The 57671-nt window shown below is 40.1% G+C and carries 49 protein-coding genes and 1 tRNA gene (1 of these 50 only partly in view); 27 read left to right on the plus strand and 23 right to left on the minus strand.

Going from position 1 to position 57671, the window contains the following annotated elements:
* Positions 1-165: 165 nt before the first annotated feature.
* Positions 166-1254 (minus strand): hypothetical protein, encoded by a 1089-nt coding sequence (locus B4N43_RS08800; protein ID WP_286734223.1) that lies wholly within the window; start codon positions 1252-1254, stop codon positions 166-168.
* On the minus strand, positions 1251-1940 hold the full coding sequence (locus B4N43_RS08805; RefSeq protein ID WP_286734225.1) for a hypothetical protein: 690 nt from the start codon (positions 1938-1940) through the stop codon (positions 1251-1253). Before B4N43_RS08805 ends, B4N43_RS08800 begins: the two co-directional genes overlap by 4 nt.
* Positions 1941-2365: 425 nt before the next feature.
* Between B4N43_RS08805 and B4N43_RS08810 the strand changes: the two genes are divergently transcribed.
* Complete coding sequence (locus B4N43_RS08810; protein ID WP_286734226.1) at positions 2366-3394, plus strand: hypothetical protein; 1029 nt, start codon at positions 2366-2368, stop codon at positions 3392-3394.
* 31 nt (positions 3395-3425) lie between these two features.
* Complete coding sequence (locus B4N43_RS08815; RefSeq protein WP_070562502.1) at positions 3426-3734, plus strand: hypothetical protein; 309 nt, start codon at positions 3426-3428, stop codon at positions 3732-3734.
* Positions 3735-3861: 127 nt separating this feature from the next.
* On the opposite strand, the gene B4N43_RS08820 is transcribed toward B4N43_RS08815, so the two are convergent.
* Entirely contained in the window at positions 3862-4776 is a 915-nt protein-coding gene (locus tag B4N43_RS08820) for an ImmA/IrrE family metallo-endopeptidase (protein WP_070562506.1), read from the minus strand.
* Positions 4773-5129 carry a helix-turn-helix domain-containing protein gene (locus tag B4N43_RS08825; protein WP_070562509.1) on the minus strand — a complete coding sequence of 119 codons (357 nt, stop codon included), beginning with the start codon at positions 5127-5129 and terminating at the stop codon, positions 4773-4775. Before B4N43_RS08825 ends, B4N43_RS08820 begins: the two co-directional genes overlap by 4 nt.
* Before the next feature lie 141 nt (positions 5130-5270).
* Between B4N43_RS08825 and B4N43_RS08830 the strand changes: the two genes are divergently transcribed.
* The 4 genes from B4N43_RS08830 to B4N43_RS08845 all read left to right on the plus strand — a co-directional run bounded on the left by B4N43_RS08830 (position 5271) and on the right by B4N43_RS08845 (position 8069).
* Positions 5271-5516, plus strand: coding sequence for a DUF2188 domain-containing protein (locus B4N43_RS08830; protein WP_070562511.1), 246 nt, complete (start codon positions 5271-5273; stop codon positions 5514-5516).
* A 316-nt stretch (positions 5517-5832) separates the two neighbouring features.
* The gene (locus B4N43_RS08835) at positions 5833-6534 is read left to right on the plus strand and encodes a multiubiquitin domain-containing protein (protein WP_070562515.1); all 702 of its coding nucleotides are present in this window, start codon (positions 5833-5835) and stop codon (positions 6532-6534) included.
* Complete coding sequence (locus B4N43_RS08840) at positions 6509-7663, plus strand: ThiF family adenylyltransferase (RefSeq protein ID WP_070562519.1); 1155 nt, start codon at positions 6509-6511, stop codon at positions 7661-7663. Before B4N43_RS08835 ends, B4N43_RS08840 begins: the two co-directional genes overlap by 26 nt.
* The gene (locus B4N43_RS08845; protein ID WP_254667652.1) at positions 7650-8069 is read left to right on the plus strand and encodes a DUF6527 family protein; all 420 of its coding nucleotides are present in this window, start codon (positions 7650-7652) and stop codon (positions 8067-8069) included. The genes B4N43_RS08840 and B4N43_RS08845 overlap by 14 nt, the downstream gene beginning before the upstream one ends.
* A gap of 75 nt (positions 8070-8144) precedes the next feature.
* Here B4N43_RS08845 and B4N43_RS08850 read toward each other — a convergent pair whose 3' ends face one another.
* From B4N43_RS08850 to B4N43_RS08860, 3 genes are all read right to left on the minus strand, one after another.
* Positions 8145-9455, minus strand: coding sequence for a site-specific integrase (locus tag B4N43_RS08850; protein WP_286709761.1), 1311 nt, complete (start codon positions 9453-9455; stop codon positions 8145-8147).
* 308 nt (positions 9456-9763) lie between these two features.
* Positions 9764-9835 (minus strand) — tRNA-Glu (locus B4N43_RS08855).
* Positions 9836-9945: 110 nt separating this feature from the next.
* Complete coding sequence (locus tag B4N43_RS08860) at positions 9946-10587, minus strand: 4'-phosphopantetheinyl transferase family protein (protein ID WP_070561499.1); 642 nt, start codon at positions 10585-10587, stop codon at positions 9946-9948.
* Positions 10588-10706: 119 nt separating this feature from the next.
* Between B4N43_RS08860 and dcd the strand changes: the two genes are divergently transcribed.
* Complete coding sequence (gene dcd / locus B4N43_RS08865) at positions 10707-11243, plus strand: dCTP deaminase (RefSeq protein ID WP_046673098.1); 537 nt, start codon at positions 10707-10709, stop codon at positions 11241-11243.
* An 8-nt stretch (positions 11244-11251) separates the two neighbouring features.
* A complete protein-coding gene (locus tag B4N43_RS08870) occupies positions 11252-12352 on the plus strand; it encodes an MBL fold metallo-hydrolase (protein ID WP_286734227.1) in 1101 nt (366 codons plus the stop codon).
* A 3-nt stretch (positions 12353-12355) separates the two neighbouring features.
* Here B4N43_RS08870 and B4N43_RS08875 read toward each other — a convergent pair whose 3' ends face one another.
* Positions 12356-13591, minus strand: coding sequence for a glycosyltransferase (locus B4N43_RS08875; protein ID WP_286734229.1), 1236 nt, complete (start codon positions 13589-13591; stop codon positions 12356-12358).
* Positions 13592-13716: 125 nt separating this feature from the next.
* On the opposite strand from B4N43_RS08875, the gene B4N43_RS08880 reads away from it, so the two are divergent.
* The 6 genes from B4N43_RS08880 to B4N43_RS08905 all read left to right on the plus strand — a co-directional run bounded on the left by B4N43_RS08880 (position 13717) and on the right by B4N43_RS08905 (position 20783).
* Positions 13717-16311: a phosphatidylglycerol lysyltransferase domain-containing protein gene (locus tag B4N43_RS08880; protein WP_286734230.1), complete on the plus strand. Its 2595-nt coding sequence runs from the start codon at positions 13717-13719 to the stop codon at positions 16309-16311.
* 21 nt (positions 16312-16332) lie between these two features.
* A complete protein-coding gene (locus B4N43_RS08885; RefSeq protein WP_286734232.1) occupies positions 16333-17001 on the plus strand; it encodes an AcvB/VirJ family lysyl-phosphatidylglycerol hydrolase in 669 nt (222 codons plus the stop codon).
* 173 nt (positions 17002-17174) lie between these two features.
* Positions 17175-18215, plus strand: coding sequence for an Atu2307/SP_0267 family LLM class monooxygenase (locus tag B4N43_RS08890; RefSeq protein WP_286734234.1), 1041 nt, complete (start codon positions 17175-17177; stop codon positions 18213-18215).
* 71 nt (positions 18216-18286) lie between these two features.
* Complete coding sequence (locus tag B4N43_RS08895; protein ID WP_070561487.1) at positions 18287-18868, plus strand: tRNA-(ms[2]io[6]A)-hydroxylase; 582 nt, start codon at positions 18287-18289, stop codon at positions 18866-18868.
* Between the two features lie 104 nt (positions 18869-18972).
* Positions 18973-20043 (plus strand): 23S rRNA (adenine(2503)-C(2))-methyltransferase RlmN, encoded by a 1071-nt coding sequence (gene rlmN / locus B4N43_RS08900; protein WP_145328839.1) that lies wholly within the window; start codon positions 18973-18975, stop codon positions 20041-20043.
* A gap of 41 nt (positions 20044-20084) precedes the next feature.
* Positions 20085-20783 carry a ComF family protein gene (locus B4N43_RS08905; protein WP_286734236.1) on the plus strand — a complete coding sequence of 233 codons (699 nt, stop codon included), beginning with the start codon at positions 20085-20087 and terminating at the stop codon, positions 20781-20783.
* Between the two features lie 181 nt (positions 20784-20964).
* On the opposite strand, the gene B4N43_RS08910 is transcribed toward B4N43_RS08905, so the two are convergent.
* Positions 20965-21348, minus strand: coding sequence for a VanZ family protein (locus B4N43_RS08910; protein ID WP_286734238.1), 384 nt, complete (start codon positions 21346-21348; stop codon positions 20965-20967).
* Between the two features lie 154 nt (positions 21349-21502).
* On the opposite strand from B4N43_RS08910, the gene B4N43_RS08915 reads away from it, so the two are divergent.
* The 3 genes from B4N43_RS08915 (at position 21503) to B4N43_RS08925 (ending at position 26082) form a co-directional block, all read left to right on the plus strand.
* The gene (locus B4N43_RS08915; protein ID WP_046673104.1) at positions 21503-21874 is read left to right on the plus strand and encodes a PadR family transcriptional regulator; all 372 of its coding nucleotides are present in this window, start codon (positions 21503-21505) and stop codon (positions 21872-21874) included.
* Positions 21867-23537 (plus strand): PspC domain-containing protein, encoded by a 1671-nt coding sequence (locus B4N43_RS08920; protein ID WP_145328791.1) that lies wholly within the window; start codon positions 21867-21869, stop codon positions 23535-23537. Before B4N43_RS08915 ends, B4N43_RS08920 begins: the two co-directional genes overlap by 8 nt.
* A 136-nt stretch (positions 23538-23673) precedes the next feature.
* Positions 23674-26082 (plus strand): TonB-dependent receptor domain-containing protein, encoded by a 2409-nt coding sequence (locus B4N43_RS08925; protein WP_145328789.1) that lies wholly within the window; start codon positions 23674-23676, stop codon positions 26080-26082.
* A 171-nt stretch (positions 26083-26253) separates the two neighbouring features.
* Here B4N43_RS08925 and B4N43_RS08930 read toward each other — a convergent pair whose 3' ends face one another.
* Positions 26254-27264: a LacI family DNA-binding transcriptional regulator gene (locus B4N43_RS08930; RefSeq protein ID WP_286734242.1), complete on the minus strand. Its 1011-nt coding sequence runs from the start codon at positions 27262-27264 to the stop codon at positions 26254-26256.
* 218 nt (positions 27265-27482) lie between these two features.
* Between B4N43_RS08930 and B4N43_RS08935 the strand changes: the two genes are divergently transcribed.
* From B4N43_RS08935 to B4N43_RS08950, 4 genes are all read left to right on the plus strand, one after another.
* A complete protein-coding gene (locus tag B4N43_RS08935) occupies positions 27483-30677 on the plus strand; it encodes a SusC/RagA family TonB-linked outer membrane protein (RefSeq protein WP_286734245.1) in 3195 nt (1064 codons plus the stop codon).
* A gap of 4 nt (positions 30678-30681) precedes the next feature.
* On the plus strand, positions 30682-32463 hold the full coding sequence (locus B4N43_RS08940) for a RagB/SusD family nutrient uptake outer membrane protein (protein WP_088163293.1): 1782 nt from the start codon (positions 30682-30684) through the stop codon (positions 32461-32463).
* A gap of 15 nt (positions 32464-32478) precedes the next feature.
* Positions 32479-34035 (plus strand): DUF5123 domain-containing protein, encoded by a 1557-nt coding sequence (locus tag B4N43_RS08945; RefSeq protein WP_286734248.1) that lies wholly within the window; start codon positions 32479-32481, stop codon positions 34033-34035.
* A 68-nt stretch (positions 34036-34103) separates the two neighbouring features.
* The gene (locus B4N43_RS08950) at positions 34104-34871 is read left to right on the plus strand and encodes a rhamnogalacturonan acetylesterase (protein ID WP_075990279.1); all 768 of its coding nucleotides are present in this window, start codon (positions 34104-34106) and stop codon (positions 34869-34871) included.
* 211 nt (positions 34872-35082) lie between these two features.
* On the opposite strand, the gene B4N43_RS08955 is transcribed toward B4N43_RS08950, so the two are convergent.
* From B4N43_RS08955 to B4N43_RS09005, 11 genes are all read right to left on the minus strand, one after another.
* A complete protein-coding gene (locus tag B4N43_RS08955; RefSeq protein WP_286734251.1) occupies positions 35083-36702 on the minus strand; it encodes an NADP-dependent glyceraldehyde-3-phosphate dehydrogenase in 1620 nt (539 codons plus the stop codon).
* Between the two features lie 71 nt (positions 36703-36773).
* Positions 36774-38210 carry an MFS transporter gene (locus B4N43_RS08960; protein ID WP_376749075.1) on the minus strand — a complete coding sequence of 479 codons (1437 nt, stop codon included), beginning with the start codon at positions 38208-38210 and terminating at the stop codon, positions 36774-36776.
* Between the two features lie 100 nt (positions 38211-38310).
* On the minus strand, positions 38311-38955 hold the full coding sequence (locus B4N43_RS08965; protein WP_075990277.1) for a bifunctional 4-hydroxy-2-oxoglutarate aldolase/2-dehydro-3-deoxy-phosphogluconate aldolase: 645 nt from the start codon (positions 38953-38955) through the stop codon (positions 38311-38313).
* Positions 38952-39977, minus strand: coding sequence for a sugar kinase (locus B4N43_RS08970; protein WP_232475639.1), 1026 nt, complete (start codon positions 39975-39977; stop codon positions 38952-38954). The genes B4N43_RS08965 and B4N43_RS08970 overlap by 4 nt, the downstream gene beginning before the upstream one ends.
* A gap of 5 nt (positions 39978-39982) precedes the next feature.
* Entirely contained in the window at positions 39983-41383 is a 1401-nt protein-coding gene (gene uxaC / locus B4N43_RS08975; protein ID WP_088163289.1) for a glucuronate isomerase, read from the minus strand.
* A 14-nt stretch (positions 41384-41397) separates the two neighbouring features.
* Positions 41398-43044 carry a UxaA family hydrolase gene (locus B4N43_RS08980; protein ID WP_286734253.1) on the minus strand — a complete coding sequence of 549 codons (1647 nt, stop codon included), beginning with the start codon at positions 43042-43044 and terminating at the stop codon, positions 41398-41400.
* A 12-nt stretch (positions 43045-43056) separates the two neighbouring features.
* Positions 43057-44544 (minus strand): tagaturonate reductase, encoded by a 1488-nt coding sequence (locus B4N43_RS08985; RefSeq protein ID WP_286734255.1) that lies wholly within the window; start codon positions 44542-44544, stop codon positions 43057-43059.
* Between the two features lie 42 nt (positions 44545-44586).
* Positions 44587-45624: a pectate lyase gene (gene pelA, locus B4N43_RS08990; protein WP_075994551.1), complete on the minus strand. Its 1038-nt coding sequence runs from the start codon at positions 45622-45624 to the stop codon at positions 44587-44589.
* Between the two features lie 5 nt (positions 45625-45629).
* Complete coding sequence (locus B4N43_RS08995; protein WP_145328780.1) at positions 45630-47546, minus strand: glycoside hydrolase family 88 protein; 1917 nt, start codon at positions 47544-47546, stop codon at positions 45630-45632.
* Between the two features lie 7 nt (positions 47547-47553).
* A complete protein-coding gene (locus B4N43_RS09000; protein WP_075990271.1) occupies positions 47554-49224 on the minus strand; it encodes a glycoside hydrolase family 28 protein in 1671 nt (556 codons plus the stop codon).
* A 101-nt stretch (positions 49225-49325) separates the two neighbouring features.
* Positions 49326-50291 (minus strand): pectinesterase family protein, encoded by a 966-nt coding sequence (locus B4N43_RS09005; RefSeq protein WP_075990270.1) that lies wholly within the window; start codon positions 50289-50291, stop codon positions 49326-49328.
* Positions 50292-50605: 314 nt separating this feature from the next.
* On the opposite strand from B4N43_RS09005, the gene B4N43_RS09010 reads away from it, so the two are divergent.
* The 3 genes from B4N43_RS09010 (at position 50606) to B4N43_RS09020 (ending at position 54781) form a co-directional block, all read left to right on the plus strand.
* Positions 50606-51907, plus strand: coding sequence for a UDP-N-acetylmuramoyl-tripeptide--D-alanyl-D-alanine ligase (locus B4N43_RS09010; protein WP_286734258.1), 1302 nt, complete (start codon positions 50606-50608; stop codon positions 51905-51907).
* Positions 51908-52237: 330 nt separating this feature from the next.
* Positions 52238-52993 (plus strand): tRNA pseudouridine(38-40) synthase TruA, encoded by a 756-nt coding sequence (gene truA / locus B4N43_RS09015; protein WP_286734260.1) that lies wholly within the window; start codon positions 52238-52240, stop codon positions 52991-52993.
* A 24-nt stretch (positions 52994-53017) separates the two neighbouring features.
* Entirely contained in the window at positions 53018-54781 is a 1764-nt protein-coding gene (locus tag B4N43_RS09020) for an ABC transporter ATP-binding protein (protein WP_075990267.1), read from the plus strand.
* Here the strand turns inward: B4N43_RS09020 and B4N43_RS09025 are convergent, their stop codons facing one another.
* Positions 54782-55303, minus strand: a complete 522-nt coding sequence (locus B4N43_RS09025) for a hypothetical protein (RefSeq protein WP_075990266.1) — start codon at positions 55301-55303, stop codon at positions 54782-54784.
* A gap of 192 nt (positions 55304-55495) precedes the next feature.
* Here B4N43_RS09025 and B4N43_RS09030 point away from each other — a divergent pair, with 192 nt between their 5' ends.
* Both B4N43_RS09030 and B4N43_RS09035 read left to right on the plus strand, forming a co-directional pair.
* Positions 55496-55978 (plus strand): DUF4293 domain-containing protein, encoded by a 483-nt coding sequence (locus B4N43_RS09030; protein ID WP_075990265.1) that lies wholly within the window; start codon positions 55496-55498, stop codon positions 55976-55978.
* 67 nt (positions 55979-56045) lie between these two features.
* Positions 56046-56510 carry a hypothetical protein gene (locus B4N43_RS09035; protein WP_088163282.1) on the plus strand — a complete coding sequence of 155 codons (465 nt, stop codon included), beginning with the start codon at positions 56046-56048 and terminating at the stop codon, positions 56508-56510.
* Positions 56511-56573: 63 nt separating this feature from the next.
* Here B4N43_RS09035 and B4N43_RS09040 read toward each other — a convergent pair whose 3' ends face one another.
* Positions 56574-57113 (minus strand): hypothetical protein, encoded by a 540-nt coding sequence (locus tag B4N43_RS09040; RefSeq protein ID WP_075990263.1) that lies wholly within the window; start codon positions 57111-57113, stop codon positions 56574-56576.
* 222 nt (positions 57114-57335) lie between these two features.
* Between B4N43_RS09040 and ung the strand changes: the two genes are divergently transcribed.
* A protein-coding gene (gene ung / locus B4N43_RS09045) for a uracil-DNA glycosylase (protein ID WP_286734263.1) crosses the window boundary here: on the plus strand, positions 57336-57671 show its 5' portion. Its footprint extends 339 nt past the window's final position; the window shows 336 of its 675 coding nt (coding positions 1-336); it begins with the start codon at positions 57336-57338; its stop codon lies beyond the right edge, outside the window.

Here is a 57671-nt window from a genome sequence, read left to right on the forward strand (position 1 = left end):
GAATTGTGGGATGTAATGAAGATGTATTATGCGGCAAAAAGCGGGGAGAAAATTCTTGGGGAAACAGTCGGTTATCGCATAATCAGGACTGTTTTTGATGAGTAGAATGAACACGTTTAGGTGGTGTAGCGGTGGAATACCCCCTGTTTTTTAAATTTTTGTGTTTTATTTATTTAAGTCAGGAAACTGTCTATTCAGTTCGTCAAGCATCGTATTCAATACCTTGCGGATACGGAGAGCAGTATGAAACTCAGCGCTTTTGTCCATCCTGGTCAGGCTATGCGCAGAAAGTAAGGTGCCTTCCCGTGTTTTGACGAGCCTGGAAAACACTTCGGCAACTTCTTTTTTCTCTGACGACCACATAATGTTCGCCTTAACAGATATATGCATCCAAAGTTTGAGCTCTTTGCCATTAAAATTGCTTTGAATAAATTGTTGGGGATAATCCTGCATTGTTGCTGATGGAGAGATTTTTTCATCCTCCATGTACTCGCGCATCAACTTGAGCAGGCTCCTACGGTTGCTATCATACGCAAAGTCCGGGATACAGGAGAAATGTTTTGGGAAGCGTAACAGGGCATCCATAAAAGATGGGTCTGAATTGTACAGTTCTTTCCAGCGGTTGAAGAAGCCCATGTGGTTAAAATTGAAGTTGACCATCAGAATCAAAAAGCGGTAATGCCAGTTTTTACTCTGGCGTTTGTCGTCGGCCAATTGGCGCAGTGATTCGATCATTTTGAGTAGGTAATCCTGATGTCGGTATTGAATATAGGGAATCTTGCCATTTTCAAATAGGCTGTCCATAGCAGAATGGATCTCGGTGAGATAGGCTTTCGGTATGTTTTTCTGAGCTAACCTATCCAGGATAAAGGGCATATTTGCATATATATATTCATGCATCCTCAGGTAATAATGCTCCGGCAGCGGCGTACAGGGATCAATATCTTTTTTAAAGAGATGTTCGATTCGCCCAAGTAATTCTTCCAGGGCAAATAGTGCTGTAGCATTTTCAATTTTACACTCTTTACAGTAGTTGTTCAGTAAAGAGTGTAGCCGCAACAATTGCGTGTGGTATAACCGTATGGCCTGACAGGCATTCTCAACTTTGATGATCTCTCGGTACGCCTCTAGCGCGAGTGCAAAATTATTATTGCAGGCCTCTGTGATTTCACAAAAAAGCTTTGGGATATCCGTGTTCTTCAGATGAACTATGGCTTCTATGAGTATTGTTAACTTTTGTAAACTTACGATCATCTATACCTCCTTTTGATATCTTTGTGGTACCATGGCCAGCCAAATATCCCGGGATGCATCTGAAGTATGAGTGAATCTCCCTCATTGGTCTGCTCATGTAGTTTGGGCCCTACATTAATGGAAACCTTTTCTTCCTGGCCTTCATACCTGAACGAAAACCACAGTTCGTATATGTCACAGCAAGCGGGGCATTTTTGGCTAACAATGGCAGGTATGCGTACAGCTTTTGCATTTGGGATATGCTGGCAATTAGCTATGATCAGCAGCATACGGATATACCAGGTACATGCAATTATCATAATGGGAAATTGGATCCCATAAAGTTTGACAAGGTTTGTTTTTCTCCAGAAAAACAGATGCGCCATCGCGCAGACAATAAAAGCTATCGGTACGCCTTTCTTTACTGCAGCCCAAAATGGTTGCGAGCTGATCAGTAGCTGATAGGTTAGACGGTCAAATAAAGCAATACTACTGGCCTGGATACAGACAAAAAAGATAACAAAAAGCTGCATGACGCGCTCTTGGCCTCGGATTTCTAAAAAAGGGATGAACAATACCAGAATACCGATGCTGTACAAGCACTGCTCTTGCGTCGTTGCTCCAAAAAGCCCATACAAGGTAATCGATACAGCTATTGCAATAAATACATAATTACGGCTGAATGGTATTTTCTTTATCGTCCTCATGATCTATAGTTTAATAATCAGTGAAGTTTTACTCTTTAAATTTACCCACTATAGCACGAAATAATAGTGAATATCCCCATCATTTCAATGAAGGGCAATTTTTTACAATGAGAGCTGATTTCCTTACAACGAAAGAGGAATTTAAGACAATACAGGATTAAATTTTCATCCGGAAGGGGAATTATTTGAACCGGAGAAGGACATAAAAGCATCGATTTAAGGTAGATGGGTATTGTTTAATAAATAATTGGCTAAATTTATATAACAAAAATTTCCTCAACAGGGGAGTTTTTAGCGGCAGTTCTCCGGCGATAGGTAGCTAGGTAATGTCGGATGAACCTGATAGACGAAAGATATACAGAAAGAAGATATAAATCTGATAAATATGTAGGTTTTGATAGCATTTTTTAAAATGTCGTTTGTACATGAAAAGTTTTAACGAAAATAGATATCTGGATAATAGAAAATTGACCGTGCAGTATCCCGATGGGATTTGGCAATTGATCGCATCCTTCGTTTTTGGGGGATTCTGTTGGTATCTGGGGTACCGTGGAGCTTTGGCGGAATGGCTTTTAGACTGGCCTGTCACCTATAGCTATCTATTTTTTGTATTGATTGTAGCGATAATTTTCTATTATATACGATTGGTTATCGTGATATTGGACAAAAGGCAAAACTGGCTGGTTACCCCAGAAAAACGCGCCGCTAGCCAATTGTTATTTTGCTGCATATTACCGTCACTTTTGCTGTTTTGGATCATAGGCCCCGATCAACTGGCTAAGGATGAATGGTTGCTATTTCCTTTAATGGTCATATTTAGCGGAATTTTCGTCCTGAATATGTGCTATATAGTTTATTTCTATGTCGCTATTAATCAAAGGCAGAGAAAGTTGATTTTGGAACAGAAAGAAACTATCCTGCAGCAACAGTTAAAAATGAGAAATCTTGAGGAGCAGTTCGAGTTGTTTTCTCCGGATCTAGAGGAACTGAAGGAGATTCTGGAGACAGCTGAGGAAGATAAGGACGTCGATTCTATGGATGAAATGGACTTAGTACAGGTCAAATCCATTGATGTGGAGAAGGAAGTATTCCTGCTCAATAATAAAATCCTGTCACAAAAGATATTGTATAAAGATTTAGGGATTTTTACGTTTAAAAATAGCATCGTCAGCCTTTATCTGAAAAATGCAATGAATGAAAATCTGACCTGTGGCGAGCAGCGCAGCTTAAAGGAAGTTGTAAATATTACGAAGGGCTTTGTACAGAAGATAGACCGGGACAAGGCCATACCATTGGATATGATCCAGGCTTGTCACGGGTTGAAACGGGGTAGGTTGCGTATTGTGCTCAAAATACCGTTTGAGGGGCGGTATAATTTTGAGGTATCCGATAAGATTGCAAAACATATCCGGGAATGGGTCATGTTGCAGGTACCAATAGAAAAGGAGTTATAAAATAGAATAGGTAAACTTTAATGGATAGATTATGGAAAGAGTAAGGGACAATACCTGGAAATGCCGTGCTACTGGTAAAGTTGGGTTTCCTTCTTTAATCGAAGCGCAATGGGCAATGCTTCATTTTAAGTTCAGATCGCGGGTGAGAAACAAGCTGGATGGTAAACGTATCAAACACCGGATGGGTAAAGATGCCTGCAAAAGGGCTTATTATTGTAAATTCTGCAAGGGGTACCATATTACCACATGGGAAAAAGGGCACTTTAATAATTATAAGGACAAAGCCAAGTCTTGGGAAATACCCGGAGCGTTAGGAAACTGGAATTATTCGATAGAGTAGTGTAGCGTTCGCTAATTAAGTAAACATAGCAATTGGAGCCTTTAAGTTTGGAAAGAATATAATTTCCAAAACAGATATCGCGTGTTCTTCACAATATGCCTTGAACTAACCGCCTATTTAATCTTAGTTATTGAATTATAATTTTAGTTCTTGCCTTATTTTTCTCACCTTTAGGGAAGATAAAAACGAAACTATTATAAGTATTGTTGAAAAAATGATAGCCTGCACTAATTTCCTCCCCTTCTTGAGTTGTTAGTGAAATTGCTCCTTTCTCGTGGAATTTTTTTTGGAATTTAAAGTCTTGTACAAATGCCCATTTAAAACCGAATTCATTTGGGAGCATTAATTCTCCAAATTCTCGGAGAAATGCTTTAGAATAGAATAAATCTCTTGTGGTTAGTACATTGGTAAAACCATTTTCATTAATAGGGTGATTCAGTACAAGAAGTGCACATCTGTTTTTTGATTGCAGTACATAATTTCTAAAGGCTGAATGAACCGAAGAACCAAATTTTTTACTCAATGCCATGACCGCTCCCAGCCCGAGATTCAATTTTTGGCATTCTTCATAAAAACGTTCTTGTTGAAACAATGTAATAGAAGCAAAATAATTGGCTTCAGCTTCAAACTGCTCCTCATACTCTTCGCATAAAGTTTCGTCATTATCCAACGCTAACATAATCTCATTCTGCCAGGATAAAACACCGTGACCAATTTCATGTAATTTGACAAAGTTCTTTTTACCCACATTTTTATCAAGATCTGAGTCTATGTATATGATTTTATCCTCTCTGTCAAAAATGCCTTTTATCTTAGATAGTGCGCTTTGTAATGCCTTTTTTGACGGATTTATTAATTTCTCCCTTAATAGGCTAAAGAATGACGTATCTACATTTTTTAAATCTACATTATTATCGATCGCAAAATTTGAATACGATATAATCTTGTCAACCGGCGTAGGGAAAATATCAAATGACTTGCTCTCTTTTAAAAGGTTATGAGATATTTTTTCGATTTCCTTTCGGGTAAATTCATCAATCATAGCCCTTTTTTCCGCGATTTAATAAATTCCAAATATTTTAGAACATCATTACGTTCTTCCTCCGTTAAATCCTCTGCTCGAAAAGCTATTTTTTGTGCAAAGCTTAAATTAATCTCTTCCTGCCGGGCTTCGTTCTTATCGATCAATTTCGCATTTGAAAGGAGCGTTTTTAATGATACCTTGTATAAAGATGAAAGTTTGGATAAAATATTAACAGACGGATTTTTTATTTTTTCATTTTCTAATTGACTCAAGTAAGCATTAGAAATATCTGTCATTTCTTCCACTTGTCTTAATGTAAGCCCTACATTTTTTCTTGCATCTTTCAATGTTATGCCTAGTGAACTCATCATTACTATTCTTTTTACAAAGATAAAAAAAATCTTGAAATGTCAAGCGTAAATCTAAACCAAATCTAAATATACAAAAACATTTGCTTGATATATTTAGATTTTATAGCTTTGTAATATTATAAGTTTAAAAACAGAGAAATTATGGCGAATTACCATGTGACACAGAAAAAAGGACAGGACGGATGGAATGTCCAAAAAGAGGGGGGCAAAAAGGCGTCTGCTATTGTCAGTACCCAGAAGCAGGCAGAACAACTTGCAAAACAGTTTTCATCGAATAACGGTGGCGGTGAAGTTCGGATACATCGGCCAAATGCCGGACCTATCAGGGATAGCGATACGGTAAAACCCGGAAATGATCCAAGTACAATTAAAGACACAAAATTTTAATGAGGTAAGGAGATTTATGAAAATAAAAACCAGGCGAAAATCACCTGGCTTGATTCTTTCAGAGAAAAAAAGCCCTGCAAGGCTTTCGGTGGTAATGTTTTTGCAGTCCAAAATTACCCTCTTTATTTGAAATAAACAAGCTTTTCGTGATTTTAAACCGGCAGCCTGCATGAAGTCAGTTGTTGGGCCTGGTATTAATATAATAAATTTCAATTGCATCTTATTTAACGACTGTTACAGGGCAAGCCCTATTTTATTGCTGAAACGATTAGCAATAAGCAATTATTAATTAGTTAATATCAAAATTTAAATTACGATGAAAGTAAATAATCATCAAGGGGAGCAACATTCCCCTACTTCAAAAGTACCGCTCAAGTTTGTAATAGAAGGTAAAGAGTACGAAACTTTTGACCAGTACAAAACAGGAGTAGAGTTAAAACAGCTAGCAGGAATACCTTTGGATACAGAGCTGTTTTTATCAATCTGCAAACCCTATCGGGACGAGCTTATTGAAAACGAGAAACAGGTTAACCTTGCAAGGCCGGAAAGGGAATATTTCTTTGTAAAGAAAAAGCTCGCATTCTTTATAAACGACAAGCCCTATACCTGGTACAAGCAATACATCAGGGGTATTCAGATAAGGGAGTTGGCAAGCATACCAGCTGAGGATGATATTTTTCTTGATATCAAGGAAGGCTGGCAGGATGATCAAATCTTGGATGATGAAATAGTTGATTTAGCCCGTCCGGGTAAGGAGAAATTTTTCTCTAAACCAACACCGAAAGAAGTTACAATAATTGTGAATGCTCGCCCCCATAAATGGAGTGAAATAAACATTTCCTTTGAGCAATTGGCCGTATTGGCTTTTGGTTCATATGATGATAGTCCAAATAGAGGATATACAGTTACTTACAGCAGAGGTTGGGAGCCTAAACCAGAAGGCACTATGGTTAAAGGTTCAGTAGTTCGTGTCAAAAATAAAATGGTGTTCGATGTCACAGCAACTGATAAATCATAGTCAAGACCTTAAACGTCTACGTGACGAAGGATATGAGATCGAGGTGCGTGGTGGATATTTACTTATCCACCATATACCCTTTGTCAACCAAATTAAACAGATTCAATATGGGACTTTAGTAACGACGTTACATAATATTCAAGATCATGTCATTAGTTTTATAGGAGATAATCCGTGTGATGTTAACGGCGAATTTATCACAGCTATTCAACATAACAATGCCAATGCTGTACTAAATAATGAGATTACAGTAAATCGGTCTTTTTCCAATAAACCCGCAGGTGGATATCCTAATTACTACGAAAAGGTTAAAAGGTATACGGATATCATCTCGGCACCAGCTAAATATCTGGATCCTTTGGTCACGGAAAAGACTTTTAAGGTTATAGCGGACAGTGCTAACGAAACAGTGTTTCAGTACATTGACACCAATTCGAGCCGAGCAAATATAGAAATGATTAACACAAAGTTAGAGGGGCAGAAAATAGCCATTATTGGTCTGGGTGGTACCGGAGCTTATATTTTGGATATGGTAGCGAAAACGCCGGTTAAAGAAATCCATCTGTTCGACGGGGATAGTTTTGATCAGCATAATGCTTTCCGTTCTCCAGGTGCAGCATCAATGAACGACCTGAGTGAAGGCCCGAGAAAAGTTGTATACTATCAAAAGCTGTACTCAAACATGCATAAATTTATCCATGTTCATGACTATTACTTAAAAAAAGAAAATTTACGGGAGCTGGACCAAATGGATTATGTATTTGTATGTGTTGACAAAAATACGGCGAGGGCAATAATAACAGATTATTTAGTTAGTAAAGGCGTTGCTTTTTCTGATGTAGGCTTAGGGGTTAATGTTGTTGACGACAAACTTACTGGCGCCGTAAGAGTTACTTCTGCTAACCGGAATAAAAATGACCATCTACCCCTCCGTATATTTTCGGAAGACTCGGACAATAACGAATATACCACGAATATTCAGATCGCTGAATTGAACGCATTGAACGCAGTTTTTGCTGTTCTGAAATGGAAAAAGATATCTGGAATTTATGTTGATCTGGAGAATGAACATCACAGCTCCTACTCAATTAGCGTATCTAAAATTTTCAATGAAGATGTTCCAGCATAAATTTGTTGAATTCATCCCGGAAAATGTAGAGGAAGGTACTCTATACATCTCAATCGAATACTGTACCGCGATACATAAGTGCGCGTGTGGCTGTGGAAGCCAGGTTGTAACACCAATGTCTCCAACAGATTGGAGATTGACATTTAATGGCAAAAATATTTCCCTTCATCCATCTATCGGAAATTGGAATTTTGAATGTCAGTCACATTATTGGATAAAGAATAACAAAATTGAATTTGCAGGTCGATGGACTGAAAAAGAAATCCATTTAGGCAGAAAAAATGATCAGAACCGCAAGGAGGATTATTTTAGGGAACCGTTTGACGCTATAAAAGAAGATCTTGTCAATCAAAAAAATCCAAAACTAACTGTCTGGCAGAAAATTTCCAAATTTTTTCGATTGTAAAATTTTTGATTTTACTATAAAGCCGAAGATCTGTTCTTCGGCTTTATTTTTATTACTTATAACAGTTACATGAACCTATGCAATACTTTGTTTCCTGTGGTCTACACTGATTAGAGAGAAAGCCTTTGGAGCACATAAAGCCTTAACAACGGTTTCTTTTAGTTGCAAGGGCCTACTTTCAATCTTTCTTTCCAGTCTCTCCATATCAATAGCAACCCTATTATCCAATAACTTAGCATAATGCTGTGTGGTTTTGATATCCGTATGGCCAAGCATCTTGGAAACGGTTTCTATCGGAACACTATTGGCAAGCGTCACAGAAGTAGCGAAGGTATGGCGTGATTTGTGAAAGGTTAGTTCCTTGGTGATCTCACATAGGTCTGCAATTTCCTTGAGATAACTGTTCATTTTCTGATTACTCAGCACAGGAAGTACCATATCCTTTGACACACATGGTGGATAATCACGATACCGTTCAATGATCTCAAGTGCCTTGGGAAGCAATGGAATATTTGACGATGTTTCGGTTTTCTCCCTGCTGGTAAAGATCCAGAGTTTTCCGTCCACACCCTCGGCGATATCGGTCCATTTTAGTTTCTTTACGTCGGCATAGGAAAGTCCAGTGTAACAACAAAAGACAAAGATATCGCGGACATGTGCAAGTCTTGGTATCTTGAATAATTTCTCCTCTATTCTCCGAAGTTCCGCATCGGTTAAAAATTCCTTCTCTTTAGCTTTCGCCTTGATCTTATAAAAGGCAAATGGATCATCCGTTATCCATCTGTGCGCAATACAGATCTTGATGATCTTGCGAAGGTGCTTCATGTATTTTGCTGCCGACACGGCTGAACAGCCCATCGTGGAACGCAGAAAGAATTCGTACCCTGTGACAAAAGCATGGTCAATCTTCCTTGTGTCGATATCTGCGAGTCTAAATTCTTTCTCTAAATACCCTTCAAAATGTGAAAGCGAGGTTTTATACCCTTTGAGTGTATTGGGTTTGAATCCATTCCCGAGCAATGCTTCCATGTGGATATTGTGTTCCCTAAATACATCAAGGAATTGCTTTTGCTTAATATCCTTTCCCTGATACCTTAGTTTGATGGATTCTGCTGTAATTTCCTCTGCGGCAGCCGTCATAGCGGTATGGATTGTACTTACTTTGCTGACGAGAGTATCAAGAAAACTGTTCATGATTTTGACAGCTTCTGTTGTGCCTTTCATACGGTTGGCTTTGGAGTTCCATTTCGACGGATCACATTCCCGTCCAGTGGAGACTTCTTTTGGGATACCATCTACGGTAATCCGCATGTAAATCGGCCTAGGACCGTTAACATAATTTTTGGGTTTCTTCAGATAGAAGAGCAAGGAATAATTTGTACTCATGACAACATCATTTAAGTGAAACAAACCGAGCCGCCTTTGCGGCGAGCTCTGCATCACCACTGAAAAACAAATTTCAGCGATGCAAAATTAGCCTTACAACTAAAACGAATCAAGATGTTTAGAATTTGAACAACCTGACAATCAGATTGATGATCCCTTTTCAGTGAGTAGTCAACTCCAAGAAAATGACTCACTGAATGACTCACTTTTTTATTGGGAATTATTATACGTTTTGTAAATGCTGAAAAACAAAAAAGCCTGCAAACGTTTAATTTGCAGGCTTTTGTATGTTTTGACTTTTAGATCTGTAGCCCGTAGGGGAATCGAACCCCTGTTTCAAGAATGAAAATCTTGCGTCCTAACCCCTAGACGAACGGGCCATATCGTTTTCGATGATGCAAATATAGAAGCTTTTTCAAAAAGCACAAAAAAAAAGTGCTGTCTGTGTGCTAATTCATTGAAATTGAGAAAAATTATTTTTTTAAAGGACCTATTCTACAGCGTAAGCGAGCATATATTCATTGAACTTCTCGTAATGTACATCATAAATATGCTTGTTTTGATCGCTGTCGAGTTCAAGTTTTAATATGCCTTGCGTTTGGTATTCGAATGGTTGTATGGTCATGTTGTTCAAGAAGGAAACCCCTGCATTGCCTTGAAGTTTATAAATTGCTTCTTTGGCGCACCAGCAAGCATAAAGCTGCTCATAGCGGCTATCATCCTGCGCGATGAATGCAAGCTCCGCAGGTTTTAGAAACTTATGTTGGATGCGCTCTACTTTTGTTTTGATGATTTCCATGTCGATACCAACTTCACCTTTTGTACTGATCATTGCTGCAGCGTAATCAAATGAGTGTGAAAGTGATATTTTTTGGGGAAAATTAGCGAGATAAGGCTTTCCATTTGCATCCGAAGGACATTCGATATAGCGGGATGTGTTCAATAGGGTTCGCAGGAGAACACGTGTGGCAAGCCAATGTAACCGTCTTTTCCCTTTATTGAAGGACCCCAATTTTGCTTTTTCACGTTCATCCAATTGAAGTTTCGACAGCAAATCGTCGTCCGATTCCTCAATTCGCCAAATTGCAAATTTGGTTTGATTATCAATTTCACGTAGATACACTAGACTCATACCCAAATTTAAAAAACAAATCGCAGATTTTTGTTTTGAAAAATGAAGTAAAATTAGTGGGAGAACTGTATTTTTGAATTTGTATAGCATTGCCTGACGCTTTTGCTATTTTGATACACATGATTTTATCTGATAAAAGAATTCTCGAAGAGATTGAAAATGGCAGTATTGTCATTCAACCATTTGATCGTAAATGTTTGGGAACAAATTCCTACGATGTGCATTTGGGGAAATATTTGGCAACGTATGCAGACCGTGTACTTGATGCCAAGAAACACAATGAAATTCAGCATTTTGAAATCCCGGAAGAAGGTTTTGTATTGGAACCCAATACCCTTTATTTAGGCGTTACGCAAGAATACACCGAAACGCATAAGCATGTTCCTTTTTTAGAGGGCAAATCGAGTACTGGTCGCTTAGGGATAGATATCCATGCAACTGCAGGGAAAGGTGATGTCGGTTTCTGTAATACCTGGACCTTGGAAATTTCGGTTGCCCAACCTGTTCGGGTTTACGCGGGAATGCCTATTGGACAATTGATCTATTTTGCTGTAGAAGGCGATATCGAAACATTTTATAATACCAAAGGTAACGCAAAATACAATGGCAAGACCATCCGCCCGGTGGAGTCCATGATGTGGAAGAATAATTTCTGATGCGGAATATGGGATGGATTATTTTAGGGGCTCTATTGATTGTTCTTATCAGTGGAGTACTCTATTATTTTGTTCATCCAATGTTTGGTGGAAGTTTCAAAGGAGCTCGACTGGAACGGATGAAACAGTCACCAAATTTTAAAAATGGTATTTTTCATAATCTCGAAGTAACGCCGTCGTTGAAAGGCGATGTCAATATGGCCTCTTTGCTGCGGGATTTCCTTTTCAACAAAAATCCCCACTTGAAACCGATCAGCGTATTGCCTGCTATGGAATGCGATTTAACACATCTTCCGGTAGATGACGTTCTGATTTGGTTTGGTCACTCCTCCTACCTGATGAAATTAGATGGGAAATTAATATTGGTTGATCCGGTGTTCAGCCAAAATGCTTCTCCTATCCCAGGTAGCAATAAAGCATTTAAGATGTCTGTCGACTATGCGACGATGGTTTTTCCGAAAATTGACTATTTGTTTATCTCTCATGATCATTACGATCATCTGGACTATGAGACTGTTGTGAAATTGAGGGATAAAGTCGGTCAGGTGATTTGTGGTCTTGGCGTGGGGGCGCATTTTGAGTCTTGGGGATATAAGGCCGATCAGATCATCGAGGGTGATTGGTACGACCAGATAAAACTGGCGCCCGATTTTCAGGTAACCTTCACACCCGCAAGGCACTTTTCGGGACGAAGATTTAAACGGAATAATACCTTGTGGACATCCTTTGTGTTAAAAACTTCCCAGTACACTATTTTCTTGGGTGGAGACAGCGGATATGGTAAGCACTTCAAAAAGATAGGTGACCAATTCGGTCCATTTGATTTAGCAATCTTGGAAAATGGCCAATATAACGATGCCTGGCATTATATCCATTCCTTACCTGACGAATGGGCTGCTGAAACGAAGGATCTGAAAGCTCAAGCTATTTTGCCCGTTCATTCTTCTAAGTTCGCGTTGGCTATGCACGACTGGAAAGAGCCAATGGAGAAATTTTACGAGACAGCGAACAAAGAACAGATCACTCTCCTTACGCCAAAATTAGGGGAAATGATCCATTTTAATAGATTAGATACAGTATATGCGCCTTGGTGGCGTGACGTCAACTAAAATCTATTTATTTTTTTCCTCAATCCATAAAGACATATATTTTGTGCTTTGCATCGTGTGGTGCAACAATATCTGACTAATAAAGTTTTGTTGGCGGTGCCTGTCAATCTGCGCTTTTAACAAAGATAGATTCGTCATAAAGTCGGCCTGATACTTTCGTTTTTCATAACGTTCGTTGATAATACGGATGCCATGTTCTTGGGCCGTTTTCCAAAGATCTTCGTTTTCGTAGAGCTCAACTGTCTTTCGGCAGAAAGTTTCGGGATCGTCTTCGATAAAACCATTCCAGTCCAAATTACCCTTCATGGCTTCTGCTCCAACTGTCGTGGTGACAGATGGTGTGCCGGTTTGCATGGCGTCGATAAACTTTCCTTTTACGCCGGCACCAAATTGAATTGGAGCGACCAGTACACGGTAGTTTTCCATGGTAAGGCGAGCAGATTCCGCCCGTCCCTTGATCAGGAAATTCTCTTTAGAGTTGTTTAACTGGAGTACTTTTTGGGTTGCGTAGGCACCATAAATGTGCAATTCTACTTTGGGAAGCATCTTCCGTAATTGGGGCCAGATTTGTGTTTTTAGATATTGAACCGTATGCCAGTTCGGCTCATGGATAAAATTTCCGATAAATAATAAGTTCTTACGCTCTTCAAAGGGCTTCCATTGATTAATTTCAGTAGAACTGATCTCATTTTCCAGGAAAGGGAGGTAATAGAGGATGTCGGGTGAAATTCGAAATTCTTCGATAAGAATCTTCATTTCGGATTCGGAGATAATCAAGGAGAGGTCACTTCGCAGAATAGAGGCAATTTCACGTTTAGCGGTGTCCGTAAATAACTCTTGAAAGGAGAAATCACCTTTATTTTTGACGGACGCCTGTCTCGCCTGGCGTAAAAAATGCAAGTCTTCCGTGTCGAGTACGCGAAGTGCGTTAGGGCATTGCTGGGCAACGCGCCAACCATATTGTTCTTCTACCATAAAACGATCAAAAACAACAATATCGGGCTGTAGTTGAGTAATAAAATCGTCAAAGCTATTACTATTGAGCACTATTGCTTGTTCATATATCCCGAGAGACTGCAAAGGGGCACTATAAGGTGACTTCGCAGCAGCCGAAGCAAATGTAATGTGATAAGAGCGGGTAGTGAACGTTTCAATTAATTGCATCATGCGAAACCCCGCCGCTGAAGATGTTGGCTCTGGCCACACAAGTCCGATGAACAAAACCTTTTTCTCTTTCATGCAGGAAAATTACTGATTAATGTGAAAAGAATTGACGAAAAATTAACAATTAGTCATTTTCAAACGATTAGCTTTATTTTAGTGTTTATAATATATTTAAAGGTTATTCATCATTAAACGATCATATGGCCAAAACTATTGCTCAACGGATTCGGCATTTTTCGCCAAAGACCTATTGGAAGGAATTAATAGCTGTTTTGGTTATCTTATTGGCCTTCGTATTTTTTAGAAATGAGCGGAAAGAGCTTGCCGCAATTATTCCGCAGTTGCGCACGGCCAACCTAACCTGGGTTTCAGTTGGAGTTGGAATTACCATCGTCTATATTGTGCTTCAGGGATTGATGTATGTGCAGAGTTTTAAAGCGATCGGTCTTTCTATTAATCTGAGAATCGCCATTGATCTTTTCCTGAAGAGAAATTTACTCAGTGTGTTTCTTCCTGCAGGTGGGATTAGTTCTTTGGCATATACAACAACGGAGTTGCGGAAAAGAAATTTGAATACGACTCAAATTCACCAAGCAGGGGCGCTGTATGGCTATGTCGGACTACTGACGGTGTTTATGATTGGTGTACCTGTTATATTGTATACGATCTGGCATAATAAAAATTTTGGTGACGCCTGGATCTCATTAGTGGTTTTGGGACTGCTCCTGGCTGTCGTATTTTGGCTGGTCTGGTCTTTTCGAACACACAAAGGCATTTATCGCTGGGTCGAATTAAAGTTTCCTGCTGTAGCCTCTAACATCGATGAAATATTTTCAGGGGAAGTCAAGCTAAAATATTTGTTGGGTACCATGTTGGCGTCCATGGTCGTCGAATGTTGCGGTATTGCCCATGCTTTTGTAAGTATGTATGCTCTTGGTTTGGAACACTCCTTCGAGGCTGCGGCTATTGCCTATACTGTTTCGGTCGTATTGATGATTGTTTCTCCTTTTCTACGGGGCCTTGGGGCTGTAGAGCTGACCATGCTGTATATTTTTAAAGCGTACGGCTACTCGCAGGCAGAAGGATTGGGCATTACAATTCTCTATCGGGCATTCGAATTTTGGCTTCCATTACTCTTGGGAATCCTTGCCTTTGCATGGCGTGGTAAGCAATTGCTGGCACGTATTGGACCGGCGTTGCTTATATTTTTCTTAGGTGTGGTAAATCTTGTTTCCGTATTGACACCTCCTTTGGCTGATCGTATGAAACTTGATCGTTTTTATTTACCGCTGGAAGCAATTCATGCTTCTAAATTTATGGTATTGGTTTTGGGCTTAGGATTATTGGTAACTTCGGCATACCTGATTAAAGGTTTCCGTATTGCGTTTTGGATCGCCGTGGTGTTTAGTGCTTTGTCGCTGTTTGGACATGTGTTTAAGGCACTGGACTATGAAGAGGCATCGGTTGCTTTGTTGACGTTGATTTTATTGGCAATGAGCTATAAACAATATCGCATCAAGAGTAATATTCGTTGGGTAAGAATTGGGTTTATCACATTTTTTGTCGCTCTGATAGCGATATGCCTGTTTGATGTGTTGAGTTTTTACTTCATTGATAAGCAACATTTCGGGCTAGACTTTACATGGGGACAATCAATATATCATACGGCACGGAGTTTTCTGTTGTTTGCAGATGATGAATTGATGCCACAAACAGCTTTTGGTCAAGAATTTTTGCGCATCACTCAAGTTTTGGGACTATTTTGTTGGTTCTTATTGATCTACGCACTTGCACGTCCTCGGCTGATTGATGACGAAGATTCGAGTAGCTCCAAAATGGAGCATGCAGAACAATTACTAATTGAATTTGGACAGTCTCCGATGGACTTCTTTAAATTGGGAAAAGATAAGAGTCTGTTCTTCTCAGAAGTCTCGGAGGGATTTACCGCTTATCGCTTGGCGAATGAATTTGCTATCGTATTGGATGAACCTGTCTGTGAGCAGGGGGATAAGGAAGAGCTGGTTCAAGAATTTGATCAATATTGTTATGCGAATGGTTTAAAGGCCATTTATTACCGTGTTGATGAAAATAGCTTGGTTCATTTTTCATCTCTTCGTAAGCAAAAAATCACCATTGGACAGGAGGCTGTATTAGAATTGGAAACATTCAAGCTAGAAGGAAAAGACCGTAAGTCATTACGTAATGGACTTAATGCAATTCAAAAAAAGGGTTTTACAACGGAGGTGTTGAAAGCTCCGCAGGAAAAAGCAATTATAGACGAGCTAAGATTGATTTCCAATGAATGGTTGAAAGAATTTGATAAAAAGGAAATGGTTTTTTCGCAAGGAATGTTTGATGAAAATGAGCTTATTATGCAAGATATTATTGTATTGAAAAATGAGCAAAATAATATTGTCGCCTTTCTGAATATTATTCCCGATTATGCTAAAGATGAGTGCACTTATGATATGATCCGAAAATCGCTTGACGCACCAGGTGGGAGTATGGATGCATTGATTGTTGAGCTTATTGCATATGCTAAAGCCAAAAAGTATGTCTATCTAAATTTGGGCATGGTGCCAATGACGGGCTTGGGAGCGACAGATAGTCCCGCTGAAAAGATTATGAAGTTTGCCTCAACACGATTGGGAAACTTTAAACATTACCATAGTCTGCGTGATTTCAAAGAGAAGTATGCGACATTTTGGGAAAATAAATACCTTATATTTGATAACGATTTTGATCTCTTACAACTTCCTATAGCACTGGTCAAAGTGATGAAACCGAATGAATAGCTTCATGTAAATCTCATACAGATGAAAAAATTAGCCACTTTATTTATAATTGGTAGCATAGCATTTCATGCTTTTGCTCAACAACGTTTGATTGACATGAAATATTGGAATAATAAAGCTGTACTACCCCTGGTTCTCTATCTGAGTGGAGATGGAGGATTCAATTCGTTCTCAAATAAGCTCTGTGAGCTAATTGCTGGAGCAGGATATACTGTTGCAGCTCTTGATTCAAAAAATTATTTCTGGAAGAAGAAAAGCCCGAAAGAGATAGCAGAAGATATTTCTAATACCTTGAGGACTTTGCTATCCTCACGGCAGAATATGCGTCTTTTCGTCGTTGGATATTCATTTGGAGCAGATGCGGTCCCTTTTATTGTTAATCGTTTGGACCCTGTCGTTAAGAAGAACGTAAAGAGCGTTGTTCTTTTAGAGCCCTCTGTATCTACAGATCTGGAGATCCATATAGCCGATATTCTAGGACGAAGTAATATAAAGCGAAGCCTTGATGTTGTCTCCGAAATAAATCGCATGGATGGAGTCAAAACGGGCATCATTCTCGGTGACGATGAAGCCGATTTTCCTGTACAAAAAATAACACTTAAGAATTTTACAAAAAAATACCTCTCCGGAGGCCATCATTTTAGTGGGAATGCAGACCAGGTAGCGAAGAGTACGGTCGCTCTCTTCTAATTGGGCGGGTTATTGTCTGCTAGCTTTCCTTTATGGTGGTTATACAGTAGCGATAGGCCTTTTACCTTGTCAAAATCGGTGAAAGCTCTGAAGCTATTCGGATTTCTTGTCCTACATCAATTTAATTAAATGAAGAAGGTCTTAATTTTGATTTAGAATTTAAATAGACAATTATGGAATTAGGAATAGGAATGTTTGGTGACTCGAGGATAGATCCTGTTACAGGTCAAATCCAGGCAGCGCAAGATAGAATGAAAGAAATTATTGAGGAGATCAAGCTTATGGATCAAGTAGGATTGGATTTCTTTGGAATCGGGGAACATCACCGGGCAGATTATGCGGTTGCAGCACCCGAAATTGTCTTGGCTGCGGCTTCTGCAGTTACCAAAAATATTAAATTGGGCAGTGCAGTTTCGGTATTGAGTTCTGCGGATCCTGTTAAATTATTTCAGGATTTCGCGGCAGTCGATCTTTTATCCGATGGACGTGCCGAGCTGATGGCTGGAAGAGGATCCTTCATTGAATCCTTCCCTTTATTTGGTTATGATCTGAAAGATTATTCCGAATTATTTGAAGAGAAACTTGAGCTTTTGCTACGATTGAACAAGCAAAATCCAATTACTTGGCGAGGAAATTTTAGAGCACCATTAATCAATCAAGAAGTATTTCCTCGGCCTAAAAATGGATCACTGCCGATCTGGGTTGCTGTAGGTGGTACAACATCTTCTGTTATCCGTGCAGGAAAACTTGGTTTACCGGTTATGTTTGCTATCATCGGCGGCATGTATGAAAGCTTCGATCATTTATTTGAAATGTATCGTCAAGCATATGAGGATAATGGACATGATATGGCTAATTTCCAGGTTGGGGTGCACATGCATGCGTTCTTTGGCGACAACAACACTCAGGTAGCGGATTATTACTATCCGATTTATTCGGCACAGATGGACCGTATCGGAGCAAGTCGGGGTTGGCCACCATACCAACGTACACAATATGACTTTGGAAGATCTTCAAGGGGGCACCTCATTGTTGGAGATGCTGCTTATGCCGTAGATAAAATTTTGCAAATACAGGAAAAATTCGGATTGACACGTTTCTCTGCACACATGGATGTGGGCGCTCCTGGGCATAAAGAGATGCTGCGTTCTATAGAGATTTTTGGCGAAAAAATAGCGCCTGAAATTCGAAAGGCTCTTCATAAAGATGCCTAAAGAGCGATTATCATTTTTTTAACGCTGAGATATTCGCTACCTTTGTGGCGTAAATCATTTTAGAGAGTAAGATGCTTGGATTAAAGTTGTTGACAGATCCGCGATGGGCAAACATCGCAGAAGGAAATTTAGAAGAAATTTTGACTGATCATGCCTGGTGTGAGCAAAAGGCTGCTTCAAATGCAATATCATTAATCACAAACAACTCAGAATACGAAGATTTAGTGCATGAACTGACAGCAATTGCTATCGAAGAAATGGAGCATTTTAAGATGGTTATTGATATCATCAAAGAACGTGGCTATACCTTGGGACGTGAAAGAAAAGATGATTATGTTGGCCAATTGATGAAATTCTCTAAAAAAGATGGTAGTAGAAATATGGCTTTTATTGACCGTTTATTATTCGCGGCAATGATTGAAGCCCGAAGCTGCGAACGTTTTAGAGTGCTCTCGCAAAATATTCAAGATAAAGATCTTGCGAAGTTTTACCATGATTTAATGGTGTCTGAGGCAAATCATTATACAACATTTTTGAATTTTGCACGCAAATATACCGTAGACGTCGATGTAGAAAAGCGTTGGAAGGAGTGGTTGGAATTTGAAGGGAAGCTGATTCAGTCGTACGGAAATAAAGAAGCCATTCATGGCTAATCGGACCGCGCTCCTACCTATTTTAAAACACATACATAACAGTTGTCCCGTTCTATTTCTTAGAACGGGATTTTTTGTCACTTATTTATTCTTATCTTTGTACCGTGATTGAAAAAAGTAAAATAATAGATATCAGGAGTTTGTCTTTGGATCAGATCAAAGATCAACTTACAGCGTTGGGGGAGCAGGGCTTTCGTGCGAAGCAGATTTATGAATGGCTTTGGGTAAAATCTTGTGTAGATTTTGATCAGATGAGTAATTTGAGTAAGTCCCTTCGTGAGAAGCTGAAAGCGAATTTTACGATCAATGCAGTAACAGTTAAAGAATCTCAGATCAGCTCGGATAAAACAATTAAAAGTAGTTTTTGGCTGTATGATAACAATATCATTGAAGGGGTGTTGATACCCGCTCCGGAACGAATGACAGCCTGTGTCAGCTCACAGGTGGGCTGTAGCTTGACCTGTAAGTTCTGTGCAACAGGCTATATGGACCGTAAGAGGAACCTCAATGCCGATGAGATTTATGATCAAGTCGTTCTGATCAGCAAGCAAGCCGAAGAGAACTACGGGCAGCCACTGACAAATATCGTTTATATGGGGATGGGTGAGCCTTTGTTGAACTATGCCAATATGATGAAGTCGGTTGAACGCATTACGGCCCCCGACGGATTAAATATGGCTGCTAAGCGGATCACTGTTTCCACTGCGGGTATCGCAAAAATGATTAAAAAATTGGGTGATGACCAGGTACGTTTTAATCTAGCACTTTCTTTGCACGCCGCAAATGATAAAAAGCGAAATGAAATTATGCCGATCAATGAGCAGAACTCACTAAAAGCTCTGGCAGAAGCCCTCAAATATTTTTATGCGAAGACAAAAAGTCCAATTACATTTGAATATATTGTCTTTAACAATTTCAATGACGAATTGGAGGATGCAAAAGAACTTGCTAAGTTCTGTAAACACGTTCCTTGTAAGGTCAACCTGATTGAGTATAATCCTATAGCACTGGCCGATTTCTTAAATGCTGAAGCGGATAAAATCGAGGTATTTGCAAATTATCTAAAAAGTCAAGGTATCATCACGAATGTGAGACGTAGCCGTGGTAAAGATATCGATGCCGCCTGTGGACAATTAGCAATCAAGGACGAGAAAAAGGAGGAAGCCGAGGCATAATCTGAAGGATAGTTCCTATCTTTAATAGGGGAATTTACCAGATGAAATCCGAATTAAATAAGCTTTTTAGCGATTTTGTATCCATCTTTTTTCCAAGAGAATGTGGCTGTTGCGGCTGTGTGCTAAAATATCAGGAAAAGTTTATTTGTGTAGCATGCGATTTCCATTTGCCTTATACTAATTTTCACGAATATTCAGATAATGATACCGCAAGACAGCTTTGGGGGAAAGCTCCAGTGGAAGAGGCCTGTTCTTTTTTGTTCATGCAAAAGGATAGCCGTGTAGAGCACCTCATTTATCAGATTAAATACAATAATCAACCTTTTCTTGCGGAATATTTTGGTTATCTATACGGCTTAAAATTAATAGAAGCAAAGGCCTATCAGAATATCGATTGTATTGTTCCTGTGCCATTACACAAGAGTAAACTCCGAAAAAGAGGCTATAATCAATCCACTTACTTTGGAAGAGGTTTGTCCAGAGCGATGGAAATCCCATTGCGTGAAGATATTTTGGTAAGAAAGAAAGCGACAATTAGCCAAACAGGTAAGGGGCGACTCGACCGTTACGAAAATGTAAGTGATATTTTCGATTGTCAGGCCACTGGGGTGCCGGCCAATGTACACATTCTATTGGTGGACGATGTGTTAACAACAGGCGCTACGATTGTTTCCGCGGCATTAGCACTCTTAGATGCTACAGACTGTCGGGTATCTATTGCGACTTTAGCAAGGGCCTAGGCCCAATCTAACCCATAGCGTATGGGCTCATTTAAAAATAATAAAATTCGCAACCCGGAAGAACGCGTTCCGATAATTTGATGCGAGTTCCTATAATTTAAGCTAATATATAGACCCCAAATATAGGTTTGGTAACGCACTCAAAAATGACGAAACCGTCAAAACTAAATCAACCCGGTATTTACGACCTTCGGTTGACATAGTTTAGTAGATAGGCAAACCCGGCCATCCCTATTCCGATGCTGTCGGCAAATAAATCCCACCAATCACCGCTCCGATAAGTAAAAACATAAAGCTGAAGTAATTCTGTCAGTCCAGCGAATAAAAATCCGAGGATAGATACGATAAAAATCGGAAGCCAGCGGGTTGGTTTACCGCTGAATTGCTGGATAATACCATTGTAAAGCAACGTACAGAAAACAAAAAACATCCCGCAATGGACTAATTTGTCCATACCTGGATAGGCGGGAACTGCGTCAAAATTGTTCCCCGGGAGTGTGCATAAAATAATAACTATTATGGCCCAAATAAAACACCATTTATAGTCTAATAAGATTTTAATCATGGCGTTAAATATCCAAAAATTTCCTGATAGAAATAAAAATATTATGAATTTAAAAATTATTATCCTGTAAATCAGTGTTTTAATAAATTTGTTTTGTTTCGTATGGTACTATGTATTGCATGGTACCATAAAATACATATATCTTTGTATTGTTATGATAGCTGAAAATACACAAATCCAAATGAGGAAGGGGATACTTGAATATTGTATCCTATCCATAATTTCTCGAGGAGAAATTTATGCCTCCGATATTATCAGCGAACTGAAGAAAGCTCAATTATTGGTTGTGGAAGGAACCTTATATCCGCTTTTAACACGTCTAAAAAACAACGGCCTGTTAAGCTATATATGGAAGGAGTCAACTTCAGGTCCGCCTAGAAAATATTATGAAATTACCCAAGAAGGGTTAGAAGTCCTTTCGCGACTAGATGTTACCTGGAATGAGCTCGTGTTTGCTGTAAACACGTCATTGGTGGGTAGAAACAATGATTCAACTAAACCAGTTAAAGATAATAACGATGAATAAGACAATAATTATCAACATAAATAGTATCGTCTTCCATATTGAAGAGGATGCTTATGAGGTGCTTCGCTCCTACATGATTGATATAAAGAAGCACTTTGGACAATCGGAAGATAGTCGGGAGATTTTAGAGGACATCGAAAATCGTATTTCTGAGATGTTTACCGAAAAGATTCAGGCGGGCAGTAAAGAAGTTCTGAATATGGACGATGTTAATGCTGTGATAGAGCAAATGGGGAGTGTAAGTGATTTTGAATCTGAGGATCAGGATGGTTATGCATCTTTTCAGCGCCAGCCAAATGCAGACGGCTTTAAAGTAGGGAAGAAGCTGATGCGCGACCCTGATGACAAAGTTTTCAGTGGAGTATGTAGTGGACTGGGACATTTTTTTGGCATTGAGGCTAAATGGGTACGTTTACTCTTTGCTTTATTTGTTGTGATCGGTGGATCGGGCGTATTAGTCTATGTCATCCTATGGATCGTCATGCCGCTCGCTGTAACTCGTGCAGATAAGATGGAAATGCGTGGGGAGGCACCGAATATTCAGAACTTCAAACGTTCTTTCGATGAAGAAATGAGCGGGGTGAGGGATTCGTTTTCGAGGGGAATGGACCGTACAGGCGATAGTGTTGCTAAATTATTGCAGGTCTTTGTGAAAGTCATCGGGGTATTCTTTGTTATTATTGTTGGGTTAACGCTCATCGGGTTGATCATTGGACTTATCTTCTTTGCACTGGCTATTGTGAACGTTATCCCTGACGTCATGGACGATTCTGGTCCTTTTTATCTCATGAATCCAAGCGATGTACCTTTTGCTTTGATAGCGGGTTTCTTGGCCATTTTTATCCCTTTTGCTGGATTGTTCTATTTGCTTCTCCGCGTTCTTTTCGAGAAAAAACCAATGAACAATTATTTGACAACCACTTTATTTTTAGTCTGGTTGGCGTCGATAGGCGCAATTATCTACTACGCTACATCGGTAGCAAAGGAATTCAAAGAGTCCAGTACGATTGTTGAAGAGAAGCCACTGCAAAAACAAGCTGTTTATTACTTAAATGAAAATGATATTCGCGTCATCCGCTTAAAAAATGGTGTAAAAAGCGGTTTGGGTATAAAAAACGAAAACCTCTCTACTTATCTGAGACGTAATATTCGTATCCGTGTCGAACGTATCGATTCTCTACAGGAACCTTATGTACGTTATGAGTATTCGGCTAAAGGAAATTCCTATAAAGTCGCAACAGACAGAGCAGGTAAAATTAACTATGCGTTGAGACAAGATAGTACATCATTAACATTTGACAATGCGTTCCAGTTGAATGAAGGTGAGCTCTATCGGGATCAAGAAGTCAATATTACCTTGTTTCTCCCAGTAGGCACCAAGCTGATCATTAATGATAATTTGGAAGATAAATTAAGGGATATTTCATTTTACGAATGTCGTGACCGTTATAGTGAAGACCTAAGGGATGTAAAAGACGTCGAGTTTGTAGTCACGTCACTCGGGTTGAAATGTGCATTGCCACCCAAGAAGTCAGATGACAGTGACGAAACAGATGCTGAAGGCAATGAAGTAATCGCAAATGATACGTCTGTTGTTATCCGTAGAGATACCATTATCAATGTCAAAAAAGATGGTGTTACCATAGAGACAAAAAAGAAATAACATAAACCAAGTCTTCCGCCTTTAGGCGGAAGACAAATTATTGAAGCTGTAACCTCGAAAATCACTACTGAACCTCGTGTGATAAGCCTATTTCGTACCATCAAAAGTAAATGCTATTATACCTATTTATAAACGAATGAAAAGATATTTTTACCTCTTACTCTTAAATTTTTTAATTGCTTCCTTTGCCTATGCGCAAGTGAAAGTTACAGGCAAAGTACTGGTGGAAAATAATGTGCCTTTGGCTTCTGCAACTGCTTATCTGATGAAGGCAAAAACAACCGTTATTTTGAAAGCAGTTGTTACAGATGAAAATGGAGAATACCAATTTTCGGATATACAAGCTGGAAGTTATTATGTCGACGTCAAAATGGTTGGGTATACGGCCAATAAGAGCAACGTTTTTGATATCAGTAAATCAGATTACAAGGTCCCAACGATCCTGCTGAACACGGACACACGAAAATTGCAGGAGGTCGCCGTAGAGGGTAAGCGGCCGATGGTTGAAAGCAAGCCTGGTAAACTGGTTTTAAATGTCGAAAACTCTCCCTTGGCCGCAGGGAATAATGCCTTAGATATTGTACAGCGGGCTCCTGGAGTGAGTTTAGATAACAATAATAACCTACAGTTGATGGGTCAATCTGGTGTATCAGTGACCATCGATGGTCGGCAGACCTATATGTCGGGTGAGCAGTTGGTGAATTTTTTGAAGAGTACGGATGGCAACCAGATTAAGTCCGTCGAAGTTATCACTACCCGGGCAGCAAAAGATGACGCTGAGGGGGCTGTGGGGACTATAAATATTGTGCTCAAGAAAAATCGGATGGAAGGATTTAATGGAACCTTTAACATGACGGCAGGGCGGGGAGAAAAATTCAGAGGGAATAGCTCCTTATCCTTAAATTATAAAAAGAATAATACGACAGTATTTGGATCGTATGCCTATTCGAATGAGAAAAGTCACCGGAAGCTCCTGCTTGATCGTGTTATTCAGAATAAAGGGGAAAAGACCTATTTTAAACAAAGGTCGATATTGGATGAAAAAGAACAGAATCATTCCTATCGCTTCGGTGTTGAGCAAAGGACATCAGCCAGAAATACGTTAACCGTGCAGTTTAATGGTTCGAATAATATCGAATACAATGATAACGATAGTAAGACCAATGTAGGAAAGTCTTTTACAACATTGGATTCGCTTTTGATTTCGACATCGCAATTCAAAGAGTTATTTGATCGGTACTCTGCTAATTTAAACAATGAGTTTAGAATTGATTCTAACGGCAGAAAACTTACCCTTGATCTGGATTGGAGTAAATTCAAAAGCAGTAAAGGCGTGGGGTATAATAACCAATATTTTGATGGTCAGATGGATGCGATTACTCCCGAGGAGATCCAACGGAGTAGAATGCCCATCGGAATCGATATCTATGTCGCCAAACTGGATTATGAACAACCGCTATCTAAGGTCTCCAAGCTTGAGATGGGAGCTAAATATTCTAATGTTACGTCGGATAATGACTTAACCTTTGAAGATTTTTTGAACAATTCCTGGATCAATAATGAAAAGCGGACGAATCATTTTGTGTATAAGGAGCAGATCGCCGCTGGATATATAGACTATAATAATACGATAGGAAAATGGGGGCTGAAGGTCGGTGCGAGAGGAGAATATACATTTTCTGATGGAAACTCATTGACCTTAAATAAGCAGGTGAAGCGGAACTACTTTAAACTTTTTCCGAATGCAAATCTGACATATACCCTCGATGAGAATCATATTCTTTCCTTAGGTTATGCAAGGAAAATAACCCGTCCCAATTACAGACAGTTGAATCCTTTTGATTATTTCATTGATAAATTAACCTTCGAACGTGGTAACCCCTATCTGAATCCGCAATTTTCCAATGAATTCACACTAAACTATACGTTGATGCAACGTTACAATGTGACATTGGGTATTAACGATGTGCGGGATGCTATTGTAGAGAGTATGGGGCAAGATTCAGTGTTGAAACAAACTTGGGTTATACGTGAAAATTTAGGAAAGAATTTGACTGCTTACCTGAATCTGAACATACCGATAACGGTATCCAAGATCTGGAGCATGAATAACAATATTACAGGCATCCATTTTAACTTTGATGGCATGGTGAGCGGTCATCCGCTGAAAAGGAAGTCATTTCTTTTGCAGGCTACATCGATGCACAATTTAAAATTAGCGAAAAGTCTGTCGGCTAATGTCAATTTGCGATATTTCTCTCCTTTCAAATATAATGTATACGATATGAAGGCCCGATGGGATATGGAAATTGGAGCGACAAAGACATTTAAAGATCAACGTAGTTCTTTGAAACTGGCGGTGAGCGACTTGTTTAATACAGGGAATCAGAATCTGAAAACTAATTTCGGCGATTTTGACTCCAGTATCAGGCAATACCAAGATCGTCGTGTGGTTCGATTGACCTATTCGTATAAATTCGGAAATTTAAAAAATAACTATCGTAAGAAAGATACAAGTAACGAGGAGAAGGAAAGAGCGCAATAGGACTCGATTGTTTTTCTAATATATAACCGTAGGAATGTCATATTCTTACGGTTTTTTGGCATTGTCTGTTTCATATATTTAAGTTATTCGGAGTATTTCATATAGCTTATGAATCAGAAAGCATCTTTTTCTGTGTAGCTGTTGTTATTTAAGAAATGCACCAAGTTATAATTAGTCATTTTTGACCAATTCCGTAGGCAATACAAGGGTTTCAAATTCCGTAATGGGATATTTTGCTTCTATTAACTTAATAAGCAATTCTGTGGCAATTTTTCCCATTTCGAATGCAGGTTGGCGAATTGCGGTCAATTTGGCGGAAAATAGGTCCACAACGTTTGAATTTGTGAATCCTGCAATGGCGATACCTTGTGCAGGCCCGAAAGGCCTTTTTTTTATGACATGAAGATATCCTGTGGTTAATTTATCGCCGGAAATGAAGATAGCATCGAAACCAATGCGGAGAAGTTCCTCGACAGCCGTCTCAATTTCCTCTACATGTAGTCCACCATGTTGACAATATTTTACCAAATTGGGGTCAAAATCGATGTGATTTGCCATAAGGGCCTTTTTATAGCCAACTAATCGATCTTTCGTGATGGACAGTGATTTAGAGTTTGTTAGGTGCGCGATTTTCTTCTTTCCGAGTGTTATGAGGTGCTGAGTTGCGTCATAGGCTCCTTGTTGATTGTTTACGACAACTTTGTAGGTGTCGAACTGCTGTGGGATCCGATCAAAAAAGACTATTGGAAATCCTCTTTCTTTCAATTGATGTAGATAGGAGATGTCTTCAGTTTCTGAAGACAATGCAATCAGTAGTCCATCTATAGACCTAGAAGTTAGGTATTCGACATTCAGTCGTTCCCGTTCGGAAGATTCATGTGTTTGTGAAATAATGATCTGAAAGTTCTTATCATAGGCAATTGATTCTACACCGCTTATGACTTGGGAGAAGAAATTATTAGCTATTTCGCTAACGATAATACCGATTGAGTGACTTCGCCGCTCTTTTAAACTCCTAGCAATAGGATTGGCACGATAGTTTATTTTTTTCGCGTATTCTAATACAACCTTTTTTGTTTCGGGACTTATTTCATAACTATCTCTCAAAGCTCTTGAGATCGTAGAAGTAGATAAATTGAGCGCTTTAGCAATATCTTTGATTGTATAGTTTTCGAATTTCATAATTGGCAAAATAGACTATAATATTAATCAAAAAAAATTACAAAACCTAATTCACGGGCATATGCAAACGTTGCCGGCAACGTTTGCATAACTTTTTAATGATACTTGCATGAACAAGTGAAATATAACTTGTAAACTTGATTGTATGATAACCAGTTAAATTTCGATGCAGTTCCTGCAAGAGTGATTTAATCATTGTAATTTAAAAACCTAAAAATATGAGTAAGGCCTTAGTAATATCTACTGCTATTTGCGCTTCGTTATTCACATTAAATGCACACGCTCAAGCCCGAAAAGTCCAAGGAACGGTCGTTGGTACGGATCAAAAAGGATTGGTTGGTGTGAGTGTAACGGTGCCAGGAACAAGAATTGTTGCTGTGACGGACAAAAGTGGAAAGTTTAGTATCGAAATAGCCGGTAACAATCAAGAACTTCAATTTACCTATGTTGGATTTCAGACAAAAAAAGTAACAGTTCTTGAGAATCAGAAGACACTTAACATTATTTTGGAAGAACAGTCTAATGCATTGGAAGAGGTAACTGTAAACATCGGTTACGGGACGGTCAAAAAGAAAGATCTGACAGGAGCTGTAACTTCGGTAGGTGCAGAAACCATTTCTAAAGCTCCAGTATCTTCAGCTCTTGAGGCGATTGCGGGAAGAATGGCTGGGATTCAGATTTCTTCTACAGAAGGATCCCCAGATGCAGAAATGAAGGTCCGCGTCCGTGGCGGAGGCTCCGTTACAGGAGATAATGCGCCTTTATATATCGTGGATGGTTTTCCGATGTCTTCGATATCAGATATCGCGCCAGCAGATATTGAGTCCATTGATGTGTTAAAAGATGCATCTTCGGCAGCCATATATGGCTCTCGGGGAGCAAATGGGGTTGTTATCGTAACCACCAAAAGTGCAAAGTCAGGAAAAACATCAATTAGTTATAGCGCTTTTGGCGGAATTCGAAATTTGGCAAAAAAGCTCGATGTATTGTCTCCCTACGATTATGTAACCTGGCAGTACGAACAGGCATTGTTGCAAAATAAACTGGATACTTATGTCAAATACTTTGGTAATTTTCAAGATATTGACCTCTATAAAGACGTGCCTTCAAATGATTGGCAAGAGCTTATATTTGGAAGGACCGGTAATACTTTTAACCAAAATTTTAATTTGTCAGGGGGGAGTGATAAGACGAAATATTCAATTTCTCATTCCTTTGTGAGAGATAAAGCGATTATGGAAATGTCTGGTTTTCGGAGACAAAATGTCAATTTTAAACTAAACCATAAACCATCAAAGAATACTTCCATAGATTTGGGTGCGCGATTTTCGGATGTTCGCATTTTAGGTGGAGGCATGAATGAACAGAATGAAGCCTCTTCATCAGATTCCCGTTTAAAATTCGCCATGATTTATCCTCCCTTTCCTGTTGGGGGCCTAACAAATAGTGATGAAACCGATGATGAATTCAATCTGTATAATCCGTTAGAGTCTTTGGTCGATAATGATCAGTTACAGCGAAGGAGAACGTATAACCTAAATGCTGCATTTAGCTGGGATATTGTTAAAAACCTACGGTTCAGGACAGAATTTGGCTTTGATGATTATCACAACTATAATGATCGGTTTTATGGTCCAACGACGTATTATGTGCGTAATATTCCCGCTGCTTTAGATCAAAATAAGCCTGCTCTTATCTCATTGAATACGTCGACTCAGGGGATACGCTCCACAAATACATTAAACTATAACTTTCAAGATTTCCTTCCTAAAGGACATAGTTTAAGTGTGCTGGTTGGCCAGGAATATTTGTTTACACAAAAAACATTAAATACCAATACGACACACGGTTTTCCGAACAGCTTTAAACTGGATGATACCCGAAAATTAACGCCGCAAGGTGCATCGAGTACGATAAACAATTACATGTTTGCTGACGAAAAATTACTTTCATTTTTTGGCCGGGTAAATTATGACTTTGACTCGAAGTATTTATTTAATGCAACTTTCCGGGCAGATGGTTCCTCCAAGTTCTCGGCAGACAATTATTGGGGGTATTTCCCATCCATGGCAGCTGCTTGGCGGATCTCATCAGAGCGATTTATGGACAAGACGCAATCTTGGCTTGATGACTTAAAACTTAGAGCAAGCTTGGGTACCTCGGGAAATAATAATATTCCATTAGAGCAGATATATCCAATATTTTCAGTTAAGAACACAGAATGGGTCAATGGGTATAATAATTATTGGGCTACGTCAAAAACGATGTCTAATCCGGATTTGAAATGGGAAACGACCATTTCAAAGAATATAGGTTTGGACTTTACTTTATTCAAGAAAAAGCTATCGGGAACGGTCGATGTGTATAAAAATAAAACAAAAGATCTCTTGATTCTTTTCCCAATTGCCGGATCAGGTTATGATGATCAATATCGAAATTTAGGTGAAACCCAAAATAAAGGGATAGAGCTTACTCTAAACTGGTCCGCAATAAATAAGAAGAACTTTGATCTCAATTTTAGTGGCAATATTAGTTTCAATCAAACGAAAGTTAATTCTTTGGGAACCTTGACCTCGATTCCAATGGCTTCGGGTTGGGCTTCAACGGAAATTGGAACGGATTACGTTGTAGAGACTGGTGGGCGGGTTGGAAAAATGTATGGTTACGTGAGTGACGGGCGATATGAAGTTTCTGATTTTACAGGCTATGATGCAGCATCAAAAAAATGGATTTTAAAAGATGGCGTAGCTGATGCCTCTACTGTCGTTGGCACCATAAGACCGGGAACAATGAAATTAAAAGATCTAGTTGGTGATGATCATAAAATCGATGCAAGTGATCAGACGATTATTGGAGATGCAAATCCACTACATACCGGTGGATTTTCAATCAATACACGTATCTATAACTTTGATATGACAGCATTATTTAACTGGAGCTATGGAAACGATATCTACAATGCCAATAAGATTGAATATACATCTACGAGTAAGTATAATAACCGCAATATGCTCACGGTAATGGAAGAAGGGCAACGTTGGACGAACTTACTGCCCGATGGAACGATCAGTAATGACCCTAACCAATTGGCCGATATGAATAAAAATACGAGTCTCTGGTCTCCGCTTACAAGTAAATTTGTATTCAGCGATTGGGCTGTGGAGGATGGCTCCTTTTTGCGCTTGGGAACTGTTACAATAGGTTATACGCTGCCTAAAGCGTTTACTGATAGGTTGAAAATCCGGAACTTTAGAGTATATATTTCCGGATATAATCTCGCGGTTTGGACCAATTATAGTGGCTTTGATCCTGAGGTATCTACACGGAGAAAGACCAACCTCACGCCGGGGGTGGATTATTCGGCTTATCCGAAAAGCAAAACTTTCGTAGCAGGTCTTAATTTAAACTTCTAGTCTTATGAAAAAAACACTATTGCATATAACCTTGGCTTTATTATTTGCAGGAACCGTATCATCTTGTAATAAAATATTGGAAGCACCGTCGAAATCTGCATTGGATGAGTCGGTTATATTTTCTAACCAAGATCTCGCGGAAGGGGCTGTTGCAGGAATTATTCAATCTTTTGGTGAAACAAACTCCTATCGGGGTAGATATTTGGTCTTCTATGGTATCAACACAGATGCAGAGGTCAATAATAGTCTGAAGAATCCTGGCGATGAAAAATCACGATTGTCAAATTATAATACTAACGTGAATAATACCCAAATGAATACCGATAACAATGCCTGGGCTAAATTTTATGAAGGTATTGAGCGGGCTAACTTAGCGATTAGGGGCCTGCGTAGTTATGGGAATATTGAGCAGCGCCCGGAGATGGCTTATATTCTAGGCGAAATCCTGACTTTGAGGGCTGTGGTATATAATGATCTGGTTAAAGCATGGGGCGATGTACCAGCTCGCTTCGAACCATTGAGTACAGCGTCAATCTATATCGAGCGTAGCGATCGTGATGTAATTTACAAGCAGTTGCTGGCCGATCTGGAGGAAGCTCAAAACTATCTGCCTTGGCCGAACCAAAGTGCAAAGACATCCAATGTTGAACATATCAATAAAGCGTTTGCTAAGGGCTTGCGTGCTCGTTTGGCTTTGTCTGCCGGAGGTTATTCTCAACGGGCAGATGGGGTTCGTAAAAGTAATGATCCTGAATTGGAGTCGAAAAAGATGTATGAGCTGGCAAAAAAAGAATGTTTGGATATCATCAATAGTGGCGCCGCAAAGCTTCTCGGTTTTGAAGAAGTTTTTAAGACACTATGCCAAGAGAAAGGACAGGCTGGATTAGAATCACTATGGGAGATCCCTTTTAGTGAAGGCCGTGGCCGTGTCATATTTGACCTCGGTGTCAAACATACCACAACAGATAAGTATACTGGCCAAAATAAGGGCGGGACAAATGGCCCGAATCCCATTATGTTTTACGAATACGAGAAAGAAGACGTGCGCCGTGACGTAAGCTGTGTCCCGTATGAATGGACGGGTGGTGTACAGGTACCAACAAATCTCGGTAAGTGGTATTTTGGGAAATATCGCTATGAGTGGATGTCGAGGGTGGTTACTTCGACCAATGATGATGGTTTGAATTGGATGTATATGCGCTATGCTGATGTTCTTTTAATGGCAGCAGAGGCAATAAATGAATTGGATGGCCCAAATGCTGCGGCACCTTATTTTAAAATGATCCGTGAACGGGCTTATCCAAACAATCCGGAGAAAGTAACGGCTTATATGCAGCAAATCACCACAAGTAAGGATGTTTTCTTTCATGCCCTCGTCAACGAACGTGCATTGGAGTTTACGGGAGAAATGTTGCGTAAGGGTGATTTGATCCGCTGGAATCTTCTAGGGGTCAAGTTGGCTGAAGCTAAACAAAAGTTACAGCAGCTGGAGAATAGACAGGGTAAATATGCGGCATTGCCTGCCAATATCTACTACAAGACAGCAGCTGATGGTGAAAAAGTGGAAATATATGGCTTAAATTTTGGCGACACAGATGCAGTGGGCGCTGCGGCAGGATATACTTCCTCAAAAAAATGGACGATGGCAGCAAGTAGTGATCAGGCAACCTTCTGGGATGCTTTATACCTCCGCGATCCCAATACACAGCAATTTTGGCCTATTTGGCAGTATTTTTTGGATAATAGCAACGGTAAGTTGAATAATAATGGTTTTAGTTTTCAATAGAAAATAAGCATAAGAATGAAAAGAATCAATATATTGCTATATCTCGGTCTTGGGCTTATATTCGCAAATATAAGCTGTTCTGATGATCGTGTAAAAGAACTAACAGAACTGACGACAGACCGTTATTTTTCTCCTACAGGAGTGAGCGCACGAATCGTTAATCAAACAGGAGTTCAATTGACCTGGAAGAAAAATGCCGAAGCGAAAGGTTATACAATAGAACTGTTTGCTAATGGCGAACTCAATTTTGAAGGGAGTCCTGTCAGGATAATTGAAGAGATCACAAATGATCAGATTCCCTATACGATTATTGGATTGGATGGAGCAACAAACTATTCTGCCCGTATCAAGGCTGTAGGAACTGAGGTGGCTGATTCCAAATGGAGTACCATTACCTTTAAGACCAACGAAGAACAGATTATGAAACCTGTTAGCCCGGAGGGAATCCAGGCAACTTCTGTTCTGCTAAATTGGACCGCAGGTGAGGAGGCGACAGCCATCGCGATTAACCCAGGGAATATTATCCATCCCGTGACACCGCAAGAGATTGCTGCAGGGGAAGCAACAGTCACAGGTCTGGTAGGAGAAACAACCTACACCGCGACACTATTGAAAGGAAACAAGATCCGCGGATCAGCGACATTCACGACATTGATTGACTTGGGGGATGCAGTTGTTGTGCAGCCCACAGATGATCTCGTTGCTGTAATCGGAACTGCCAAAGCAGGGGATGTACTCGCATTAATGCCAGGAACCTATTCGCTCACTGCTGATGTACTGATCGATAAAGCGATAGCTATCAAAGGTGCGAAACCCGCCGATCGCCCGTTGGTAAAATCTGCTTATTTTAATTTGGATAAGGGCGCATCACTATCATTAAAAGATCTTATACTTGATGGAGAAAATAAGTCGGGGGGAAACTGTGTCATTACATTGCAGGCAGGTGCTTTCGGAAGTATTCGCCTAGAAGATAGTAAGCTGATGAACTACCCGAAAGGGATTATTTATGGCAGTTTCGATGCTTCGGTAGAGAGCGTAAGCATGAGTAATAATATTTTTGACAATATCGTCGGTAATGGAAATGAGTTTATTGATTTTAGAAAAGCTATTGCGAGGATTTTTGAATTTACAAATAATACAGTTTCCAATGCTGTCTTGAACCGGGAATTTATCCGGATGGACGCAGGTGGATCCACAGCTTATCCGGCTATTACAAGCATCATCAAAGTGAATAATAATACCTTTTACAATGTCATACAAGATGCTACTAAACGTTTCTTCTATGTGCGTTTAGCGAAGAATGAAATTACATTCGCTAAAAATTTAATTGTGAAGTCACTGGCAATGACCGCTAATCAGTCTGCAACTAATCTGGTCGAACTCAAAAGTAATAATTACTTTGATGCGGTAAACTTCTATAACAGTTCTGCCTCTGGAGTAAAAAATGATGTTAGTGCTAATGGCTATACACTATTGGATCCTGGATTCAAGGATGCCCCCAAAGGAGACTTTACACTAACAAACCAAACATTAAAGGATAATGGTATTGGTGATCCAAGATGGGGTCAATAGTATGTTTTATGTTATTACCGCACGCCTTCTGCTTAATTAAGAAGGCGTGTGTCTTTCTTATAAGTTCAATGAAAAAAATTAGTATACTTGTTTCAGGCTTTGTGATGGTAATTTTCCTTCTTGCTTTACAGCAAGAACAAACCCTCACAATTTATATAATTGGCGATTCAACAGCTGCAAATAAGGACAAACGCACCTTTCCAGAAACTGGTTGGGGAATGGCTTTTGCAAAGCTGTTTGACCAGCAGGTGAAGGTCGATAATCGCGCATTAAATGGCCGCAGTTCTAAATCCTTTAAACAAGATATAGGCAAAGACGGGAGCATTGTTAATCATTGGGAACCTATTTTTGAAAACCTCCGTCGCGGAGATTATGTTTTCATCCAGTTTGGACATAATGACGAAAAAGTCGATAAGCCCAATGTAGGCACTTCTTTGGAAGAGTTTGAGCAGAATTTGATCTTTTATATCAAGCAAACGCGAGAAAAGGGAGGAATTCCGATTCTTTTGACACCTATCGCACGACGTAAATTTGAAAATGGCCTGCTCATTAAAACACATGGCGAATATCCGGCTATTATCCGTAAGGTGGCTGCAGATACGCAAACAGCTTATATTGATATGGAGGATAAGACGACAAAACTTGTACAGTCTTATGGCGACGAAGGAAGTAAAAAATTGTTTTTGCATGTAGAAAGCGGAGATCGGAACTATCCGCAGGGAAAGAAAGATGATACACATCTGAATACTTTCGGGGCAAGTGAAGTGGCAAAGCTTGTTGCCGAGGGCATTCGCGAGTTGCAGTTAACTATTCAGAATAATCTGGTGCTGAAGTAACTTTAAGACGGTATAAAATCAGAAAGAATTGTAAACTCAAATCAATTTGATTGACTGGGGAAGGGATTTTCATAGAAAGCCTTCATGATTTCGCCGATACCAACCGCAATGAAAGCGAACTGAAGGTTCTTTCTAGCCAATACAATCAGACACTTTCAGAAAAAAAGCGACATCGATTATTTCGATGTCGCTTTTTGATATCAGCCGTATACTAGAAAATATATTTCGTACTTAAGAAATTTGATTCATTTTCACTCACGATTTCATTTAACAATTTCTTGTTTTCCTCTGTGAATTTTGTAGCCACTAGAGAACGTATAGAGAATGACCGTAAAGCATCAACTACTGACAAGGTTCCTTCAGCACTGTCCTTTCTACCTGTGAAAGGGAAAGTATCTGGGCCGCGTTGGCATTGACAATTGATGTTTACGCGGCTCACTTGATTGACCAGTGGATCAATAAGTGATGAAACAACCGCTGCATTATTACTAAAAATACTTACTTGTTGTCCGTGCGAAGATCCGATTAAGTACTCGATAGGTTCTTCAAGGTCGTCAAAAGGAACGACTGGGATAACTGGCCCAAATTGTTCCTCTCTATAAAGTTTCATCTGTGAATTGACAGGGTAAACAATTGCCGGATAGAAGAACGATTCTGCAACTTGACCACCATTCTCATTGACGACTTTTGCACCATATGCTTTTGCATCTTCAATGCATTCAGTTAAATAAGCTGGTTTATTGACTTCTGGAAGCGGAGTCAATGATACCCCCTTTTCCCAAGGCATTCCATATTTCAATTTTGCGACTTCAGCAGAGAGACGTTTTAGGAACTCTTGCGCTAAGCTGCGATGTACATAGATAATTTTTAATGCTGTACAACGTTGGCCATTGAAAGAGAGTGATCCTAATACGGTTTCAGAAACCGCGAGGTTCAAATCTGCGTCTTTTGTAATAATTGCTGCGTTTTTTGCGTCCAAGCCAAGAATAGCGCGAAGGCGATTCACTTTTGGATGCAATTTTTTAAGTTCATCAGCAACACGGCTTGAACCGATTAACGTCAAAACATTGATCTTTCCTGATTGCATTAAGCTAGGAACAATCTTGTTGCCACGGCCATAGATTGTATTGACAACACCTTTAGGGAAGCTGGTCCTAAAAGCTTCTAATAAAGGATAATGCAATAAAGTACCATGTTTAGGTGGTTTGAATAACATGGTATTTCCCATGATCAATGCCGGAATCAATGTCGTGAATGTCTCATTCAATGGATAGTTGAATGGACCCATACAAAGAACGACGCCTAATGGAGATCTTCTGATCTGGGCGACGATACCTTGCTCGATCTGAAAACGTGAAGAATCGCGGTCTATATCTTTCAATGCATCGATCGTTGCATAGATGTATTCTACAGTACGATCAAACTCTTTTACAGAGTCTGCGTAGGATTTGCCAATTTCCCACATAATAAGCTTGACAACAATGTCCTTTTTGGCAATCATCTTTTGTGTGAAATTTTCGACACAAGTAATACGATCGGCAACGCTCATTGTCGGCCATTCTCCACGGCCATTGTCGTATGCTTTTACAGCAGCGTCTAAGGCTTCCATGGACTCTTTTTCAGTACAAACAGGAAAACTACCGATGCGCTTACGTTTCAAGCCATCCTTAGTCTTCACACAGATTGGTGAAAATACCTCGTTTACTTGACCCGTCCAAGAAATCATTTCTCCATTGGAAAGGAACTCTCTTTGATCGACCTGTTCGTCTAGTGTAAATTCTGCGGGAATGTCTTTCTCCTCATAGAAAATACTTTCTAAGTTTAAGCTCATTGTTTTTAAAAATGGTTTAGATTGATATTTATAAAGATATTGCTAATATACTGTAAATTTTGCAATATATGTTAATTTTTTATTAAAATAAGTTTAGGTACGAGTGTTTTCATTACAACCCATGCAATTAAATATGCTATGGCACAGAAAGAAAAGATAATGAAGTATCCTGCCTCTTCTCCTTTAAAGCCCATAAAGACCAGCTGAGTTTCTTTTGCATAATCAAATAACCACCCGGACGTTTTGTTGATGATAAAGGCTCCTACCCCCCCTGCAAGCCCTCCGATTCCTGTAACAGTCGCAATGGCACGTTTGGGAAAAGAATCACCAATAGTCGAAAAAATATTCGCAGACCAAGATTGGTGTGCAGCTCCGGCAAAACCGATCAAAATGACAGGTATCCAATAGGAAATATGACCTAGGGGTTGGGCGAAAAGTACAACCAAGGGTACAAAAGCAAATAACAACATGGCTTTCATGCGGCCCTCATAAGCATTCATTCCTTTTTTGTCAACAAAATAGGTTGGTAGCCACCCGCCATAAATAGACAACATGGTAATGGCATATAAAACGAAGATAGCCAATTGCCCTTCGGTATCTGATGATTTGATATCGTATACAGCAGAGAGATAGGCCGGCATCCAAAATAAGAAGAACCACCAAACACCATCAGTCATGAATTTACCAAAGACGAAAGCCCACGTTTGCTTGTATTTTAAACATTCCGATATGGTAGTTCGCGGTTGTTTGGTTACTCCGGTTTGTTCTGTTTCATGATCATCTTGATGAATGTAAGCCAATTCAGCGGCATTTACTTTCGGGTTTTCATGTGGCTTCTTATAAAGAAAAATCCAAAAACCCATCCAGACAAATCCAAGGGCGCCTATAATGATGAAAGACATTTCCCAACCCCAATGTGCTGCGATGACAGGGATGGTTAAGGGTGCTGCCAATGCTCCTATGGTTGCCCCTGAATTGAAAATACTCGTAGACAGCGCCCGGTCTTTTTTGGGAAAATACTCTGCTGTAGCTTTAATCGCGGCTGGAAAGTTACCAGCCTCGCCGACAGCGAGAACAAAGCGGGCAAAAATAAATAGATTGACACTCACACTCATTACTAAACCCACATTGTTAACATGAGAAATTGCCTCTTTTGCGCCTTCGAAACCGACGAACCATTCACCGGCGACGATACCTGAAGTGGCTATACCACAGAATGCATGTAATATCGCGCCAATAGACCAGATTCCGATCGCCCACAAAAAGCCTTTTTTTGTATCCATCCAATCCACAAAGCGACCTGCAAAAAGCATACTGATGGCATAAAAGATCGAAAATAATGCGGTGATGTTGCCATAGTCTGTATTTGTCCAATGAAATTCAGGACTAATAAAGTCTTTCCAGGTTAAGGACAGCACCTGTCGATCCAGGTAATTGATTGTGGTAGCAAAAAATAGTAGCGAGCATATCACCCAACGGTAATTACCCTTTTTCTCCGTGTTAATCATAATGGGTTTAATAGTTTATTTTTTAGTATACGTGTCTGTTGCCTGTTGTCAATTAAGTGTTCTTCAGTATGATCTTTCTGAACTCACGATATAAAGACCTTTACCGTGCTTTTGAGACAAATTCAAGTGCTTTTTTAGTGTTTTCAAATAAATTGCTTGTGTCTTTGGGATCAATTAACTTGCTGCCCATGCCTACTGCGCAAACCCCCGATTTGAACCATGCCTTTAAATTCTCCATTTCGATTTCTACGCCCCCCGTCGGCATAAATTTCTGCCCTTTAAAGAGCTCGCGTATCGACGACATAAAGGCAGGGCCTAGTATATTTGCAGGAAACAATTTGATAAGTGCGGCCTCTTGCTGTTGTGCGGTATAGATTTCTGTGGGGGTCATACAGCCCGGAATCCATAGCTTATGCTGTTCATGTACAAGGGAACCGACTAGCGGATTTACAATAGGAGAAACAATAAAATCTGCTCCAATCTGTAGAAATTGTTGGGCTTCGTCAACTGACTTGATGGTGCCAATACCTAAATAAAGGTCAGGCATGTCGAGGTTTCTTGCAGCAACTAAACTTTCAAAAACATCCAATGCTTCGGGGCCTCGATTTGTAAATTCAAAAACACGTATACCTGCCTGATATAGGGTTCGCAGAATCTCGATACTTTCGGCTTTATCGTGGTGGAAAAACAAAGGAAGTGTCCCTTGCGCTATAATTTTCTCTAATACAATCTCTTTCAAATTCATGCTATCATTCTATTTTTTATGTCTTCCACTGTACTTGTTGTAGCATCGCTCGCGATGAATAGTTTATCGAATGCGGCAAGTGTTGCAAACGCTAAGGTCTCCTGCGGAGAAAGGTTGGAGTATAAGCCATAAATCAGCCCTGCCATAAAGCAATCTCCACTACCTACCTTATCCAAAATTTCTTCGGCTGTATATTCCGTTGATTTAATCAGGCTGTCTTTGTCAAATAGTGTGGTATAATACTTGATCCCTTTGCTTTGATAGTCAAAACGAAAGGTGTTGGCCACATATTGACAAATCGGATTCACGGAAATGATCTCTTTACTTGTACGATCTGCCTGTGCCAGTAAATCTTCTTCCTGATACCCGGAAGAAGAAGTTAGGAACTTATCATCTAGCTGTGTGCCGAGCATTTGGTGTGCAGCCCAGATATTCCCCATGATTAAATTACAATACTTGGCAATTTCGGGCATAATCTCTTTTGGTGTCTTTCCATATTTCCACAGTTTAGCGCGGTAATTAAGGTCCAATGATACAAAGATTGCCTTCTCTTGTGCTTTTTTAACAGCTTCCAGGCATAGGTCAGCAATATCTTGACTAATTGCAGGACAGATGGCTGAAAAATGAAACCATTTGACATCGGCAAAAATCTCTTCCCAATCAATACTGCCCACTTTGAGGTTTGCAAACGATGAGTTTGCGCGATCATAAATGACCCCCGCATTTTTTAGATCTTTTCCTTTTGGGAGATAGTAAATACCTAATCGTTCGCCAGTCCATTGCATCGCTGATGTGTCTATATTTCTGCGTTTCAGGTAGCTATCAATACCTTCACAGATGGCATTTTGAGGAATTGCAGATAAGTAGGATGATGGTACATTCCACAACGCCAAGGCTGTGGCTACATTCAGCTCGGCCCCGCCGACGTAAAAAGGCAACTGGTGTTGTTCAATCCAATCTTGTTCGATGTCGGGACAGATCCGCAACAACAATTCTCCAAAGCTTAAAACTTTACCCTGCATGTTCATTAAAATTCAAAATATTCTTTTGCGTTATTATAGCTGATATCTGTTATGATTTTCCCTACCCATTCGATATCATGTGGTATCTCTCCCTTTTCAATGTCCTGTCCGAAGATGTCGCACAACAATCTTCTGAAATATTCATGCCTTGGAAATGAAAGGAAGCTTCTAGAATCTGTCAACATACCAACGAGACGGCTCAATAAACCCATATTTGACAGTGTGTTGATTTGTTTTGTCATGCCGTCTTTTTGGTCCAGAAACCACCAAGCCGAGCCAAACTGGATTTTTCCCTTAATTGATCCATCGTTGAAATTCCCGATCATGGTTGCAATAAGTTCATTGTCGGCAGGATTGAGATTATACAAGATGGTCTTGGTTAGCTTATCTTGATTGTCTAATTTATTCAAAAATTTTGACAATGCACGTGCCTGACTAAAATCTCCGATCGAATCCCAACCAGTATCAGGTCCGATCAAACGATGCATACGGGCATTATTGTTGCGTAAAGCTCCTAGGTGGTACTGCTGAACCCAGCCCTTTTCATGGTCCCATTCTGCAAAATAAATCAACATCGCAGATTTGAATTTCAGATTTTCGGTCGGAGAGATTTCCTTTTTTGTACGAATCTTATCAAAGATCGTCACGATTTCCTGTTCAGTATAATCTTCTGCATAAATTTGTTCCAAGCCGTGATCTGATACTTTACATCCGTTGACAGCAAAAAAATCATGTCTTGTTTTTAGCGCATTTAAGTAATCACCGAAGCTACTGATCTGCATGTCGCTGACCGCTTCCAATTTATCGATATATTGATTCAGTGCAATGATATCATCCGAGTTCATTGCTTTATCCGGACGAAAAGCCGGAAGCATCTTGAACGACTCCTTTTCTTTTGCAAATTGTTGGTGAAACTCGAGGCTATCGATAGGATCGTCAGTGGTACAAACCACTTCAACCTTCATCATTTTCAGTAAGCCGCGAACGGAATGGCTGTCTTGTTGTAACAAAGCGCCTGTATCGGCATATATCCTGGCAGCCGTCTTTGGTGACAACAAATCTGTGATGCCAAAATAGCGTTGCAGTTCAAGGTGTGTCCAATGGTGTAATGGGTTGCGCAATGTATAAGGAACAGTTTCTGCCCACTTGATAAATTTTTCCTCATCGGAAGCATCACCTGTAATATAACGCTCATTGACACCATTGGCCCGCATGGCCCGCCATTTGTAATGATCGCCATGTAACCAGACCTGACTAATATTGTCGAATTTTACATTATTAGCGATTTGTTCAGGAATCAAGTGATTATGATAATCAATGATCGGCAAATGCTTTGAATAGCTGTGATACAGCTGTTCTGCTGTTTTTGTGTTTAATAAAAAGTTGTCGTCTAAAAAAGCTTTCATACAATATTCTATTTTTATAAACTCACACCTCTTTTCCAAGGTATGAAATCGTCTTGGTTTAATTGAACAGCCTTAGGTGCTATTTCACCACTAGCTGCTTTGATACAATATTCTAAAATGTCTTCGCCCATGGTTTGAATCGATTTCTCACCGTCTATAATAGGGCCGGTATTGATATCGATAATGTCGGCCATTCTGGTTGCTAGGACATTATTCGTTGCTACTTTGATAACTGGGCAAATAGGGTTGCCTGTAGGCGTACCTAAACCCGTTGTGAATAAGATAAGTGTTGCGCCTGCAGCAGCTTTCCCTGTGGTCGCTTCCACATCATTTCCGGGGGTACAGACCAAATTAAGACCGGGTTTTGTTGCTTCCTCGGTGTAGTCCAAAACATCAACAACAGGGGAGGTTCCTCCCTTTTTCGCGGCACCATTGCTTTTTATCGCATCAGTGATAAGTCCATCACGAATATTGCCTGGAGATGGATTCATATAAAAACCCGAACCAACAGCCTCGGCAGCATTGCTATAGGCGGTCATCAGGTCAATGAATTTATTGGCAGCCTTCGGATCGATGGTGCGGTCTATTAAGTTTTGCTCGGCACCACATAATTCTGGAAATTCAGCCAACAGTACTTTTCCACCAAGGGCAACCAGAAGATCGGCCGTATAACCAACAGCCGGATTGGCCGAAATACCACTGAATCCATCACTACCACCGCATTTTACACCCAAGGTTAATTTGCTCAATGGTACCGGCTGTCTTCCAAGTTTATTAATTTCTGTCAGCCCTACAAAAGTCTGTAGTATCGCCTCTTTCAGCAGTTGCTCCTCACTTTTTGATTGTTGCTGTTCAAATAAGTACAATGGTTTGTCAAATCCTGGATTACGCAGCTTAATGTCGTTGACGAGATCGTTCAGCTGCAAATTTTGGCAGCCCAGACTCAATACCGTAATACCGGCGACATTCGGATGGTCGGCATAAGCGGCAAGTAACTTACTCAAGATGGCAGCATCTTGTCGGATTCCACCACAGCCCCCCTGATGGTTTAAAAATTTGATCCCATCTACGTTTCTGAATACACGATCCGATTGCTCCGTAATTGTGTTTAGCTGCCCGAGTGAGGACAGGTCTAGTGTTTCACCCTTTTCATAAGCTTTTAACAGCTGATGGGTGAAGTTCTTGTATTTTCCAGTGACTGAATAACCAAGCTCATTGTATAATGCCTCTTTGATAACATCAAGATTTCGGTTTTCGCAAAAAACGGTTGGGATAAATAACCAGTAATTCGAGGTGCCAACACGACCGTCCGGACGGAGGTAACCATTGAAAGTTCTTCCTTCAAACTTTGAAACGTCAGGCTTTTCCCAGTGATAATGTGAAGGCCGAAAATGGTAAGGTTCAGCTGCATGTTTGGTGTTGTCGGTATTCATGATGCTTCCCTGTGGGATATCAAATTGTGCTTTTCCCACGAGAACCCCATACATATAGATTTCGTCACCAAAGTGCATATCCTGCATAAAAAATTTATGCTTGGCCGGAATATCTTCCTGTAGAATATATTGTATACCCTCAAAAGAAATTGCATCACCTTTTTTGAGATCTTGTAAGGCGACTAAAACATTGTCTTTGGGATGTATCTTTAATACGTTGTTTTTCATCTGTAGCGCTATTTATACTTTTTTATTGTCAAGAACTGATGAAATTTCGAGTGCCTTTAATGCCCCTTTTTCAATGATCTGTTGCAATTTTTGGTTGACTGTTTCTTCAAAATGAGGGAACTCTGTTAAATTGGTCCCCCATAAATCCGTAGCTGAAAGCACGGTATGGACAAGTGTATCTGGATTGCACCAAGCGGTATGTAATATTGGTGCAGACTCATCCTGAAGCACGACTGTTCGTCCATTAATCAATTGCTCATACTGAGCACCGTTCAGCGTGGATTTTAGTAGATAGAGATAAGCCGCAAATCCAAGGGCGAAGAGTTGTGGAGCTTCGTGGTGTGTTGTATACCATTTTTTTAGCAAGGGAATATTGCGCATTGCCATTTTTGAGCTATAATTTAAAGCAATGGATTCCCATTTATGTTCCAGATGCGGATTGGCAAAGCGATCGATGACTTTGGATGAAAAATCGTTGATGTCCGCGACTGAAATAGTGTCGCTTAAAATGGCGGGACCAATTTCATCCTGCATTAAAAGACGTATAAATTGATTGAATGCAGCATTTTGCATGGCCTCCTTTACAGTTTCGAAGCCCGCAAGAAGGGCAAGGGCACAACTTAAAGTATGCGTTCCATTGAGCAGCCTTAGTTTGATTTCCTTGTACTTTTCAATTGATGGAACCAACATGACATTCGGATCTGCCAATGCAAAGGACAGGCGTTGTTGTATACGTTCAGAAGTCGCTTCTATCGCCCATAAGCGAAAGGGTTCGGCCATAATCATCAATTGATCTTCGTAGCCCAGTAAAGCGCAGGTTTTCGTGTATTCCGCTAGCGGCAATGCTCCGGGAACGATACGATCGACTAGCGTGTTACAAAAATCATTGGCGGTATCAAGCCAGTCCATAAACTCTTCTGGAAGCTCATTCAGCTTAGCCAAGGCTGTGATGATTGATTTCAGTTTAGTTCCATTGTCGGTAATCAATTCGCTAGGGACGACGGTTAAGCCCTTGTTTTTATCCGCATTGAAGTAAACAAATCTCCGATAGAGAATAGCCAAAAGTTTACCCGGGAAAGAAGCCGGTGGTGCGTCACTGATGCGGTCTTCACTCATAACAATGCCGACTTCGGTGGTGTTGGAGAAGACAATTTCAAGATCCGGATTTTCGGCGCTTTTTAATATTTCTGACCAATGTTGGTTGGCCGCCAATACACGGGAAATCGAATTATTGATTTCATATTGTGAAATCTCTTCACCGTCTTCTATACCTTTAATGGATAATGTGTATAGGTTGTCCTGTTGTTCGAAGGCATCAGCACCGCCCGAGCTTGTTGACTTTACAACCAGTATTCTGCCGCAAAACAGGTTTTGTTGATTTGCTTTATGGACAAAATAATCCGGGAGGCCTCTGAGTAATACACCGGTGCCAAATTGAAGAATCTTTTCTGGATATGCGAAGGACGCTGCCGTCGGTTTATTCACCAGGTCAGTGCTCATCGTTTGTATAGTATGTTGTGTCAGTAACATCTGCTCGTTTTATTATTGAATTTTGTATTGTTTTTTCCACTTTGGATACTCCTTTTGGATCAGCTTTTCCGGCCAGTTGCCGAACCAGGCATAGCCATTTCTACGCTCCTCTGAAACCTCCTCAAAGTTGTATTTGATTGTGTCGTCCCGATCTCCAAACAAAGGACGGTTGTCTTCGAGATTATAAAATCGCGCCCAAATCGTGGAAGTCCCATCGGCGACAAGCTGCCGTTGATATTTTCCAGTCAGCTTATCTTGTACACGGTCGAAGCGGTAACCTTCGATATCATGTTGCTCAAACCAGTGTACTGCATCTTCGATGGCTTGCTTAATTTCAGCCGTTGCAGGCTGCAGCATGAGAAAGCGGACGATGGCAACAGATTCACTTGTGCTTAATGCGGCAGGTTCAAACTTTCTTGCCTGAGCGGGCTTTAACGTGTTCTGATCGTATTGCGCAGCCCAGATACTCCTTTTTCCGTCTTGCATGACCTGTGTTTTCAGGATACAGGCTATGCCCTTTTCTACCGCTTTTTGTGCTTTTGACACAAATATGGGATTGATAGCCTCAAATCCGTCTTGCTTATTGGCGACTTTGTAAAGCACCAGTAATGCATTGATCATTGCATTATCGTTGTAGGTTATCTCAGCTCTATAGAGTGATTTATTTGGGTAGTACTGTGGAAATCCGCCATTCTCATATTGAGCCGATAAAATATAGGCAATACCTTTTTCTGCGGCAGTCAAATAAGCCTTATTCTGAGTAAGCTTAAAAGCCTTGACCAATCCAGTTATTTCCCGGGTTGTTGCACTGTTGTCGAGTGTGGCATGATCAATAGCTGTTTTCTTGACCTTTTGCAAGAGCTCTTTTGTTAATGGAAGTCTGTAATCGACCACACTTTTGTCGAACAACTGCTTGGGCCATGCTCCATTTGATAGCTGGTACTGAAGCATCTTTTCGGCCAATGAATCTTTGGTGGGCACGGTCTGTCCAATACAGTAATGATGAAACACTGATACCGCGATGAAACTCAGCATAATTGTCTTTCTCATGGTCTCTAGTTGTTGATCTGTTTGAATAACCATTGCACTAAATCATTCGCTGCAGTAAAGTTTTCATATTCCTTAGGGAGCTTTCTTCCATCGGTATATTCATTATATAACCAAGGATCTCCAATGGCAAATACAGTACCTTTTCCATATTTTGCCGTAGCAATGATGGTATCCCCATGATCTTGAATCAATGCTTGGGCGGGAGCGTTTACCTGTAATGTTGAGATTTCCTTGATATATATTTGGGCCGTATTCGGAAATACGGCATTACCTTTTGGAATAGCAATTGCGCCCGTCTGAAAGTCATTTCCTTTCACCCGGTTGCGACTATCCTCATGGAATGTGATGCCAAATTTTCGTGCGAGGGTATTGAATTTGCTGATTTCGCAGTTACCGCTATCATTTAATAAAAGAACGAGTACTCCGCCCTGTTTAACCCATTGCGTAATTTGTTGGGCGTCGGTTTCATTCATAAAATGCGGATGCTCAGTTTCTTTCTCCGTGTCGGGGTCTACGATGATGTAGACGTTGGATTTTGAGAGATTCTGTACTGTAGGTGCTGTCCGTAATGTGTTTAATTGACCGCCATTTTTTTCAAATACCCTACCCAATAGGGAAAATCCGTTGTTGTCGTCACCATCCCAAAGATAGTGGTAGGGTTTAATTTCCCCCGATGCAGTCTTTTTATATTCGTTATTGAAATAATTGTCCAATGTAACCGTGCGTCTTTTTTTTCCTTTTTGTTCCTTTCCAAATTCAACTTCGGACGCCGCTAGGATAAAAGCACCGACTCCCTTGGGATCATTGGTAATAACGGGTTCACTCATGTAATATTCGAAACTACCATCGCGATATTGTTTTCCGCCTAGACCGGAAACTTGGACAGTCTTTGTGAGATTGACACGGTTTTCTCCAGCAGGGGTGATGAATTCTTTTACAAGCCCTTGGTAGCCCCGATCCAGATTTTGCTGAAATGAAGCCGGGATATAACCTTTGCGTAATGATTTTGCCAATGCAAATACAAACATACTGGAGGCCGAAGATTCCAGGTAATTTCCTTTTCTTGTACCCAGGTCCACAATGTCATACCAAACGCCGGTTTTGCCATCTTGGTACTTGACGACTGCCGATAACGTTCTGTTTAAGATTGCAATGAGTTCTTGTCTACGAGGATGCTCCGCTGGGAAATAGTCCAATACATCAACAAGCGCCATGACATACCAACCCATACCCCTAGCCCAAAAGTGTGGCGATAGGCCTGTTTTGGGGTCCGACCAGCGTTCCTTTTTTGATTCATCCCAGCCATGATACAGCAGGCCTGTTTTCGCGTCACGGGCATTTTTTTCCATGTAGCTAAACTGGTTGGCGATATCGTCAAAGGCGGCAGGAATATTCATCAGGCTAGCATATTCCGCATAGAAAGGCTGGCCCATATATAAGCCATCTAGCCACATTTGGTAAGGATAAATTTTCTTATGCCAAAATCCACCTTCATGTGTGCGCGGATGCTTTTGAAGCTGTGCATATAATTGGTGGCAGGCCTTCAGATATTTTTCTTTACCGGTTACTTTGTAAAGTGTTAATAGGGTGGTACCATTTTTAATATTGTCAATATTAAAATCCTGCGCATGATAGTTCTTAATTGAATCCGGAATGCTGAGGTAGGCATCCATGCGCGATTGCATATAGTTAAAATAATCGGCATCTGCAGTATTGCGCCATACATCTGTCAGGCCTTCAAAAATAACCCCCATATCGTATGACCATTTTGGAAATTTGTCGGTCCTGTTGAATAATGAATCCGGATAGAGCTGTTCAAGTACAGTGTTGGCCATTTGTTCGGAAAAAGGCTTTTGTTGGCCAAACCCTGAAAATGGAACAAGTGCTGTAAGGTTTAAAAGAATTAAAAATAACTTTCTCATCAGGGGCCTAATTTTTGATTGTTAAGGATTTGTCCGTACTTCCGGCTGTAAACTGACTGACAGTCTTGGCAGTTCTTGTGTTGGATTTCGAAAGATGGATATTACTGCTTTTCTCACCCGCGACCTCGATATATAGTTCAGGAGCTTCTAATGCTTGGATATGATCTAGATTTATCGCAGTGCTATTACTTATGGCGATCAACGGATTATTTTCTGTCGTTTTTAAAGTGATATTTTTCAGATTGACCTGAGAAGCTTCAATGATTTCTATGCCTTTATTGGCCTCCAAGGTTGCATTTTCTATCCAGATCTGCTGAATATGCATTTCGGGGAGACCGCGTAAGAAAATTCCTTTTGATGCTCCTTTCGCTGCGATATTTTTGATATAAAAGTTTTTGAATTGCGGTGTTTCTTCTGTAACCGGAAGCGTGACTGTTTTTACAGCAGACCTCTTTTCTCCTGCCAATGGAACCGGATCTACAGCCGCATAATACATGTCAAATAGAATCGCTTCGCCTGGGATATCAACCATATTGATATTGTTGATGAAGATGTTTTCTACAACTCCTCCACGACCTCTTGTCGTTTTGAAGCGAAGTCCGATATCAGTCCCAATAAACGAGCAATCTTCCACCCAAATATTACGGGCACCACCACTCATCTCGCTTCCGATTACAAATCCGCCATGTGCATGATACACAACGTTATTGCGGATAATTACATTTTCGGTTGGCCTGCCACGGTCACGCCCAGCTTTATCACGTCCAGACTTAATGCATATGCCGTCATCGCCAACATCAAATGTACAGTCTTCTATGAGGACATTTTTGCAAGACTCCACATCTACACCATCGCCATTTTGGCCATACCAGGGGTTACGAACCGAGAGCTTGCGTAAGGTTAGGTCTTCACATAGTAAAGGGTGTATATTCCATGCCGGTGAGTTTTGTATCGTTACTCCTTCTAACAATACTTTTTTACAGTCTGTGAATACCAAAAGATTGGGTCTTAAAAAATCCTTGACATCTTTGAAATCATCGATTGTTGTGCCGGGACGAATAACCCCAGCTTTCTTTTCTTGCGAACCTTTCAGCGAACTTGCGGAGGGGTACCAGATCTCATTGGTGGTGTCGACAGTGCCACCCGATGCAACGAGATTTTTCCATTGCGATGCGGTTAGTTTGTTCTTTTTAACCATCCTCCAGGCATCTCCATTGCCATCAATAATGCCATCGCCCGTAATTGCGATATTATATAGGTTCTTGCCCGATATCGGATTTTGATTGCGCCAGGCCGGCTCACCTTCCCAATTAGATTCAACAAGCTTATATTGATCGAAGTCCTTGGTGAAAAGCAGTACGGCATCTCGTTTGAGGTGCAGGTTTACATTGCTCTGCATTTCAATAGGTCCTGTCAACCAAATTCCAGCGGGGATTAGTACAACACCGCCACCAGTTTCGCTACATCTACGGATAGTTTGATTGATTGAAGCCGTATTAAGAAATTGACCGTCACCTTTCGCGCCATAATTGCCGATATTTAACGTGTCTTTCTTAAATTCGACCTGTTGTACGATAGGACGGGCAGGCTCTTGGGCTATACACAGCTGTGGTAGCACGAGAAGCAATGCAAGAGCGGATTTCAATGTACGTGAATAGTGCTTTTTAAACGAATTCATTTTTTACATTTTGGTTTAAAAATGGTTATTTGTAAAAGCAATTGTACATTCTTTGTCCCTAACTTGGATGAAAAACTTATGCAATCGTTACCGGTCATGACTTATCGATCAAATGTAAGCGTTGGTACCCAATCCTTGAATACACGTTGAAAATTAAGGCTATCGGCCTCTCGATCTGTTAATAGGCGACTCCATTTGACACGATTTTGTGACACTGAGCCTGCGCCTTTGTTTTTATATTCTGCGAAATAAGCTGTCTTCTCATTTGACTCTTTGCCCCAGTTGTGCCAACCTTTATCGTCAATAAATTGGGGAAGATTACAATGCATGAAAATTACTTTGGCATAAGGTCGCCAAGGGCGTCCAAGGTAGAACGTCTTTGTGTCTTTATTTCCCGTGATGTTGCAGTTGTTAAAGATATAGCCAAAATCTACCTGTTCGGGCGTAGATGCTGCGGTAATATAGCCCTTGTTTTTGCAGTGCAGTTCACAATTTTCAAACCAGGCCGTGGACCCGCCAAAGATAAAATCTACAGTACCTTCGATATAGCATTGGTAATAAAGCTGTCTTGTTCCCTTCCCGAAAGTGTATAAGGTGTCTTGAAATCCTAAGAAGCGACAATTGAGAAACAAATTACGGTCTCCGGAGATCCATGCCGCCACTGCCTGGCCCACCGGGCCGGATCCATTTTCGAAAGAAAGGTTTATGGCCGTAAAATCGTCCCCATAGCAATAAAAACTTGCTGAGCCAGAAGTACCCATTTCCTCACCAAAACGATTTTTCTTTTGCGCATAATCGTCATAACTGATAATCGTTTTAAATTTATCTTCACCGACTAATGTAACAAACTGCTTGCTCCCCGGGAGGATGATTTTTTCGCGATATGTCCCGTTTTTGATATATATTTTCGTTTCCTTTTTTCGAAAATCTGGGACAGCATGAATGGCATCTTGAATTGTCGTGAAATTTCCCGTACCATCTTTGGCCACGACAAAATCATAGCTCTTTACTTCCGTAGCAAAAAGAAAAAAAGGAATTAAAAAAAGGGAAAGTATGATCGTTCGCATTCCAAATTGTTTAATTGGTCAATGAAATTACCAATATTAAAGCCTTCCTTAAAGGAAATCCACCAAAATAAATGCGCAAACGTTATCGGTCACGTTTGCGTGAACCGATTGAAAAGACAATTCTAGCATGCTACCATGGCATGAAGCGCGCACTTGTATCTTGAAATATTGCGTGTTTTGGATATCTTTGATTGAGCTTGTATAGCCACAAAAGGATGTTCAGAACGATTAAGGGGCTAAATTGTCTATATGGAGTTCAATTGTATTGCATATAAAAAGCAATTTCTCTAAGTTTGTTCAACAAATTTCTCAACATGGACATCCAATCACTCTATCAGATTTATAAACAGTATCCGAATATTACAACTGATACACGTAAAATAGAAAGGGATAGTATTTTTTTCGCCTTAAAAGGTGCTAATTTCAATGGAAATGCTTTCGCCGAGAAAGCGCTTGAAATGGGCGCTAAATATGTTGTTATTGATGAAGAGACCTACCAAAAAGGAGATGCGTATATTCTTGTTGATGATGTTTTAAAAGCACTACAGCAACTCGCAAATTACCACAGACATCAGTTGCACATACCAATTATTGGTGTGACAGGTACAAATGGAAAAACGACTACGAAGGAATTGCTGTATGCCGTTGTTTCACAGAAATATAAAGCATACGCGACGAAAGGAAATTTGAATAATCATATTGGTGTTCCCTTAACATTATTGGCAATAGATGATTCCATTGAGCTGGCAATCATCGAAATGGGGGCAAACCATCTGGAAGAAATTGCTTTTTTGTGTGGGATTGCCGAACCGACACATGGTTTGATTTCTAACGTTGGTAAAGCACATCTAGAAGGTTTTGGATCTTTTGAAGGAGTGAAGAAAACCAAAGGTGAGCTATACGATTGGCTGCAGGACCATCAAGGTGTATTATTTTTGCAGGCCGATAACCCACACCTCAAAGAGATGGCTTCCGCTCGCCAGATCGCTAACATTGTTACTTATGGTTTTTCGGAAGATAATGACGTGATTGGAAAGCTTCTTAAAGCAAATCCCCTTTTGCAGATTGAGTGGCAAAAGAAAGGGGCGACCGAATCTTATGTAGTTGATACGCAGTTAACAGGCTCTTATAATACCGAAAACTTTCTTGCGGCAATTGCAGTGGGTCTGCATTTTGGCATTTCTTCTGCGGCGATCAATCGGGGCATTGAAGGCTATACACCCACAAATAATCGCTCGCAGATTATGAAAACGGCCCACAATACGCTGATCTGCGATTATTATAATGCCAATGCAACAAGCATGGCTGCTGCACTGGATAATATCCGGATTATTGAAGCGGATAAGAAGGCTATTGTATTGGGTGATATGTTTGAATTGGGAGCCGAATCCTTTGAAGAGCATAAAAAAATTGTTGAAAACGTAAGAGCTATTCCTGCAGATCGCAAGATTTTTGTCGGCAAAGAATTTTTCGCACATCGGTATGAAGGTGGAGAGTTTTATGAAACTACTGCCGAAGCAAAACAAGCAATCAGCAAAAAGCCGATAACTGATGCCACAGTTTTATTGAAAGCTTCACGCGGCATGGCTTTTGAAAATCTGGTCGATTTACTCTAGCCTTTTTAGCTTTGTGTTATGCACAACTAGGGGATAAGTTCGGGGTGCGACCATATTGCGACCATGGTGCTCCCGCATTGAATGTACTTAAAAAGGTGGACTCAACGTGGACTCACGGTGGACTTACCGTGGTCGCAGGGCGAAGATAGTAGGTGTTTACTGTGGCTTTGGTACCGCTGAATACCAAATTACCCCTCAGGCAGATTTGAGTGAAAAGGAAGTGCAAAACAAACAGTTTTGTCATGTAAGGATTAAATAATGAGTAAAATGAGGAAATTCGTTCTATAGAGAAATGATGCTCATTTGGAAAACGTACCTTTGTTCCATATAATGGATAAAAGACGTTTTTTTTTAGAAATAGCCTATTTTGGACAGGCTTATCATGGTTGGCAAATTCAGAATAATGCAATTTCCGTGCAGGAAGTGCTGAATAAAGCGCTTGAAACCCTGTTGCGGGAGCCGATTGAAACAACTGGAGCTGGCCGTACAGATACGGGTGTTCATGCCAAGCAATTGTATGCACATTTCGATGCAGCCCCCGTGGGTATTCTACAAAAAGCTGATCGTTTCATTCATTCGCTCAATGCCTTATTGCCCTTTGATGTGGCCGTAAAGCGCTTGATCGAAGTGGAGCCCGAAGCACATGCTCGCTTCGATGCAACGCAAAGATCATATGAATACCATCTTCATTTTCATAAAGATCCTTTTATCTATCCCTATTCATGTTTTATGCGCGATCGTCCGGATGTTGAAAAGATGAATGAAGCTGCACAATTTTTATTGGGTAAACAAGATTTCGAATGCTTTAGTAAGTCTCATACGCAGGTGTTTACAAATATTTGCGATATTCGTAGAGCTGAGTGGGTATGGCATACTGAGCAGCATCTGGTTTTTCACATAACTGCAGATCGTTTTTTGCGCAATATGGTGCGTGCCATTGTAGGGACATCGTTGGAAATAGGGATAAAAGGCAAGCCGGTTTCATTTATGCAAGATGTTATTCAAAGTAAAAGCCGCGGAAAAGCGGGTGTTTCTGTTCCCGCACATGGTTTATATTTAACAGAAGTAGCATATGCTTATATATAGAATTTAATAGATATAGAATTTAACGTGAGTCAAGATAAAATAACTGGTAAAACCTACGATATCAATTTAGTGAAACGCATGAGTCGCTATATGCGGCCCTACCATGTGTCATTTTGGATATCGGTCGTTCTAACGATATTGTTGGCCGCTGTGGCGCCCGCTTTGCCTATGCTAATTCAGCATACATTAGATAACTATATTTTAAACTTCGATACCAATGGGTTGTCCCTCATGCTGATAGCGATGTTGGCATTGGTTATCCTGCAGACCTTGATTCGTTATTACCATACCTTAATGACAAATACCTTGGGGCAGTCGGTCATTCGCGATATCCGGATTCAGGTATTTAACCACATTGTTCAACTCCGGCTCAAGTATTTTGATCGTACGGCATTGGGAAAACTGATTACACGTACCATTTCTGATCTGGAGACTCTTTCCAATATTTTCTCTGAGGGCTTGATCCAGATTATCGGTGATTTATTGCAGCTGGTCGTTATTCTGGTTGTGATGTTTTACTCCGATTGGAAGCTAACATTGATTGTTTTAATTCCCATGCCTTTGATGGTGGCAGCAACTTATGTGTTTAAAGAGGCGATGAAATCTGCTTTTATTGATGTGAGGAAATGGGTTTCCAATTTAAATACCTTTTTGCAGGAACACATTACGGGAGTCGGGATTATCCAATATTTTGCACGTGAAAAGCAGGAAATGGATAAGTTTAAAGAAATTAATGCGCAACATCGCAATGCACATATTCGAACCAATTGGTACTTCTCCATCTTTTTCCCTGTTTTGGAAATTATCATGGCTATTGCTTTGGGATTATTGGTATGGTTTGGTTCCAAACAAATTATGGGTGATGTGATCTCTCCGGGTGTAGTTGTGGCCTTCATCATGTATATCAATATGATCTTTAGGCCCATTCGGGAACTTATTGACAAGTTCAATACACTTCAAATGGGTATGGTCAGTGCTGAACGAATTTTTGAAGTCTTGGATACCGATGAAAAGACGCCTAATTTGGGGACTTTGAAACCCGCACATATCAAAGGAGAGATTGCGTTTCGCGATGTTTGGTTTGCTTATAATGAGGAAAATTGGGTTCTGAAAGATGTTAACTTCAATGTTAATCCGGGCGAGACCTTAGCTTTAGTTGGGGCTACCGGTGCCGGAAAATCTTCTACCATCAATATTCTAAGCCGGTTTTATGAAATCAATAAGGGTGAAATTCTATTGGATGGCCGTAATATCCGGGATTATGACCTTGATTATCTGAGAAATACTATTTCGACAGTATTGCAAGATGTATTTCTCTTTTCGGATAGTGTCATCAATAACATTACATTAGGTGATCCTGCGATATCTAGAGAGCAGGTGATCGAAGCGGCAAAGGAAGTCGGTGCGCATGATTTTATTATGCGACTTCCTGGGGGCTATGATTATGATGTGAAAGAGCGGGGAGCAACTTTATCTGCGGGGCAGGCACAATTGATTTCTTTTATACGGGCTTTGGTACACGATCCTCGCATTCTTATTTTGGATGAAGCGACTTCTTCTGTTGATACCGAAACGGAAGAAATGATCCAACATGCAATTGATAACCTCATGAAAGGAAGAACATCGATTGTTATTGCCCACCGCTTGTCCACCATTCAGAAGGCGGACAAGATTATTGTGTTGGATAAAGGCGAAATCAAGGAAATCGGAACGCATCAGGAATTGCTATCTTTCGATGGTTATTATAAAAAACTATACGACTTACAGTTTCATTCCGCAGGGATTTAATTAAGCGATAATACTCTCTTTGGGGATAGTTTCTTCGTCTTCGATACGTGTATTTGCTTTAATTTCTGAACCTCGACCGACTAGAACGTTTGCTCCGATTGAGACATTTGGGCCGATGTTGACAAAATCTTCAATAATGGTGTTGCTTTCGATAACGGCGGAACCGGCAATAACGCAGTGGTTGCCTATTTGTACATCTGGAGCGATCGAAGCGCCTGGGAGAATAATGGTGCCTTCACCAATTTCGGCTCTTTTTGATACGTAGGCTTTAGGATGGATGAGGGTCTGGAAGTTCCAGTTTGCGTTTTCTGACACAATCCTTTGGCGAAGACCAGGATTCTTCACTGCGACAAAGAAATTTTCTTCCGTGCCTTTTGATTCATGATGAAGTTGAACCTCATAATCAAATACATCTTCAATTAGTAGCGATTTGTCGATAAGACCACCAATTTCAATCGCTAAATCTTCTGCTACATCTACCGCAGTTTTAGCATGAGCGGTTGCTCCATATATGTATAACATGGTATTTTTTTTCGCAAAGATAAAGCTTTCTAAAAAGAAGCCCTTTGATATGATGTAAAAAAATACAACAAAATGTCAGGTTTGATTGTTTTGGTGTTTATAGAGCTGTAGGGTTGGTTGTTTTTTCGGTGGCAATTATATTGCATATGAAAATCAATTTATCTAAGTTTGTTGATATACAAAAATTAAACTATGATTCAACGTATCCAAACTGTTTATTTGCTGATAGCAGGATTAGTCATATTTGGCTTGTTTCTATTTCCCTATGTTAATTATAGCGATTTAGTGGGTTTAGGAAAGAATGTGAAGGTGACTGGTGTGTATAGTGTTGCTGCTGGCCAGTCTGTACATGAGGGGGGATTTGGTTATATTCTCCAGACCGTGGTGACCGTGTTATTGGGAGGACTTCCGCTATTTACGATATTTAAATTTAAAAAGCGTAAAGTTCAACTTTTGCTTATATGGGTGGAGATTGTGGCAATTATCTTATTTGCAATCTGGTTATACTCGTCTGCAAGTACTCATCTTGCCACCGTGAGCCAGTTTTTAGGTGCCGGGAATATCGGGGTAGGTTTCTTTTTGTTGCCAATTTCGATTATTTTCTGTGCGTTAGCGATGGGTGGAGTACGTAAAGATGAAAAGTTGATCCGATCTGCCGATCGATTGCGAGCATAATTTTAAGACAATAAAATAATACGAGTTAAAGCCACGAAGATCGTGGCTTTTTTAAATATAATATGATATGAATGTTTTTTTTAGATATGTTGTTGTCTTGATCCTCTTTCTTGGAGGTGGGCTTGTAAAGGCTCAGTCGGCAGATTCATTGCTGGTTGTTGACGATATTCAATTCGATGTGCGGGAATTTCACTTCGATGAGGGTAAGAATGAACTGGTGATCAATTTGTTTGCGATATCTTATAGTACCGATCCACGAGAATATAAAATGAACACCTTTTCCACGCAAGTGTTGGATCAGAAGAAACAACCCCATTTCTTTTCAACGATTCAGATGGGAAATGTTTTGGTTAAATTTGAAGATAAGCAGAATTATCTGCACTATTTGCTAGAAGAAGATAAGCCTGTGGATATACAGGTCATTGTTAAGGATTGGAAGAAAACGGATAAGCCGGTTATGATTAAACTGGTGTTTGAGAGTAGCACGGAAGAGGGGGAGTTTTTGGAAGTTCCTATTCCATTAAAGAAATAGATTTTGGCTCTTGAGCAAAAAAGCTTCAAAGTTATACTTTGAAGCTTTTTTGATTATTCAATATTATCGATTGTATCTGATCTGCTGTTTGTCCATCATACCCATTTGGTCTTTCATCATTTTGATCTGATCGGCCAATAATTTGTTTTTATCTGCTTTTTTCGCTTCTTGAAGTAGTTTTTCGGCTTCACGCTTGTTGCGTTTTGCCATTGCTACACCTGCCAGGCTTAATTTTGCTAAAGCGATATTATGATCCATATGTAAGCCCAACGCCAATGCCTTCTTAAAATATTTTTCGGATTGCATAGGTGCGCGTTGTGATTCGATCAGTCCGATCAGCATATTGTAGTAACCGTGCTGTTGTGGGATCAATTGCTTTTCGTAGTTGGTGATTTTACGTAGCCATTTTTCAGCTGCGGCCATATTTTGTTTACGCATATACCATTGCGCAATCAGCATATATTCGTGGAAAAATACAGTAACAAAGCCTAAGATCGTGATCAGGATACCTAAGATTCCCCATCCCCAATTTCCAGTCCAGAATAAGGCAACTGTTCCGATCAGCAATGCACTGCAAATAATGATTCTAACGAGATTTGACATAAATCTTTGTTTAAAATATTTGTATTCAATTTAATTCTGCAAATATCCGTTAATTTCATCGTTTAAGCAACTCGTTCAGGTGGTTATTTTGTAAAAATGTGTTTTTCCCCCTGAAGAGGATATGGATAAACAAGATGTGATCGTTTTTTTTGCTGTAGTTCCTTGAAAAGAGCTTATGAGGATAAATTTGCCTTTATATGCAACTTTATCTATGTTTGGGGTATGGAAAAGCAATACGATGATTCTTGGGCTCCTGTGCTAAAGCCTTTGTTTGGTCAACCCTATATGAAACAACTGTCTACTTTTGTGCAAGAAGAGCGTCAGAAAACGAAAGTGTTTCCACCGGCAGATCTGGTGATGAATGCTTTTAAGCTGACGCCATTGGACCAGGTAAAAGTAGTTATCTTAGGGCAGGATCCTTACCATAATGATGGGCAGGCGCACGGCTTGTCTTTCTCTGTGCCAGAAGGGATTGCTTTGCCGCCATCCTTAAAAAATATCTTTAAGGAATTGCAAGACGATATACCCGGTTTTGTTGAGCCGCGTGCTGGCGATTTG

The organism is Sphingobacterium sp. UBA1897 (assembly GCF_002337775.1).
In the GTDB taxonomy this organism is placed as follows: Bacteria; Bacteroidota; Bacteroidia; order Sphingobacteriales; family Sphingobacteriaceae; genus Sphingobacterium; species Sphingobacterium siyangense.

Coding starts and splice junctions, on each gene's coding strand:
- B4N43_RS08800 (WP_286734223.1), bottom strand. CDS start 1,254: ATGATCGTAAGTTTACAAAAGTTAACAATACTCATAGAAGCCATAGTT.
- B4N43_RS08805 (WP_286734225.1), bottom strand. CDS start 1,940: ATGAGGACGATAAAGAAAATACCATTCAGCCGTAATTATGTATTTATT.
- B4N43_RS08810 (WP_286734226.1), top strand. CDS start 2,366: ATGAAAAGTTTTAACGAAAATAGATATCTGGATAATAGAAAATTGACC.
- B4N43_RS08815 (WP_070562502.1), top strand. CDS start 3,426: ATGGAAAGAGTAAGGGACAATACCTGGAAATGCCGTGCTACTGGTAAA.
- B4N43_RS08820 (WP_070562506.1), bottom strand. CDS start 4,776: ATGATTGATGAATTTACCCGAAAGGAAATCGAAAAAATATCTCATAAC.
- B4N43_RS08825 (WP_070562509.1), bottom strand. CDS start 5,129: ATGATGAGTTCACTAGGCATAACATTGAAAGATGCAAGAAAAAATGTA.
- B4N43_RS08830 (WP_070562511.1), top strand. CDS start 5,271: ATGGCGAATTACCATGTGACACAGAAAAAAGGACAGGACGGATGGAAT.
- B4N43_RS08835 (WP_070562515.1), top strand. CDS start 5,833: ATGAAAGTAAATAATCATCAAGGGGAGCAACATTCCCCTACTTCAAAA.
- B4N43_RS08840 (WP_070562519.1), top strand. CDS start 6,509: ATGTCACAGCAACTGATAAATCATAGTCAAGACCTTAAACGTCTACGT.
- B4N43_RS08845 (WP_254667652.1), top strand. CDS start 7,650: ATGTTCCAGCATAAATTTGTTGAATTCATCCCGGAAAATGTAGAGGAA.
- B4N43_RS08850 (WP_286709761.1), bottom strand. CDS start 9,455: ATGAGTACAAATTATTCCTTGCTCTTCTATCTGAAGAAACCCAAAAAT.
- B4N43_RS08860 (WP_070561499.1), bottom strand. CDS start 10,587: ATGAGTCTAGTGTATCTACGTGAAATTGATAATCAAACCAAATTTGCA.
- dcd (WP_046673098.1), top strand. CDS start 10,707: ATGATTTTATCTGATAAAAGAATTCTCGAAGAGATTGAAAATGGCAGT.
- B4N43_RS08870 (WP_286734227.1), top strand. CDS start 11,252: ATGGGATGGATTATTTTAGGGGCTCTATTGATTGTTCTTATCAGTGGA.
- B4N43_RS08875 (WP_286734229.1), bottom strand. CDS start 13,591: ATGAAAGAGAAAAAGGTTTTGTTCATCGGACTTGTGTGGCCAGAGCCA.
- B4N43_RS08880 (WP_286734230.1), top strand. CDS start 13,717: ATGGCCAAAACTATTGCTCAACGGATTCGGCATTTTTCGCCAAAGACC.
- B4N43_RS08885 (WP_286734232.1), top strand. CDS start 16,333: ATGAAAAAATTAGCCACTTTATTTATAATTGGTAGCATAGCATTTCAT.
- B4N43_RS08890 (WP_286734234.1), top strand. CDS start 17,175: ATGGAATTAGGAATAGGAATGTTTGGTGACTCGAGGATAGATCCTGTT.
- B4N43_RS08895 (WP_070561487.1), top strand. CDS start 18,287: ATGCTTGGATTAAAGTTGTTGACAGATCCGCGATGGGCAAACATCGCA.
- B4N43_RS08905 (WP_286734236.1), top strand. CDS start 20,085: ATGAAATCCGAATTAAATAAGCTTTTTAGCGATTTTGTATCCATCTTT.
- B4N43_RS08910 (WP_286734238.1), bottom strand. CDS start 21,348: ATGATTAAAATCTTATTAGACTATAAATGGTGTTTTATTTGGGCCATA.
- B4N43_RS08915 (WP_046673104.1), top strand. CDS start 21,503: ATGATAGCTGAAAATACACAAATCCAAATGAGGAAGGGGATACTTGAA.
- B4N43_RS08920 (WP_145328791.1), top strand. CDS start 21,867: ATGAATAAGACAATAATTATCAACATAAATAGTATCGTCTTCCATATT.
- B4N43_RS08925 (WP_145328789.1), top strand. CDS start 23,674: ATGAAAAGATATTTTTACCTCTTACTCTTAAATTTTTTAATTGCTTCC.
- B4N43_RS08930 (WP_286734242.1), bottom strand. CDS start 27,264: ATGAAATTCGAAAACTATACAATCAAAGATATTGCTAAAGCGCTCAAT.
- B4N43_RS08935 (WP_286734245.1), top strand. CDS start 27,483: ATGAGTAAGGCCTTAGTAATATCTACTGCTATTTGCGCTTCGTTATTC.
- B4N43_RS08940 (WP_088163293.1), top strand. CDS start 30,682: ATGAAAAAAACACTATTGCATATAACCTTGGCTTTATTATTTGCAGGA.
- B4N43_RS08945 (WP_286734248.1), top strand. CDS start 32,479: ATGAAAAGAATCAATATATTGCTATATCTCGGTCTTGGGCTTATATTC.
- B4N43_RS08950 (WP_075990279.1), top strand. CDS start 34,104: ATGAAAAAAATTAGTATACTTGTTTCAGGCTTTGTGATGGTAATTTTC.
- B4N43_RS08955 (WP_286734251.1), bottom strand. CDS start 36,702: ATGAGCTTAAACTTAGAAAGTATTTTCTATGAGGAGAAAGACATTCCC.
- B4N43_RS08960 (WP_376749075.1), bottom strand. CDS start 38,210: ATGATTAACACGGAGAAAAAGGGTAATTACCGTTGGGTGATATGCTCG.
- B4N43_RS08965 (WP_075990277.1), bottom strand. CDS start 38,955: ATGAATTTGAAAGAGATTGTATTAGAGAAAATTATAGCGCAAGGGACA.
- B4N43_RS08970 (WP_232475639.1), bottom strand. CDS start 39,977: ATGCAGGGTAAAGTTTTAAGCTTTGGAGAATTGTTGTTGCGGATCTGT.
- uxaC (WP_088163289.1), bottom strand. CDS start 41,383: ATGAAAGCTTTTTTAGACGACAACTTTTTATTAAACACAAAAACAGCA.
- B4N43_RS08980 (WP_286734253.1), bottom strand. CDS start 43,044: ATGAAAAACAACGTATTAAAGATACATCCCAAAGACAATGTTTTAGTC.
- B4N43_RS08985 (WP_286734255.1), bottom strand. CDS start 44,544: ATGAGCACTGACCTGGTGAATAAACCGACGGCAGCGTCCTTCGCATAT.
- pelA (WP_075994551.1), bottom strand. CDS start 45,624: ATGAGAAAGACAATTATGCTGAGTTTCATCGCGGTATCAGTGTTTCAT.
- B4N43_RS08995 (WP_145328780.1), bottom strand. CDS start 47,546: ATGAGAAAGTTATTTTTAATTCTTTTAAACCTTACAGCACTTGTTCCA.
- B4N43_RS09000 (WP_075990271.1), bottom strand. CDS start 49,224: ATGAATTCGTTTAAAAAGCACTATTCACGTACATTGAAATCCGCTCTT.
- B4N43_RS09005 (WP_075990270.1), bottom strand. CDS start 50,291: ATGCGAACGATCATACTTTCCCTTTTTTTAATTCCTTTTTTTCTTTTT.
- B4N43_RS09010 (WP_286734258.1), top strand. CDS start 50,606: ATGGACATCCAATCACTCTATCAGATTTATAAACAGTATCCGAATATT.
- truA (WP_286734260.1), top strand. CDS start 52,238: ATGGATAAAAGACGTTTTTTTTTAGAAATAGCCTATTTTGGACAGGCT.
- B4N43_RS09025 (WP_075990266.1), bottom strand. CDS start 55,303: ATGTTATACATATATGGAGCAACCGCTCATGCTAAAACTGCGGTAGAT.
- B4N43_RS09030 (WP_075990265.1), top strand. CDS start 55,496: ATGATTCAACGTATCCAAACTGTTTATTTGCTGATAGCAGGATTAGTC.
- B4N43_RS09035 (WP_088163282.1), top strand. CDS start 56,046: ATGAATGTTTTTTTTAGATATGTTGTTGTCTTGATCCTCTTTCTTGGA.
- B4N43_RS09040 (WP_075990263.1), bottom strand. CDS start 57,113: ATGTCAAATCTCGTTAGAATCATTATTTGCAGTGCATTGCTGATCGGA.